Here is a 57,671-nt window from a genome sequence, read left to right as displayed (position 1 = left end):
TCGACAGTGCCGGTTTGGTCCACATCCGGGAGGCAATCGTGCCTGTGCCGGCGAGCCGGACGCCGTCGAGCACCGAAGCGTCTGCGCGGTATTCGGCTTCGGAAAGGTCCACAGCGACCTCGTCCCGGCTGACCAGCCCGTCGATGGCGACGTTCCCGTCGTCGTCGTGCAGGGTAGCAATCAGCCGCGACAGCAGCGTCGGAGCGTCCAGCACCGGGCCACCGAACATCCCCGAGTGGACGGCGTGGTCAAGGACCTTCACCTCGATAGTGCCGTCAACCAGGCCGCGGAGACTGGTGGTCAGGGCGGGAATGCCGACCTTCCAGTTGCTGGAGTCGGCCACAACAATCACGTCTGCGCGCAGCAGCTCCTGATGCGTTTCCAGAAAAGTCCGGAACGTTGGTGACCCGGCTTCCTCCTCGCCCTCGAAGAAGAAGGTCACGCCGAGGCCAAGTTCGTCGCCCAGCACGCGGGTCACGGCCGAGTAAGCAGCGATGTGGGCCATAATTCCGGCCTTGTCGTCGGCCGCGCCGCGTCCGTAGAGGCGCCCGTCGCGCTCGACGGCGGTGAACGGCTCGGTCGTCCACAGCGCCAGGTCGCCGGTGGGCTGCACATCGTGATGGGCGTAGAGCAGGATTGTCGGTTTGCCCGGGGCGGCCGGCCGGCGGGCGACGACGGCCGGCCCACCGGGCGTACCGTCCTCCTTGTCGCAACGCAAGGTCCGCACCTCTTCGAAGCCGGTGGCACGGACCAGCTGTGCGACGGCCTCGGCGCTGGCGTTCAACGGCGCAGGGTCAAAGCTGGGCCAGGCGATGCCCGGGATGGCGACGAGCTCCGTCAACTGGGCGATCGTCGTGTCGAACGTTTCGGTAACGGCTTGCCGGAGGGCTTCAGTGTCGACGTTTCCGACACGGCCAGGCACGGTTTTTGGGTTCCCCATGGGTGATGAAGTCATGGCCAAGACACTACCTGCGCCGTCGATCACTGCAAACCAGGCAGGGCCTATCGCATCGTGTGTGCGCTGGGTCTCGCGCCCTGCGCCCCGGGGTATTCTGTAGTGGTGTTTGGACGTAAAAAAGAAGCGCCATCGGCGCAGGACATTGTTGACCAGCAGGCGGCCGGGGCAAATGCCCGGGACGCCGCCCTCGGCAAGGGCGCGCCCACGCCCAAGCGCAGCGCGCAGGTGGCCGCCCGCAAGCGCCCGCTAGTGCCGGAGGACCGCAAGGCCTCCAAAGCCGCGGAACGCACGGCGGTCCAGGAGCAGCGGCTGAAAATGCGGCAGGCCATGGACACCGGCGACGAGAAGTACCTGCCGCTGCGGGACAAAGGTCCACAGAAGCGTTTCGCCCGCAACTATGTGGATGCCCGCTTCAGCCTTGGCGAGTACCTGATGTTCGGTGCGCTCCTCTTTGTGGTCATCTCGTTGCTGGTCCCCGCCTCCAGCGCCCAGATGATCTATGTCCTGGGCGGGTTTTGGGTAATGTTCCTGGCAGTCTTCGTCGACGTCTTTATCCTGTCCCGGAAGCTCAAGAAGCGCCTGGCGGAGAAGTTCGGCGACGTGGAGCGAGGGACCGTATGGTACGGCTCCATGCGCTCGCTGCAGTTCCGCCGCCTGCGCCTTCCCAAGCCCCTGGTCAAGCGCGGCGACTACCCGGCCTGATCCCCCTGCGCACCAGAGCCCCCGGCAGTTGGACTGCCGGGGGCTCTGTCGTCCCCGACCCGGGACACCCGGGCGGGAATGGGCCGCTTAACGCCGGGAGGGGTGCTTGGCCAGTTGCCGGTTGATGCGGGCGGCCCAAAATGGTCCTTCGTAAAGGAACGCCGTGTATCCCTGCACAAGGGTGGCGCCCGCGTCGAGCCGCTGCTGCACGTCCTGCGCCGTTTCGACCCCGCCGACCGAGACGAGTGCCAGTCTGCCGCCGGTTGCCGCCTTGAGCCTGGCCAGCACTTCCAACGACCGTTGCTTCAGCGGTGCCCCGGACAGCCCGCCGGCGCCGCAGGCTGCAACCTTGTCCGGACCCGCGGACAGCCCGGTCCGGGCAACGGTGGTGTTGGTGGCGATAATTCCGTCAAGTTTCAGGTCCAGGGCCAGGCGCGCGACGTCGTCGATGTCCTCATCGCTGAGGTCCGGGGCAATCTTGACCAGCAAGGGAACATGGCGCCCTGCAGCGTGGTCCGCGGCTTCCCCAACTGCCGTCAGCAGCGGGCCCAGCGTCTGAACGTCCTGCAGCAACCGCAGACCCGGGGTGTTCGGGGAGCTGACGTTGACCACGAGGTAATCGGCGGCGGGCGCCAGGCTGCGGGCGCTGATGAGGTAGTCGGCGGCCGCGTCCGAAAGTTCCACCACCTTGCTCTTGCCGATGTTGACCCCAATGACGGGGCGGACCCCCGGGTACCGGCGCTGCAGGGCGGCCCGGGCCGACTTCAGGCGGGGCGCCACGGCGGCGGCCCCGTCATTGTTGAAGCCCATCCGGTTGATCACTGCCCGGTCCTCGACCAAGCGAAAGAGCCGCGGAGCGGGGTTCCCAGGCTGGGCCTGGCCGGTGATGGTGCCAACCTCAACATGGCCAAAGCCCAGCTCGGTCAGGGCTTCGATTCCGTGACCCTCTTTGTCGAAGCCCGCCGCCAGGCCAAACGGCGACGGGAAGGTCAGGCCAAATGCCTGGGTCTTTAGTGACGCTGCCGGCGCTGTGAACCGCTGGAGCACACGCCCCGCGCCGCAGCTGTGGACAAGCCGGATAGCCCGGAAGCCAATCTTGTGGGCGCGTTCGGCGTCCATCCATAAAAAGGCCAGTCGGAAGAATGTCGGATATACGCGCATGGCTCTAGTTTTGCGGTTGCGGCGGTCCAGACCAAACCCGTGTACTCCCTGGCGCTAGCATGAAGCCATGAGCAGAGACAATGGCGCCCCGACCCCGGTCCCTGTGCGGGCGGCCGGATCGGTGATCGACGCCGACGTCATCGTGGTGGGTGCAGGCCTTGCGGGCCTCGTGGCCGCGGCCCAGGCTTACGCCGCCGGCCGCCGGGTTGCCGTGCTCGACCAGGAACCCGCGGCCTCCGCCGGCGGCCAGGCACACTGGTCATTCGGCGGGCTGTTCCTCGTGGACTCCCCTGAACAGCGCCGTCTTGGCGTCAGGGACAGCGCCGGCCTTGCACTGGCCGACTGGATGTCCTCCGCCGCCTTCGACCGGAGCGAAGATACCCTGGCCATGGACTGGGCCGCCGCGTACGTGGACTTCGCCGCAGGGGAAAAACGTGCCTGGCTCGCTTCGCTGGGGGTGAAGTTGTTCCCGCTCGTGCAATGGGCCGAACGCGGCGGGTACGGCCCCGACGGCCATGGCAACACGGTGCCGCGTTTCCACGTCGTTTGGGGCACCGGGCCGGCCCTGGTGGCGCCGTTCCTGGCAAAGCTGCGAGAAGGCGAGGCCTCGGGGCGGGTCACCTTCCACTTCCGCCACCGCGCCGCCGACCTGGTGACCGTGGCGGGACGAGTCACTGGTGTGCACGGCGAGATCCTGGAACCCAGCGGTGCGGCCCGCGGCGAAGCCTCCTCGCGCGTCGCCGTCGGCAGCTTTGAAGCATCAGGCGCCGCAATAGTGGTGACCACCGGCGGGATCGGCGGCAACCACACCACCGTCCGGCAGCAGTGGCCGGACGGCCGGGCACCCCGGACGATGCTGAGCGGCGTGCCGGCGTCCGTTGATGGCGAGTTCCTGGCTGCCGCTGCCCGCGCCGGAGGCCGGCTCATTAATGGGGACCGGATGTGGCACTACCCCGAAGGGATCCGGAATCATTCGCCGGTCTGGCCACAGCACGGAATCCGGATCCTGCCCGGACCCTCATCGCTGTGGCTTGACGCCAGCGGACAGATGCTCCCAGCTCCCCTGTTTCCGGGGTTCGACTCGCTGGGGGCTCTGCGCCACATCCTGGGAACGGGCCACGAGCATTCCTGGTTCGTCCTGAACAGGACCATCGCCCGCAAGGAGTTTGCGCTCTCCGGCTCAGAACAAAATCCCGACCTCACCGGCAAGGACCTCCGCTTGCTGGCGTCCCGGCTCGGGCCCGGGAACGACAGCCCACTGCAGCGCTTCCTGGACCGCGGGGTCGACTTCCTGCAGGCGGACACTCCCGCCGGGCTGGCGGCCGCCATGAACTCGCTCACCGGCCTGCCGCTGGTTGACCCGGCCGGGCTGGACCGGCTGATTCGGTCCCGGGACCGGCAGTTCGACAGCGGACTGGGCAAAGACCCGCAACTCGCTGCCATTCGCGCCGCCCGGCGATTCACCACCGACAAGGTCATGCGGGTGGCTCCGCCGCACCGGATGCTGGACCCCCGGCACGGGCCGCTGCTGGCGGTCCGGCTCTCGGTGCTGACCCGCAAAAGTCTGGGCGGGCTCCACACAGATCTGCAGTCCCGGGTCCTCGATGGTGCCGGGCAGCCTGTCCCCGGACTTTTCGCCGCCGGGGAAGCTGCCGGCTTCGGCGGCGGCGGCATCCACGGCTACCGCGCCCTAGAGGGGACCTTCCTCGGCGGCTGCCTCTTTTCCGGCCGATCGGCCGGGCGCGCCGCGGCGTCGGCGGTATAGATGCCGGCCGTGGAGTGGGTGGCCGATATTCTGGGCGGCGATTTCGAAGCCTGCACGTTCCCGGCGGCCGGTCCGGACGGCGTCGAAAGGAACGCCACACTGGTCCGGCACGTTGCCGGGGCCGGAGCGGGTTCGACTGGAGGGGACACGGCCCGGGCCGTGCTCTTCCTGCATGGTTGGAGCGACTATTTTTTTAACGCCGAGCTCGCCCGATTCTGGACCCGCCGGGGTTTCGCATTTTTTGCCCTCGACATGCACAATCACGGACGGAGCCTGCGTGCGGGCGCGCCCGGCGGCTATGTGGCCGATCTCGCTGACTACGACGCCGAGATCACCGCGGCGATCGGGATCATCACCGCACTCCACCCCGGGGCGGACGGCCCGCCGGCGCTGGCGCTGATGGGCCATTCGACCGGCGGGCTGATAGCGGCGCTGTGGGCAAGCCGGCACCCGCGTGTGGTCTCTCAGTTGGTCCTGGACAGCCCATGGCTGGAAATGCACGGCAGCCCCGCCCTACGCCGTGCGGCCCGGGCCATGGTGGATCCGCTCGCGCGTTTCCGGCCGGAAGCCGTCATCCGGCTTCCGGAACGCGCTTTCTACTGGCGCAGCATCAGCAGCGCGGCCGAGGGCGAATGGGCTCTCGATGACCGTTACCGCCCGCCCCGGGCCTTCCCCGTCCGCGCCGGCTGGCTCAGTGCCGTCCTTGCCGGCCAAACGAGGGTGGCACGGGGACTGAACATCACCGCCCCCATCCTCGTGCTGATCTCCGGGGCCAGCGCCAACGGCATGTTCTGGAAGGAATCGATGCGCCGCACCGACGCCGTTCTGGACGTTAACACCATCGCCCTGCGTGCCTTGAGCCTGGGCCGGAGCATCACTCTGGAAAGGATCGACGGCGCGCTGCATGATGTGTTCCTCTCCGCCCCGCCCGTCCGGGCCGACGCCTACGCCCGGCTGTCCCGCTGGCTCCGGGCCTACGGTCCGGACAATGGCAGCACCGGATGAACCGTCCCCTGGTGACCCAGCTTTGGCGGCAGGACGTGCTGGGGGCCCGCTTTGAGAGCCTCGAGCTGCCCTTGTCCTCCGACGACGAAGGACCCGTTGTCGCGACCCTGGTGCGGCATGCCCGCCCGGGCGCAGGTGCGGCCCCCACCGCGGTCCACAGCCCGGATGTCCCGGGCATCCGGGCTCCGGAGAAGGTGGTCCTCTACCTCCACGGCTGGGCTGACTATTTCCTGCAGGCCGAGCTCGCCGATCACCTCGTTGCCAGCGGCTTCCACTTCTACGCCCTGGACCTTCGGAAATTCGGACGCAGCCTCCGGGACTGGCAAACCCCCGGCTACACGGCCGACCTGGCAGTCTACGACGAGGACATTGCGGCGGCGCTGGCAGCGATCGGCTCCGACATCGCCGGCCGCACCGGCAGCTCCGCAGACCCGACGATGCACCTGCTCGCGCATTCCCTCGGCGGCCTCGTGGCGGCGCTGTGGGCGGACCGGAATCCGGGGAAGCTGGGCACCCTGATCCTCAATGCACCCTGGCTGGAACTGCAGGGCAGCAGCCTGATCCGGAACATCGCGATGCATTTGGTGGAACCGTTGGCGCGCACCGACCCGCGCCGGCCGCTGCTCCTGCCCAGCATGCCCGGCTACTGGGACAGCGTGAGCGGCACGGCGCACGGCGAATGGGCTGTGGATCCCGCGTGGCGGCCCAGGGAGTCGTTCCCCGTCAGGCCGGGCTGGACGAAGGCGGTCATGGCAGGCCACGCGGCCGTGGCGCGGCGGCTCGACATCACGTCGCCGGTGCTGGTGATGCTGTCAGGACGAACCCGGATCCAGGCCGAATGGTCAGAGGAACTCACGGACGTCGACGCCGTCATCGATGTGGAGGAAACGGCGCGCCGGGCGCTCGGCCTGGGCCGCCGGGCGGCCGTCTTCCGCTACCCGGGAGCGATCCACGACATCTTCCTTTCCCGCCGTGCTGTGCGGCGGGAGGCCTACGACGATCTGGTGCTCTGGCTCAGCCTGTACCCGGGCTGACTGACCCTGCACCCGCGCAGCGGGCTGCCGGACCCGCGGTCAGGCCGGCCCGGCAGGGGCAGCCGCGTCCACTGCGCCGCCGTAGCGGCGGTCCCGCTGGGCATAGATTTCGACGGCGTCCCACAGGGTACGCCTGTCCACGTCCGGCCAGAGTGTGTCCATAAAGACGAACTCCGCGTAGGCCGACTGCCAGAGCATGAAGTTCGAGAGCCGCTGCTCCCCGGAGCTGCGCAGGAACAGGTCAACGTCGGGCAAATCGGGCTCGTCCAGGAATCTCTGGATCGTCTTTTCGGTGATGGCGCCCGGCTTGAGCCGCCCGGCCGCCACCTCTTCCGCGATGGCGGACACCGCATCGGCGATCTCGGCACGGCCGCCGTAGTTAACACACATGTTCAAGGTGCAGGTGCTGTTTCCACGGGTGAAGTCCTCCGCCTCCTCCAGCTCGCGGATCACCGAGCCCCACAGCCTGGGCCGTCGGCCGGACCAGCGGATGCGGACACCCCAGTCATCGAGCTGGTTGCGCTGGCGTCGTAGCACGTCCTTGTTAAATCCCATCAGGAAGCGCACTTCTTCGGGCGAGCGGCGCCAGTTCTCGGTGGAAAAGGCATACACGCTGACGTACTCAATGCCCAGCTCGATGGCCCCGGCCACCACATCCAGCAAGGCAGGCTCCCCCGCTTTGTGTCCTTCGATCCGGGGCAGGCCCCGCTGGTTGGCCCAGCGGCCGTTGCCGTCCATCACAATGGCGACGTGCCGCGGGATGAACTCCGCGGGGATGGCCGGGGCGACGGCCCCGGAGGCGTGCGGATAAGGGCTCACCACCGGGGTGCTCCGCTGCCGGACCGGACTCTTCTTTTTAGCAAATGCCGCGTTTTTACCCAAGGCCACAGTTACGTTCGCTCCACATGTTTGAGGGACTTAAGGACACGTTCCAGATGCCACTGCAGGTAGCTCGCCACCAGACCCGCAGCCTCGCGCCGATGCACGGAGAACGAGGCGTCCGCCGTCGTCCAGTTCCCCGTCAGCAGGGCGCCGAGCAGCACAACGGTCTCCGCGGCGGGAGCCGGGGATCCCGGCGGCCGGCAATCCGCGCACACCATGCCGCCAAGCGGCGCCGAGAACGCATTGTGCGGACCGCGGGCCCCGCAGCGCGCGCAGTCCGTAAAACTCGGTGCCCAGCCTCCGGTGGCGAGGGCCCGCAGCAGGTAGGAATCGAGAATGAGCTCCGGGGTGTGGTCGCCGCGGCTCAGCGATGCCAGGGCACCGACCAGGAGGTTATATTGGGCCGTGCCCGCTTCGCCGTCGACGTCGGTGAGTTTCTCCGCCGTCTCGGTCATGGCTGCCGCGACGGTGTACCGCCCGTAGTCCGCGGCGATGTTTCCGCCGTAGACGCCCTTGGCCACGGCTTGGGTGACAATATCGAGGCTGCGACCGGAAATCAGCTGCAGGTCCGCGACCATAAAGGGTTCCAGCCGGGCGCCGAAGCGGCTGCTGGTGCGCCGGATTCCCTTGGCCACCGCACGGACCTGGCCGTGGTGCTTGGTCAGGATGGTGATGATCCGGTCTGCTTCGCCCAGCTTGTGGGTACGCAGCACAACGCCGTCATCACGGTAGGCGCGGGAGGAAAAGGAGGATGGTTGGGCCACGGTTAATCTTCGCACTGTCGTTGACGGAATCGCTGCCGTTGTGGAAAGCAGCACTGCGCCGCCGGAGGATCCGGCGGCGCAGTTGCCCGCCGTTTAGGCGCGGGCGTCCCGGACGGCCCGGTTCACGGCCGAGATCACGGCCTTGAACGAGGAGGTGGACGTGTTGGCGTCGATCCCAACGCCCCACAGCACCCGTTCCCCCACGGCGCATTCGACGTATGCCGCAGCGAGGGCGCTGCCGCCTTCGGAGAGGGCGTGTTCGCTGTAGTCCAGCACCCGGACGTCGACGCCGTCTTCGCGCAGGATGCTCAGCAGCGCGGCGATCGGGCCGTTTCCGGTACCGGTGCGGTGGACCGGGGTTCCGTCGACCTTGAGCGCGGCGTGCAGCGTCATGGAGCCGGCTTCGTCCGTCTCGGTGCTGAATGAGCCCAGCGCGTAGCGCCCCCACTGGGCGTCGGCCGCGCCGGAGGGCAGGTACTCGTCCTGGAAGACCTGCCAAAGCTGAGCCCCGCTGACTTCGCCGCCCACGGTATCCGTCTGTTTCTGAATGACACCGGAGAACTCGATCTGGGCACGCCGTGGCAGGTCCAGGTTGTGCTCGTTTTTCAGCAGGTACGCGACGCCGCCCTTGCCGGACTGCGAATTGACCCGGATGACGGCCTCGTAACTGCGGCCCAGGTCCTTCGGGTCGACCGGCAGGTACGGGACCTGCCAGGGGTACTCGGCCACGTCCTTGCCGGCGGCAGCGGCGTCCTTTTCGAGCGCTTCGAGACCCTTTTTAATTGCGTCCTGGTGCGAGCCGGAGAATGCTGTGAAGACGAGGTCCCCGCCGTAAGGCGTACGTTCCGCTACGGGCAGTTGGTTGCAGTACTCCACCGTGCGGCGCACCTCGTCGATATCGGAGAAATCAATCATCGGGTCGACGCCCTGGACGAACATGTTCAGGCCCAGGGTCACCAGATCCACATTTCCGGTCCGTTCCCCGTTCCCGAACAGGCAGCCTTCGATCCGGTCCGCGCCGGCCAGGTAGCCCAGCTCCGCCGCGGCGACGCCGGTGCCGCGGTCATTGTGCGGGTGCAGGGACAAGATGATGCCCTCCCGCGGGTGCAGGTTGCGGCTCATCCACTCGATGGAGTCGGCGTAGACGTTGGGGGTGGCCATTTCCACCGTGGCCGGCAGGTTGATGATGACCTGGCTGTCGGCGGAGGCCTCGAAGACATCGGCGATGGCGTTGCACACCCGGACGGCGTATTCCAGCTCGGTTCCGGTGAACGATTCCGGCGAATACTCGTAGGTGATGTGGGTGTCCTGCAGGGTCTCTTCATACTTCTTGCACAGCCGCGCGCCCTGCAGGGCAATGTCCAGGATGCCGTCTTCGTCCTGATTAAAGACCACCCGGCGCTGCAGGACCGAGGTCGAGTTGTACAGGTGCACGATGGCCTGCCTGGCGCCGGCGAGGGATTCATACGTCCGCTCGATGAGGTGCTCCCGGGCCTGGGTCAGGACCTGGATTGTGACGTCCTCGGGGATGTGGTTGCCCTCGATGAGCTGACGGACGAAGTCGAAGTCGGTCTGCGACGCGGACGGAAACCCGACCTCGATTTCCTTGTAACCCATCCGGACCAGCAGTTGGAACATCTTCAGCTTGCGGGCGGGACTCATCGGGTCGATCAGGGCCTGGTTGCCGTCACGCAGGTCCACTGCGCACCAGCGCGGGGCCTTCGTGATGACCTTGTCCGGCCAGGTGCGGTCCGGCAGTTCTACCGTGATCAGGTCCTGGAACGGGACGTAGCGGTGAACTGGCATTCCTGAGGGCTTTTGTGCGTTTCGCATTACAATCGGGGCCTTTTCTGTGATTCCTGGTGAAAGGGTGGCCGGGCAACACAAACTCCGCAGCGAGGGTGGGCCTTGCGCTAGATCGCGTCTGAGGCCTCGCCGCGGCAGCTAAGAAGGAGCAGTTCTGCGCGCACCATGTCACAGTAACACGGGTGCGTAAGATGAAGGAGCCATACCTTCTCAACGTCCACCATGCAGACCGGCTTCCTTCGCAAGGCGGCGCCGGGCTGCCTCTCAGAGGAGCATCCGTGCCACTTTCGGGAATCAACCTGTCCACTATCGACGCCACTGTCCGGCCTCAGGATGACTTGTACCAGAACATTAACGGCACCTGGCTCAAGAGCATCCAGATCCCGGATGACCGGTCCCTGGAAGGGACGTTCACGGCGTTGCGGGACGGCTCGGAACTGGCGGTGCGGGAGATCATCGGGGACGCGGCCGCCCGTGGCGCGGAGTCGACCGGGATCGAGCAGAAGATCGGCGACCTCTACAACAGCTTTATGGACGAGGACGCGGTGGAATCAAAGGGACTGGAGCCGATCCGCCAGCGGCTCGCCGACGTGTTCGCCACACCGTCGGTCGCCGAACTCGTAGCGCTTGCCGGGCGCCTGTTCCGGGCGGACGTGGACGGCCTGTTCTACATCTATCCCGCTCCCGACGCCGGAAACCCGGACCGGGTCCTGCTGTACACCGGCCAGGGCGGGCTGGGCCTGCCGGATGAGTCGTATTACCGCGACGAGAAGTTCGCACCGGTGGTCCAGGCATACACGGACCATGTGGCAAACGTTTTCGCCCTGGCCGGTGTCGCCGGACCGGCGGACGCGGCCGGCCGGGTTGTGGCTCTGGAGACGGCCCTGGCTTCGCACCACTGGGACAAGGTCACGCTGCGGAATCCGCAGAAGACCTACAACCTGAAGTCAGCCGATGAGGCGTCGCAGCTCTTCCCGCTCCTGGCCACGTGGTTCGACGCCGCCGCAATCGCGCCGGAGAAACGCACCGAACTCGTTGTGAGCACCCCTGACTTCTTTGCCGGCGCAGCGTCTCTGCTGGACTCGGAGCCGCTGTCAGTCTGGCAGGAGTGGCTCGCATTGCGGGTCATCAGCTCGGCCGCTCCCTACCTCTCCGCCGCTTTCGTCGATGCGCATTTCTCCTTCTACGGCACCACCCTGAGCGGTACGCCCCGCAATAAGGACCGCTGGAAGCGGGGGGTCGCCGCCGTCGAGGCCGCATTGGGCGAGGCGGTCGGGCAGATCTACGTTGCCCGGCACTTCCCGGAAACCCACAAGGCGAGGATGGAGTCGCTGGTATCGAACCTGATCGAGGCGTACCGTGAATCCATTACCGGCCTGTCCTGGATGGGTGCAGAAACCAAACGGGAGGCGCTGAAGAAACTCGATTCGTTTCGGGCCAAAATCGGCTACCCCGACAAGTGGATCGACTATTCCGCAGTGCAGATCGATCCGTCGGATCTGCTGGGAAATGTGGAGCGCGCGCACAGTGCCGACGTCGACAGGCACCTCGATGAGGTGGGACAGCCGGTGGACCGGGACAAATGGCTGATGACGCCCCAGACCGTAAACGCCTACTACCACCCGCTGCTCAATGAGATCGTGTTCCCGGCAGCCATCCTGCAGCCGCCGTTCTTCACCGCTGACGCCGACGATGCGGTCAACTACGGCGGCATCGGTGCGGTAATCGGCCACGAGATCGGCCACGGCTTCGATGACCAGGGCTCGCAGTACGACGGAAGCGGCCTGCTGCGCAACTGGTGGACCGAAGACGACCGGACGGCGTTTGAATCGCTGACTTCCCGGCTGGTGGCCCAGTTCGATGCGCTCTCCCCCAATGCAGCGCCCGGGCACACCGTAAACGGGAAACTGACTCTCGGCGAAAATATCGGCGATCTGGGCGGGCTGACAATTGCTTACAAGGCGTACCTGATCAGCCTCGACGGCCAGGAGCCGCCGGTGCTGGACGGCCTGACCGGCGTGCAGCGCTTCTTTGCGTCCTGGGCTGCCGGCTGGCGCCAGGCCATCCGGACCGAGGAAGCGGTCCGCCGGCTCGCCACGGACCCGCACTCGCCCAACGAGTTCCGCACCAACCAGATCGCCATGAACCTCGACGCCTTCCATGAGGCCTTTGGCACAACGGAGCAGGACGGTATGTGGATGCCGGCCACCGAACGCGTCAGCATCTGGTAGGCGCCCGTCCCGGCACCAACAACGGGCCAACCGGGAAGGGCCGGCCGCGGAGTACATCCGCGGCCGGCCCTTCCCGGTTGAGCTAACCGTGCTAGCGCGTGACCAGGAACGGGTTGGCCTGCTGGCAGACGACGTCCCCGGCTGTCTGATTCACGATGTCCGCGGGTAGTTGCACCGGGGCGTCAGCGCCCGCAGCGCCGCCCACAAGGTCGCTGCCCAGATACACCTGCACACCGTTTACACCGGCGGCCGGGAGCACCTGCGCCGCCGGGACACCCAGCAGCGTGGCCACGTCCGCGGCAACGTCTTCGAATCCCGCGCCGTAGTAAACCGCTGTCGTAACGACGGCCGGGGCGGCAAGCTGGGCAAGCTGGCTGAAACCGCCTGCTGTGAGGGACTTGATGATTTCCTGGCTCCGCGCAGGGACCCCTGAACCGTTGGCCACTGTAACGGGCTGGACCGCCTTGTCATAAGCAGGGGCAGGTGGGCTGGTACTCGGCGCCGCGCTGGCGGTTGCACTCGCATCCGGTGAACCCGACGGGGTGGGCGTCGCCGTCGGGTCGGTCAAATCGATGTCCTTGCGCATCGCTGCGAAGAGCTGCGAGGCTGCGGGTTCGGCCAGGTCCAGCCGGTTCGGGTCGCTGGCGGCCGGCATGGTGGGAACAGCGACAAAGGCGATCTTGCCAACGTCGATATTCTTCAGCCGGTTTCCGACCGTCAAGAGCGTCGGGACCGACGCCATGCCCTCATCGATTGTGAGGTTCTTGGTGACGACGTCTGCGATCTGAAGCATCTGGGCGGGGTTGGAGAGCGTGCCGTCGTCCTTGATTTTGCGGACCAGGGAGGACAGGAAGCCCTGCTGCCCCTTGATTCGGCCGAGGTCGCCGCCGTCGGCGAAGGCGTGGCGGGCCCGGAGGAACGCCAGCGCCTGTTCGCCCTGGACCTTCGAGGTGCCCTTGGGCAGCCGGAGTCCCGAATCGGGGTCGAAGACGGCGTCGCTGATGCAGACATCCACACCGCCGACGGTGTTGGAGAGTTCCTTGACCGAATCAAAGTCCGCCATCATAAAGTGGTCGATCTCCAGGCCGGTGAGCTTGTTGACGGTGTCGACGGCGCAACCGATGCCGGCCTCCGACATCGCCGAGTTGATCATAACGTTTTGCCGGGCCGGGAACTCCTGCTTCGTTTTCTGGTCGGTGCATTTCGGCGTATCCACGAGCAAGTCGCGCGGAAAGCTCACGACGTTGACGCGCTTGTTGTCTGCGGAAATGTCCATCAGCATCATAACGTCCGAGTTGCCGTAACCGGTCGAATCCTCGGGGCCGCCGTACTGGGAGTTCTTGCCGTCGCGTGTGTCTGAGCCAAGGATGAGGATCTGCATCCGGTCCCGCGCGTCGTCCACCACGGGCTCGGTTTTATCACTGCCGGCGCCCAACGACGCCTTGCTGATGTTGCCCTGCAAACGAATCGCCCAGTAGGCGCCGAAGGCAATAACGCCGACCAGCAGGACGGAGACCACTGCAGTCCCGATCTTCAGCCAGCCGGGCAATCGCCGGGGCGCACCCATATGCCGCGCCGGTCCCACTGCGGGATCGACCGTATGCCGGGCAGCAGACCCGGACGGGACCGGGGATCCGGTACCGTCCTGGCGGTCTTCTCGGGGTCGAGACACTATGGAGCCTACTTTCACAACAGGGATCAGGCCATTTTAGAGTCCGAATCTGGGAAATCCCCGATGGCGGGTTCTTTGGGAGCGGCGGAGAGCGGACGGGCGGCTAGAAGCCGAGCTTCACCAGCTGCTTCGGATCCCGCTGCCAGTCCTTGGCAACCTTCACGTGCAAATCGAGGTAGATCCGGGCGCCGAGCAGCGCCTCGATCGCCTTACGGGCTGTTGTGCCGACGTCACGCAGCCGCGCGCCGCCCTTGCCGATGATGATGGCCTTCTGCGAAGAACGCTCCACATAGAGGTTGACCCGGACATCAAGGAACGGCCTGTCCTCGGGGCGTCCTTCACGCGGGACAATCTCATCAACCACCACGGCAAGGGAGTGCGGCAGCTCGTCGCGGACGCCTTCGAGGGCAGCTTCGCGGATGAGTTCGGCAATCATAACGGCTTCAGGTTCGTCCGTCAGGTGCCCGTCGGGGTAAAGCGGCGGCGACGCCGGCATCTGGCTGATCAGGACGTCGGCAAGGGTCTCGACCTGGAACCCGTCGGCGGCGGAAACCGGGACGATGTCCTTCCAGCCGTCCTCGCCGAGAACTTCCCGGCCCAGCGCAGCAACGGCAAGAAGCTGCTCGGTCAGAGCCTGGCGGTCCACCGTGTCGGCTTTCGTAACGACGGCGATGACGGGCTTATTGCCGATGGCCGAAAGCTGGGCCGCGATGAACTTGTCGCCCGGACCGATCTTCTCGTTGGCCGGCAGGCAGAAGCCGATCGCGTCGACCTCGGCGAGGGTGTCGGCGACGAGCTCGTTCAGCCTCTTCCCCAGCAGGGTGCGCGGCCGGTGCAGGCCCGGGGTGTCCACCAGGATCAGTTGCGCGTCATCCCGGTGCACGATGCCACGGATGGTGTGGCGCGTGGTCTGCGGCTTGGCCGAGGTGATCGCGACCTTCTGGCCGACCAACGCGTTGGTGAGGGTCGATTTGCCGGTGTTGGGCCGGCCGACGAGCACCGCGAAACCGGCGCGGTAGCCGCCGTGGGCTGCTTCGACGTCGGACTTATTCTGCTTGCTCACGTGAGACTCCCTGTTGGATTGGTGCGGCCTCGTCGAGAAGGTCTTCAAGGTCAGTTTCTACTTTTGGTACGGCGTCCGCAATGATGTGGCTGACGCGGTTCCGCCGGCCCTCGAGCCGGTCGGCACGCAGCCTCAGCCCGTGGACTTCGACGGTACTGCCGACGATCGGCACCCGCCCGAGGGCCTTGGCGAGCAGGCCGCCCACGGTGTCCACTTCGTCGTCCTCAAGCTCCAGGTCGAAAAGTTCGCCGAGATCTTCAATGCTCATCCGAGCACTGACCCGGTAGCTTCCGTCGCCGAGTTCCACGGCTTCGGCGCTCTCGGTGTCGTATTCGTCGACGATTTCGCCGACAATTTCCTCGATCAGGTCCTCAAGCGTAACGAGCCCGGCGGTACCGCCGTACTCATCGATCACGATCGCGACGTGCGTCGATTCCTTCTGCAGTTCGCGCAGCAGTTCGCTCACCGCCTTGGAGTCCGGCACATAGCGCACTTCCCGGGCAAGTTCGTCAACCACGGGGGGAACCTCGTCGGCCCCGAGATTGTGAATGACCGAGGCAACATCCTTCAGATAGACGATGCCCAGCACCTGGTCGGTGTTCTCCCCGATGACCGGGATCCTGGAATAGCCCGAGAGCAGGAACAGTGACATGGCCCGGTGCAGGCTCGAGCCGGAATCGATACTGAGGATGTCGGTGCGGGGCACCATCACTGAGCGGACCAGTGTGTCGCCGAAGTCGAACACCGACTGGATCAGCTCGGCTTCGTTGTCCTCGATCACGTCCGATTCCGTGGCACGGTCCACCAGCTCACGGAATTCCTCTTCGCTGAAGAACGCCTCGTTGTCGGCGGGGGCTCCCGGGGCCACCGCACTGCCGAGGGTCACAAGCCAGCCGGGAATAGGTCCCAGCACCCAGCACAGCCAGCGGATCACCGGTGCGCTGAAGCGGACCAGACCCGCCGAATGCACCCGGCCGAGCTGACGCGGGGACACACCAACAATCACGAAGCCCAGCAGGGCCATCACTCCCGTGGCGATAAGGCCGGACAGCCAGACGTTGTCGAGCAAACTGGTCAACAACACGGTGACGGCAACCGCAGAGGCCGTATCGAACCAGATGCGCCAGAAACGCAGTGCCCGCATGTGCGCCACCGGCTGCGCCATGATCCGTTTCAACGCCGAACCGCGGCTGTTCAGGATCGCGGCTTCGGCGTCGTGCCGGGAAAGATAATTGAAAGCCGATTCGGCCGCGGTCAGGAAGGCGGCAAAACTCAGGAATACAAGAGCCATGCCGGCAACGATCAGTGGCGTCACTGAATCGTCTCTGACGGCGCGTCTTTACCCGTGAAGGCCGAAAGAAGTTCGCGCTGGAGGCCGAACATTTCTTCCTTCTCCTCCGGCTCGGCGTGGTCAAAGCCGAGCAGATGGAGGATGCCGTGGGTGGTTAACAGCAGCATTTCATCTTGGGTGGAGTGCCCGGCATTAACTGCCTGGACCTCGGCTACCTGCGGGCAGACCGCGATATCCCCAAGCATGCCCTGGGGCGTGGGCTTGCCAGGTGTGCCCGGCGTCAACTCGTCCATGGGGACCGAGAGCACATCCGTGGAGCCCGGCTCGTCCATCAGTTCTATGTGCAGCTTCTCCATCGCCGGTTCATCCACCAGCAAGATCGACAGCTCGGCCTGCGGGTGGATAAACAGGCGTTCGAAGATGAATCGGGACAGCCGTACAAGTTCGGCCTCATCGACGGTGACGCCGGATTCGTTGTTGACCTCGATGCTCACGAGTGTTCTCCCCGCTTGTCGCGGGCCACGGAATGCTTGACCCGGTTCCTCTGGATTTCATCCCACGCACTGTAGGCGTTGACGATGTCTCCCACCAGGCGGTGCCGGACGACGTCGGAGGCGTCCAGGACTGTGAAATTGACGTCGTCGATGCCCCGCAGGATGTCCTCCACGATCCGGAGGCCGGACCTGGTCCCAAAAGGCAGGTCCACCTGGGTAACGTCACCGGTGACCACCATTTTGGAGCCGAATCCCAGCCGGGTGAGGAACATCTTCATCTGCTCCGGCGTGGTGTTTTGCGCCTCGTCCAGGATAATAAAGGCGTCATTGAGCGTCCGTCCGCGCATGTACGCGAGCGGGGCAACTTCGATGGTGCCGGCCGCTATCAGCCGCGGAATGGATTCGGGGTCCATCATTTCGTGCAGGGCATCATAGAGCGGACGCAAGTAGGGGTCGATCTTGTCGCTGAGTGTGCCCGGCAGGAAGCCCAGGCGCTCCCCCGCTTCGACGGCGGGCCGGGTCAGGATGATTCTCGTGACTTCCTTCTGCTGCAGCGCCTGGACGGCTTTGGCCATCGCCAGGTACGTTTTGCCGGTACCTGCCGGGCCGATGCCGAAGATCACGGTGTTGGCGTCAATGGCGTCTACGTAGTTCTTCTGGTTCAGCGTCTTCGGCCGGATTGTTTTGCCGCGGCTGGAGAGAATGTTGTGCGTGAGTATCTCAACCGGGCTCTGCAGCGACTGGCTTCGGAGCATCGACACAAGCTGCTGCAGGACGGCCGGAGTGATGACTGTGCCGCGGGCGACAAGGCCCCGGACCTCGTTGAGCAGACGCATGATCCGCGGCACGTCCGCCGCCGGACCGCTGATCGCAAGTTCGTTGCCGCGCACGTGGAAATCGACGGCCGGGAACTGCGCCTCGATGAAGCGAAGGGCTTCATCATGGCTGCCGAGTGACTGGACCATCTGATCGGAATTATCGAACAGGACTACCTCCGTCCGCAGCCCTGGGAGGGAGTGGGGAAATTCACCTGCGGAGCGCTCTGCGTCGCTGATCCGGGACTTGCCGTTCGCTGCTTCAGTCATGGTCTTGGCCCGCGGGCCCCTGGTCCCCTCCAGTTCGGAAATGGTCTGTTCCGCGATCCGGTCCGACGGCGATGCTCGCCGTCCGCGGCCGGGGCAACGGGTAGCTCCATCTTACGCCAGCGCCGTGGACGCGTCGCCCGGGGTGTTAGCGCCAGTGCTGCCCCCGCCCTGCCGGGAACGGGCTTTAGGTATCAGGTTTATATCGGCCGTATATCGTTCCCGTTGCAGTTCTTGCCCCCCTGCCCATTCCAGCTCTCCGTGCCGGACCTGTATGCAATGCTGGAAAATGCCTTCGCACGGCATTTTCATCCGGCCGGGCAGAGGCTTGGGCACGAAGGAACCGAGCAGAAAGGGCAGCAGCCATCAGGCAAGCCGGGATTGGGCAGGCAACAGCAGGCAGGCGTACCCGCCGGGCCGCGCTGCTGCTGATGCTGCCCGCCGCGCTCACCCTCTCCGGCTGCGTGGCGACCCCCCAAGCCGGGATCACAGACTCAGCCTCGCCGTCGCAAGCCCTCGCGCCCCAGGCATCCCCGCCCACCACAAGTGCCCCGCTGGAAACGACCCAAGCGTCCAACAAGGCGCCGGTGTACTGGATCGGCCGAAGCAACAACAGCACCTTCCTGTACCGGGAGTTCCGTGACGTTACGGAACAGGACAACCCGGTCACCCGGGCGCTGCGCGTTATGACCTCACAGAAACCGCTCGACCCGGACTTCTTCACCCCGTGGCAGGACCCCAAAAAACTCGCAAGCTCCATCTCGGGTAAAAACGTCATCACCGTGGACATGTCCGCCGACGCGTTTAACAGCAACCTGGACCCGGCCATGGCTGAGCGCGCAATCCAGCAGCTCGTCTACACAGCGACAGCAGCCGCGGCCAGCGCCGGACTGGTCGACTCCGGCCAGCAGATCCAGGTGGTGGTGCTGGTGGACGGGCACACCGACTACGTTGCCTTCAACCACGTCCGGTTGGGCTCCCCGACCTCGCGCAGTGTCGGAATGGTCGCTCCCGTCTGGATCATTGATCCGCAGGAAGGCACCACCGCCGCGGACGGCGCGGTAAAGATCTCCGGCCGCAGCACCGCCCCGGGCGGAAAGCTTCGCTGGGAGATTCTGCGCGTCAACGGCAGCGTCGAGACAACATACCTGAACGGGACCCTCACAGCCGCCGCCGAGGCCGACCAGTCGGGCGCCTTCAGCCTGTCGGTCAACTTGGGGCCGGGCCGCTACGAGGTTCGGGTATCCCAGCTGGAAGACAGTAACCCGGCCGAGGACCTGAACGTTGATACCCGCGGGTTCACGGTCAAGTAGTCAACACCGCAGCGCCGGGCAGCAATCCGGAGCGTCGCCGCGCTACCAGCGGCCCAGAATATCGCTGGCCAGGACAGTCGCGGCGGGCCCGGCCGTGGACGAGCGAAGTACATGCCGGCCGAGCAGGGCTGTTACGGCACCGGCGTCGCAGAGCCGTGTCACTTCCCGCGGGCTGATGCCACCTTCCGGTCCCACAATCAAAAGTATCTCCCGGTAGCTGCCGGCGCTGCCACCGGTGGCCCCGGTGGCCCCGGTACCTTCCCAGGCCTCCAGCACCTGCCGCAGCGGACGCACGGCGTCCTCATGCAAGATGACGGCGAGGTCGGCGGCCGCCACGGCCCCCTGCAGTGCGGCGCTGTCGACGGCGGGGCGGACTTCGGGAATCCAAGCACGGCGCGCCTGCTTGGCCGCGGCGGTAACCACCGATTGCCACTTGGCATGGGCCTTGGCCGCACGGTCCGCCTTCCAGCGGACAATCGAGCGTTCAGCCTGCCAGGGCACCACGGCGTCGATCCCCAGCTCAGTGGCGGTCTCGGCGGCCAATTCATCCCGGTCGCCTTTCGCGAGGGCCTGGACCAGGACCAGCCGGGTCCCGGGCCGGGGTTCATCGGCCAGGACGGCGCACTTCACCGTCAGTTCGGCGGCTGCGACAGCCGCCACGGCGCCGGTGAGCCGCTTTCCGGCGCCGTCGGCGATGTCAACGGACTCCCCGATGCCGAGGCGCTTAACCGTCACCGCATGGCGCGCCTCCGGACCGTCAAGGACAAAGAGCGATCCCGGGGCCAGCCCGTCCAGGGTACCGGGGGCAGTAAAAAAGACCGGGTTACTCACGCCTACAGGTTACCGAACCGGTCCCGCAGCTTGGCGAAGACCCCGCCGCTCGCGGCAAGCTTCCCTTCGCTGAACTGTTCGCCGCGCAACTTGGCCAACTGCCGAAGCAAATCCTCCTGGGCGGCGTCGAGCCGGGCGGGGGTGTCGACCTGAAGATGAACCTTCAGGTCCCCGCGGCCGTAGCCGCGCAGGTGGGTTACGCCGAGGCCCCTAAGTGTCATAACTTCACCGGACTGGGTGCCGGCCTTGACGTCAATCTCCTGCTGGCCGTCGAAGGTGTCGAGGGTCAGTTCGGTGCCGAGTGCGGCCGCCGTCATCGGGATGCTCAGGCTCGCGTGCAGGTCGTCGCCGTCGCGAATGTAGGTGGCGTCCTCCTTGACCCGGATCTCGACGTAGAGGTCCCCGGCGGGACCGCCGGCAGGTCCGGCCTCGCCCTGGCCGGAGAGCTGGATGCGGGTGCCGGTGGCGACGCCGGCGGGGACCTTCACGGTCAGGGACCGACGGCTGCGAATCCGGCCCTGGCCGGCACATTCGTTGCAGGGATCCTTGATGACCGTACCGAAGCCCTCGCAGGAACCGCAGGGTGCCGTGGTCATCACCTGGCCGAGGATGGAACGGACAGCGCGCTGCACCTGGCCGCTGCCGCCGCAGATGTCGCAGCGTTCCGGGTGGCTGCCTTCGCGGCAGCAGGAACCCTCACAGCTGGGACAGGTGACGGCCGTGTCGACTTCGAGCTTCTTGTTGACGCCGAAAACGGCGTCGCGGAGCTCGATCCGGACGCTGATCAGGGCGTCCTGGCCGCGGCGGATCCTGGATGCCGGTCCGGCCTGGCCGCCGGCACCGAAGAACGTCTCGAAAATGTCCTGGAAAGCGAAGCCCTGGCCGGAGTAGCTGCCGCCGCCGGAGCCGTTGGCGTTGCCGTTTTCGTTGCCCGTGGTGTCGTAGATCCGGCGCTTCTGCGGATCGGAGAGTACCTCGTAGGCGTGCGTGACCGCCTTGAACCGCTCAGAGGCGTCGTCCCCCGGGTTCACGTCCGGGTGGAGGGTCCGCGCCAGCTTGCGGTAAGCCTTCTTGATCTCTTCTCCCGTGGCTTCGCGGGAGACTCCAAGAACGTCGTAGTGGCTGCTCAAAGTTGTTATCTCTTCCTGGTAGTACTGCCTGTTAAGGGGCACGAAGTCTGATGCCGGCCCCGCGGGCCGGTCGGTTGCGGGTGGACGCGGTCCGTCAGGGACCGAGAATCCGGGAAAGGTAGCGTGCGACCGCCCGGACGGCGGCCATGGTCGTCGGGTAATCCATCCGGGTGGGGCCCAGCACTCCGACTTTCGCCGTCGCGTCCGGGCCGTAGCCGGTGGCCACCACCGAGGCCTCGGCGAGTCCGTCGTAAGGATTTTCCCTGCCGATGCTCACCGTCACGCCCCGGGGGTCAGCTGCCATGTCGCCGAGCAGGCGAAGCATCACCACCTGTTCCTCCAGGGCTTCCAGCACGGGGCCGATGCTCAGCGGGAAGTCCACGTTTGACCGGGCCAGGTTCGCGGTTCCGGCCATGACCATCCGGTCCTCGCGGCTGCTGGCGGCCAGAGCCTCAATGCCGCGGGCCAGCGCCTGGGCGGCGCTGCGACGCGCGGGCGGGCAGTTGCCGATCACCGAGTGCAGCGACTGCGGCAAGAGGTTCAGCGGGGTCCCTGAGATGCCGCCGAGGAACCGCGTGCGCAGCTCCGACAAGGCCTCATCCGAAAGATCGTGCCCCACGTCAATGACGCGTTGCTCCACCTTCCCGGTGTCCGCGATGAGCACCGCAAGTACTTTACGGGGCGCCAGCAGGACAAATTCGACGTGCCGCACCTTGGCCCGGCTCAGATGGGGGTACTGCACAACGGCGACCTGGTTGGTCAGCTGCGAGAGCAGCCGCACGGTCCGGTCCAGGACGTCGTCGAGGTCCTCAGAGCCTTCCAGCAGGGCCTGGATGGCCCGGCGTTCGGCCGGCGAAAGCCGTTTGACCGCCGAAATCTGGTCCACAAAAAGCCGGTAGCCCTTGTCCGTCGGGATTCGCCCGGCACTGGTGTGCGGTGCCGTAATGAGCCCCTCGTCCTCCAGGGCCGCCATGTCGTTGCGGATCGTGGCACTGGACACGCCGAGGTGGTGCCGCTCCACGAGGGCTTTGGATCCCACGGGTTCGCGTGAATGGACGTAGTCTTCCACGATGGCGCGCAGCACTTCGAGTTTGCGTGGTTCGCTCACGCTCCACCTCCTGTCGACCGTCCCGCATTCGATGCCACCGCCCGCCGCACGCGCCGGACACACAGTGGCCGGGCACACAGTGGCTAGCACTCGACATGCCTAAGTGCTAACCAGTCTAATATGAGTCGCCGCGTTGTTAGCATTGAATTCGCTTCGGGCGTTCTTCCCGGGGCAGGTGTTTTGGGGCACAGCCCACCGAGCGCAAAGCAGTGTGTAACCGATGTCGTACCAGAACTGGGGGCCCCAGGACCTGTCCGCGCCCGCCAAAACCCAACTACCCGAAGTCGCCGTCGAGCGCGGAATGGTGCTCGAAGATGTGCAGTCCGGCTGGGTCGGCGCCGTGACCCGGGTGGAGAAGTCCGGCGGGATGCACGTCGTCGCCCTGGAAGACCGCCGGGGGAAGTCCCGGTCCTTTCGCCTCGGCTTCGGTTTTCTGCTGGAAGGCCAGCCGATCCGGCTGATGCCGCCGGCGCCCCGCGGGAGCGCGGCGGCCGCCGGGGCCCGCACCGCCTCGGGTTCCGTCCGCGTGGCGGGCCAGCGCGCCCAGATTGCCAAAGCCAGCCGGATCTGGGTGGAAGGCAAACACGACGCCGAACTCGTCGAAAAGGTCTGGGGTGACGATCTTCGGGTCGAGGGTATCGTCGTGGAGCCGTTGCATGGCATTGACGACCTCAGCGGGGCGGTGGCTGCCTTCCGGCCCGGCCCCGGACGCCGCCTCGGTGTGCTGGTGGACCACCTGGTGCCCGATTCCAAGGAATCCAGGATCGCGGCGGCCGTGATGGCCTCCCCCGGGGCGGCCGGAAACGTCCTGATCGTTGGCCACCCCTACGTCGATGTCTGGCAGGCCATCCGGCCCGCGGTCCTGGGGATCGAGAAGTGGCCGGTAATCCCCCGCGGTGTGGACTGGAAGACGGGTATCCTGACCGCGTTCGGCTGGCCGCACAGCACCAAGGAAGACATTGGCCTGGGCTGGCAGAAACTCCTCGGCACGGTCCACAACTACGCTGACCTCGAACCCTCCCTGCTGGGCCGGGTCGAGGAGGTCATCGACTTCCTGACCGTCCCCTGAACGCCGCCGCCGGACATTCCTGCCAGCGGGCCGATCCGTGATTGCGCGCACCAGCACGTATTCTTGGTATGGCGGTTGCGCTTCCGGCGCAGCAGCGGCATTTCCAGGCACCAAGGCACCACCGCAATCCGAAGGAAAACACCGTGGCAGATGAAGCACGCGAGCATAACGGCGACAAGGCTGGCTATGGCCGGCCCCCTTACCATGGCGTTCCCGCCAACGCGCTGCCGCTGACGGCCGGCGAGGACCGGCAATGGGCCACCTTGGCTCATTTCGGCGGCATCCTCGGTTGCGTGCCCTCGTTGCTGATCTACCTGATCTTCAAGGACCGCGGACCGTTCACGGCGCAGGAGTCCAAAGAAGCCCTCAATTTCACGCTTCCCCCGACAATTGCTGCCGTCGTGTGCAACCTCCTGGTCTTTATCCCGGTAGTGGGCAACATTTTCGCCGTGCTTGCCACTCTGATCTGGATCGCCGTCACCTGCTTTTCGGTCGCAGCCGGAATCCACGTCAACCGCGGCCAGCCGCACCGCTACGAGTTCAACTTCCGCTTTATCAAATAGGGCCCCGGGCACGCAGGGTTAGTCCGGCAGGATCCTGCGGACCACTGCGTCCGCCAGCAGGCGGCCTTTGAGCGTGAGGATGAGGCTGCCGTGGAAGGCCGCGACGGGCTCCACCAGGCCATCGGCGATGAGTCCCGCGACAGCATGCCGCCCGGTATCCCCCAGTCCGCCCAGACTGGCAATGTCCAGCCCTGAGTTCAGCCGCGCTTCGAGCATCACGCGCTCGACGTTGCGGGTCGCAGAATCAAGGGTCTCCCGGCCGGCTGCCGGGGAAAGCCCGGAACCCATCCGATTGGCGTAGGCAGTGGGGTGCTTCACGTTCCACCAGCGCACACCGCCCACGTGCGAGTGAGCGCCCGGGCCGACTCCCCACCAGTCATCGCCCCGCCAATAGGCGAGATTATGCCGGCAGGCCTGTTCCGGGCTGCGGGACCAGTTGCTGACCTCGTACCAGGACAGTCCAGCGGCGGAGATGAGTTCGTCGGCCAGTTCGTACTTTGCCGCATGGTCGTCGTCGTCAATTCCCGCTACCTCGCCACGGCGGATTTGCGCGGCAAGCTTCGTGCCATCCTCGATGATCAGTGCGTAGGCGCTGATGTGGTCAGGCTGATAGGACAACGCGGTCTCCAGCGAGAAGCGCCAGTCGGCCAGCGACTCCCCCGGCGTTCCGTAGATCAGGTCCAGGCTGACGGCGAGCCCGGCCTCCCGCGCCCATTGAACGGCCCGGGGAACCCGGCTGGGAGTGTGGGTGCGGTCCAGTACCTTAAGGACATGCGGCACCGCAGACTGCATGCCGAACGACACCCGGGTGAATCCGGCGTTGGCCAGCAGCTGAAGGGATTCGGGGGTGACCGAGTCCGGGTTCGCCTCAGTGGTGACCTCGGCCCCGGGCGCCAGGCCCCACGCCCCGATGGCGGCGGCAAGGATTCGGGCCAGGTCCCCGGCGGGGAGCAGTGTCGGCGTTCCGCCGCCGAAGAAGACAGTGCTCAGCGGGCGGGGCGGCAGGCCGCTGGCCGCCAGGACCGCCGCCGCAAAGGAAACTTCTGCCACCGCCGTGCCGGCGTAGGCGTCCTGCGAGGCGCCGCCACCGAGCTCCGTGGCGGTATAGGTGTTGAAGTCGCAGTAACCGCAGCGCACGGCGCAGAACGGGATATGCACGTACAGCCCAAAATCCCGGGAAGCGGCACCCTCCAGTGCCTGGCCGGGCAGCAGCCCGTCCGGTGGCGCCGGATCGCCCAGCGGAAGGACGCTAGGCACGGGCCGGGCCCGTCTGCCGTGGAACAGTCGTTGCTGGCACCGTTACTTCTTGGCCTTATCCTTGGACTCATCCGTGGTGAGGGCGGCGATAAAGGCTTCCTGCGGGACCTCCACACGGCCCACCATCTTCATGCGTTTTTTGCCTTCCTTCTGCTTTTCCAGCAGTTTGCGCTTTCGGGTGATGTCACCGCCGTAGCACTTGGCGAGCACGTCCTTGCGGATCGCGCGGATGCTTTCCCGGGCAATGATGCGGGAGCCAATGGCGGCCTGGATGGGAACCTCGAACTGCTGGCGCGGAATGAGTTCGCGCAGCTTGCCGGTCATCATCACGCCGTAGGCGTAGGCCTTGTCCCGGTGGGTGATGGCGCTGAAAGCATCCACCTGTTCGCCCTGGAGCATAATGTCGACCTTGACCAGGTCAGCGACCTGGTCCCCGTCCGCTTTCCAGTCCAGCGACCCGTAGCCGCGGGTCTTGGACTTGAGGATGTCAAAGAAATCAAAGACGATCTCGGCCAACGGCAGACGGTACCGGATTTCCACCCGGTCCTCGGAGAGGTAGTCCATGCCGCCCATCACGCCGCGCCGGCTCTGGCACAGCTCCATGATGGCCCCGACAAACTCGTTCGGCGCCAGGATGGTGGCGGCGACCATAGGCTCACGGACCTCGGCGATCTTGCCGCTGGGGTATTCACTGGGGTTGGTGACGTGGACGACCTTCTTGTCCTCCAGGGTTACCTCGTACTCCACGTTCGGAGCGGTGGAGATCAGGTCGAGGTTGTATTCGCGTTCCAAACGCTCCCTGGTGATTTCCAGGTGCAGCAGCCCCAGGAAGCCGACTCGGAACCCGAATCCCAGCGCCGCGGACGTCTCCGGCTCGTAGACCAGGGCGGCATCGTTGAGCATCAGCTTCTCCAACGCATCGCGGAGCACCGGGTAGTCCGTGCCGTCCAGGGGATACAGGCCGGAGAAGACCATCGGCTTGGCATCGGCATAGCCGGGAAGTGATTCGCTGGCCGGCTTGGCCAGGTTGGTGACGGTGTCGCCGACCTTGGACAGGCGGACGTCCTTGACACCGGTGATGAGGTAGCCCACCTCGCCGACACCGAGGCCCTTGGAGGGGGTTGGCTCCGGGGAGCTGACACCAATCTCGAGGAGTTCATGGGTGGCACGGGTGGACATCATCTGGATGCGTTCGCGGGGGTGCAGCATGCCGTCAACCACGCGGACGTAGGTAACTACGCCGCGGTAGGTGTCGTAGACGGAGTCGAAGATCATGGCGCGCGCGGGAGCGTTGGGATCGCCCACCGGAGCCGGCAGGTCTCGGACGATCTTATCCAGCAGAACCTCCACGCCCATACCCGTCTTGCCGGACACCCGGAGCACATCGTCGGGCTCGCCGCCGATCAGGTTGGCGAGTTCCGCCGCGTACTTCTCGGGCTGGGCTGCGGGAAGGTCGATCTTGTTCAGGACCGGAATGATCGTAAGGTTGTTCTCCATCGCCAGGTAAAGATTGGCCAGGGTCTGGGCCTCGATGCCCTGCGCAGCGTCGACCAGAAGGATCGCGCCTTCACACGCCGCGAGCGAGCGGGAGACCTCGTAGGTGAAGTCGACGTGTCCCGGGGTGTCGATCATGTTCAGCGCGTAGCTGACGCCGTCGAGCTCCCAAGGCATGCGGACGGCCTGGGATTTGATGGTGATGCCGCGTTCGCGCTCAATGTCCATGCGGTCCAGGTACTGGGCCTTCATGTCACGGGACTGGACGACGCCGGTGTACTGGAGCATCCGGTCGGCCAGTGTGGACTTGCCGTGGTCAATGTGCGCAATGATGCAGAAGTTCCGGAGGATGGCCGGATCTGTTGCGGCGGGCACCGGGGCGGTGCGGGCCATGGGAGACACGCAGGGTCCTTACTGTTGGCATTACGGGTGGCTTTTCCACGGATCGGCGCTGGCTCTGGTTTCCCGTCCTGCGACGTGCCGCGTAGCTGAACCTATAGTCTCCCACGTCCGGGCCCGTGGGAGTGCATCCCTGCTCCGTACAGCGGCGCCGATGTTCCGCCTGGATTCTTCGCCGCAGTTGTGCCCGGCGCCGGTACTGGGTGCCGGTAGGGTTTCCCCATGGCTTGGAACTTACGCTCGATCGGCAACGCTGTCCGCAGGACCTTGAGATTCCTGGAGGGCCAGCCCCGCTCCGCGCCGGGCAGCTCCCCGCCGGGAAGAACACCCGCCAGCCAGCCAGCCCCGGGCTCACTGACCGGTACCTACCCCGGAGATTTCCGCGGCACGGCCAAGGTGAGCTACGCCCCGTCTGCCAACGGACGCCCGGAGCCGGGCGAAGTTGTCTGGACCTGGGTGCCGTACGAGGAAGACTATTCGCAGGGCAAGGACCGGCCGGTGCTGCTGGTGGGCAGCAACGGCTCCTACCTGCTGGGGCTTATGCTGACCAGCAAGGACCACGACGGGGACCCTCGCCGGGCCGATGACTACGCCGACATCGGCACCGGCCCCTGGGACCGGCAGCGCCGTCCGAGTGAAGCGAAACTGGACCGTGTCCTGCAGATCAATCCCCGGGATGTCCGGCGCGAGGGCGCGATCCTCGACCGCAAGAGCTTCAACGTCATCGCCGCCGCCCTGAGGACCCGCCAGGGGTGGCGCTGACCGGGCACTCAATCGCCAGCAGACCGGTCTCTCTGCTATTATTGACAGCTGTGTGTCCGTGCAGGTCGACGGCCACAGATGGTTGGTCGCCATAGGTATCCCCACGCCGCTCAGTCAATGGCCAATCTGAAAGCCCTCTAGACCATTTTCCGCATTGAAAAAGAGAGTTCACACGTGGCTAATATTAAGTCCCAGAAGAAGCGCATCCTCACCAACGAGAAGGCCCGCCTGCGCAACAACGCAGTCAAGTCAGAGCTGAAGACGGCCATCCGCGCCGTCAACACCGCCGTTGAGTCAACCGACAAGGATGCGGCCGCTACCGCACTGCTTTCCGCCAGCCGCAAGCTGGACAAGGCTGTCAGCAAGGGCGTTCTCCACAAGAACAACGCCGCAAACCGCAAGTCGGCCATCTCCAAGAAGGTCAACGCGCTCTAAGGTTTCCAGTTCTTTCGAACTGACGATTGTGGCCGGCACCCCAGGGTGCCGGCCACTTCCAGTTAAGCGCTAGAGCGACCGTGCGCAGCACCTGCTGCGTGGGCACCGGTCCCGGTCCTGGCTCAGCGGCGGACGGAGGTAGCGATCACGGTTACGGCGTGTTCGACGGCGTAGACCGGGTCCCGGGACAGGCCCTTCACCTGGGCGTCGGCCTCGGCGGTGACCTGGATGGACCGGACAAGCCCTTCGGGGGTCCAGCGCCGGACCTCCCGCTGTGCCTGCTCGACCAGCCAGGGTTGCATGCCCAGTTGCTTGGCAATCTGCGACGAGGACCCCTGGGCGCCGGCCACCTTGGCGAGGCTCCGGAGCTTCGAGGCCAGCGCGGCCACCAAGGGAACCGGGTCCGCCCCGGTATCGAGGGCGTGGCGCAGGGTGGAGAGGGCCAGCGGCGCATTCCCTGCCATCGCTGCGTCGGCTACCTTGAACGCGGTGGCTTCCACCCGGCCCCCGTAGTACCGGTCCACCATGGCAGAATCCACGCTGGTGGACGCATCGGCGATCAATTGGCTGCAGGCGGCGGCCAGTTCGGCGAGCTGGGCGCCGACGGCGTTGACGAGGGCATGCACGGCATCGGGATCAATGCGGCGGGAAGCTGCCCGAAACTCGGCTGCCACAAACGCGACCTTGTCCGCGTCCTTTTTCAGCGGCTGGCAGTCCACCACCGGCCATCCGCCGGATTTGATGGCGTCCAGGAGCTTCTTCCCGCGCACGCCGCCACTATGGCGCAGGACGAGGACAGCGTCGGGCTCGGGCCGGGCGAGGTATCTGAGACCGTCAGCGAGGAACGCGTCGTTCATGCCCTCCAGTCCTTCCACCTCGATCAGCTTCTGTTCGCCGAAAAGTGACGGACTGACATTCATGGCGAGGGAACCGGGCTCGTAGTTGCCGGCAGTGAGCCGGGTGACTTCGACATCAGGGGCGGCGGCGCGGACCTGCGCCCGGATCCGGTCCATGGCGCGGGAGCCCAGGTAGTCTTCCGGGCCGCCCACCAGCACAACGGCTGCCGGGCTCACATCGCGCCAGGTGGCCGTGTTCGAAGCCGCGGGCCGGGTGCGTGGGGTCTGGGCAGCAGCCACTGAGGTTTCCTCCCGGAAGATTGTGTGCAGACTCTAAGCCTGCCACGGCCGGGGCGGTGCACCAAGCCGGGCCAGCTCCCTTCCCGGGCCGAGTGCCGGCCATCGCCGCGCATCGGTATCCGGTTCAGCAACGCCACCGTTCGCTGATGTGCCGTCAGGGCCAACCCGGCCGTCCGGAAGGGGTGGAAGGCCAGCCACCAGGCGGCGAAGGCCGCGGCCGAGAAGAGCGCCATGGTCGCGGCGCCGTAGGCCCCGTCCGGCCACGGCAGCACCGCGCCGGGCAGGCCCGCGAAGAACCGGGCAATTCCTCCTACCCCGGCGGCGAAGGCGGCGGCGACGCCCAACGGGACAGCGGCGAAGCCCGGAGCCAGCGGGACCAGCGGCACGGCCGCGGTCCCCAGCAGCGTGACCGGGGCAACCAGGGCAGCGGCGGCCATGTTGGCGGGCAGGGCGTAGGAAGTGAACTGGGGCTGGAGCAGAACGATGACCGGCCCGCAGAATGCCTGTGCGGAAAGCGGCACGGCCACTGCAGCGGCGGCCCAACGCGGTACGGCTGCCGGAAACCACTTCATGACCGGTCTGCCTGTGGTCACAATACCCAGGGTCGCCAGCACGGAGAGCAGGAATCCGAAGCTGGCGGCCAGCACCGGTTGGAGCAGGACAAGGCCGGTGACGGCCACGCACAGGAGGCTTAGCCCGCGTCCTGGCCGGCCGCCGGCAAGGGCCGCAAGACCGATGGCGCCCATCACCGCGGCCCGCAGGACACTCGCATCCGGGCCCACCACCAGGACGAACAGGCCCAAGCCAACCAGGCAGAGGACCGAAGCGAGTACCCGGCTCAATCGCAGGCTGCGCGCGGCCAGCAGGAGGGCGCCTAGGATGACGCTGCAGTTGGCGCCGCTCACTGCCGTCAGATGGGTCATGCCGACAGACCTCATCGCCACGTCCAGCTCCTCGTCCAGGAGGGTCGTGTCGCCGGTGACCATTCCCGGCAGGAGTCCCCGGGCGTCGCCGCCGAACTGCCCGGTGGCCGCAGTGAAACGGCTGCGCAGCTCCCCCGGGGCGAGCTGCCAGGTGCCGGGCTCCCCGACCGTCGTGGGGACGGAACTTGCCAGGAGGACTGCCGCTTCGGTCAGGCCCGGTGTGGGCGGAGCAAGTTTACCGGTCGTTCGGATCCGCCGGCCGGGGACGGCGTACTCCCAGCCGGCGCCGCCCAGGACCAGGAGCCTGGCCGGTACGCGTACCCGCTGCGCGTCGAAGGTCATGTCGATCAGCGTGACCGGTACGGCCCATCGGTCCGCCGCCCCGGTATGCCCGGGCGACTTGAGCCGGCGCGGCGTCCCCGTTACCTCCACTTCCGCGGCAACGGCTGTTACCTCGGCTGCGGCGGCAGACACGGCACCCTCGTGCCTGAGGGAAGAATCTGCGGCGGCGTGCCCGCCGGCGGCAGCCGCGAGCAGCAGTGCCACGGCCATCGTCGCGCGGAAGCTTCGCCGGGCCGGCGGGCCCGGCTGCCCACTGCCTGAACCGGCTGCCGCCACGGCCAGGAGCAGCCCGGACCCCGTCACGAAGCTCATGCAGAGCGCCGCCAGGACCGCCGGGGGCAGCTGCTGCGCCGCGGCCGCCGTCGCCCAGACCATTGCCGCCATCGGAACCAGGCGCACATCGGTCCTGCGCCATAAGTCCTCCCGCGCCGGCGCGGGCCCGCCCGGGGCTTCCCATGACGCACACCAGGTGCGGAGCCTCGGGCCAAGCATCCGGAGCCGGCCGGACCACTCCGGTGGCGGCGGCCCCTTCGCCTCCCGCGGCTGCTGGTTTGCGGCGGGCCGGCGGGCCGCGGCGTCCACGTACCGCTGCCAGCGGCTGCCGTGGTCCATGTCCGCCCCTCAGACCCTCACCAGAGGCAGCAAGGCTGCGAGCATCTTGGCCCCTACGCCATCCACGGCATCCAGCTCCTCGACCCGTTCAAAGCGGCCGTGCTGGGACCGCCACTCGACAATCCGCCGGGCCAGCACCGGGCCGACGCGCGGCAGGGTCTCCAGTTCGTCGACGCCGGCAGTGTTCAGGTTGATCTTTCCGCCCGGAGGAGGGGGCCCGCCGGCCGAGTCCGGCCCGTCCGCGGCGCCGGCCGCCCCAGCGGCAGCAGCTCCGGCCGGCCCGGTACTTTCACCCTGCCGCGGCACAACGACCTTTTGTCCGTCTTCCAACACGGCCGCGAGATTAAGCTGGCCGGGGTCCGCATCGGGCGCTCCGCCTCCCGCCGCCGAAATCGCCTCGTGCAGGCGGCTCCCCGATGCCAACTCCACGATTCCGGCATGGACCACCGCGCCCGCCACGTGCACGGTGATCCGGTCGGCTGCGACGGCTCCCGTCCCAGGTCCCGTCGCAGGTGCCGTCCCAAGTTCCGGAGCGGGTTCCGCGCCGGGTTCCGCGCCGGGTTCCGCGGTGCTGACGGCGCCGAGCGGGCTGACCTGGGTTGCGGTGTTCGATGCCTGCCACCAGAAGCAGCCAAGGAGCGCCATCGCCACCAGGCACAGCAAGGTAGCTGCGCGGTGTCCGGTCCGCCATCGGAGCCGGGGTCCGCGGCTGGCCGGCGCATCCGCCTGGCCCGGAACGCGCTGTTCCGCGGCGCGCCCGGTCCCGGGTGGCCCGCTGAGCAGGCCGGAGACGGGGCTGTCACCGGCGGAGGCAGGCCTAAAGTCCTCGGCACCCCGGAAGGCAGGAGTCACGGCGGCCGACAACCTGCGGCCGGAAGGGACGGCCTCGGGGCTGGGCGGGCTTTCCGGATCGTGACGCGGCATGCGCCCATCCTACGAACCGCAGCGTACGAGGCACCGGGCCGAGTGTGCCATGTGGAAAACCCCTGTGGAATAGCCGGTCCCCGGGCGTGGCGGCGGACGGCGTGCCGGTCAGGAAGTGCCGGAAGCCGTCCCGGTCAGGAGGCGGCAGACGGCACCCGTGCTGCCGGCGTGCCGCTCTCCCCCACAATAACCGCCAGCACTCCGAGCCCGGCGTGGGCAGCGAGCACGGCGGGGAGTGCGCTGATCTGGACGGGCAGACATCCCGGGACGGCTGCGGCCAGCTCCGCGGCGAGCTGTTTAGCCTCCGCCGGGTTACCAAAGTGGTGGACAGCGAGGAGCGCCCGCCCCGGGGGCCGGCTAATGGCGTCGGCCACTGCGATCTCCCGGAGCCGTGCGATGGCTTTCGCTGCGGACCTGACCTTCTCCAGCGGAACGACCCTGCCGTCCTCGACCGCAAGGATTGGCTTGATCGCGAACATGGTCCCCCAGAGAGAAGCCGCGGCTCCGATCCGTCCGCCGCGCCGGAGCTGCTCGAGGCTGGGTACGTAGAAGTAGACCTTGGAGCGGGCCAGCCCGTATTCAGCGCACTCACGCACGGCGGCGGCTGCCTTGCCTTGCGCGGCAGCGCTGACTGCGCATTGGACCGCCATTCCCTGAGCCATACCGACGGTGCGCGAGTCCAGGACGTCCACCGGGATGCTCACCTTGGCGGCAGCCAGCCGGGCGGAGTCCACCGTGCCGGAGAGTTCCCCGGAAATGTGGAGCGACACAACGGACTCGAAGCCATTGCGCTGGGCGGCCACATAAGCCTGTTCAAACTGGCCGGGTGAAGGTCGGGAGGTCTTGACGGGTTTGCCGCTCGCCAGGGCCACGGCGATGGTATCCGCGATGTCGTCCTCGCCCTCGCCGTAGATTTCAGTGCCGACCATCACAGGCATCGGGACGACCGTCAGCTCCCCGCCGGCGGATACCGCGCGTACCCAGTCGGCCGGAAGTGCTGCGGCAGAGTCCGTGACCACGGCCGTCCGGACTCCATCCGGGGCAGCCCCGGACCCGGGGTCCATTGCGGGGACCCTGGCCTGGCGCAACCCGTTGAGGCGCTCCTTCAGCCACGGCCACCCCGCTGGGTCGCGGTGGGGCACCAGGCACCTCCTGCCGTCTGCACTTGCTGTCGGGTCCCGCTGTGATGGCCGGCCGCCGTTTCCCGCGGCGGCCGGCCTGTTCACTGACCTGCCCGGTTAGGCCGGGACGATGTTGACCAGTTTAGGCGCCCGCACGATTACCGTGCGGATATCGCGGCCGTCGAGGGCCCGCTGGACGTTTTCCGAGGCCAGCGCCAATTCGCGCAGTTCGTCCTCGCCGATCGCCGGTGAGACGTCCAGCCGGTCGCGAACCTTGCCCTGGACCTGGACGACGGCGGTGACCGTGTCCTGCACCAGGAGGGACTCGTCGTGTGCCGGCCAGCCTGCGTTGGCCACCGAGGCGGGGTGTCCCAGCACGTTCCAGAGATCCTCGGCCGTGTACGGCGCGAAGAGGCTCAGAATGACAGCGACGGTCTCAACGGCTTCGCGGACCGCCGGGTCGGAGCCGCCCGCCCCGGCGTCAATCGTCTTTCGGGTCGCGTTGACCAGTTCCATCAGCTTGGCGACCACCACATTGAACTTGTTGTGGTCAAGCAGGGCTTCGGCGTCGGCGATTGTGCGGTGCGTAACGGTACGCAGGGCCCGGTCCCCGGCGGCAAAGTTGACGCCGGGTGCGCTGGTGACATCCTGTCCCAGCCGCCAGGCGCGGGCGAGGAACTTGGCGGAGCCCGACGGCGACACGTCTGCCCAGTCGACGTCGTCCTCCGGCGGCGAGGCGAAGATCATGGTGAGCCGGACGGCGTCGACGCCGAATTTGTCCAGCTGCTCGCCCAGGTCAACGCCGTTGCCCAGGGACTTGCTCATGGCCTTACCGCCGTTGAGTACCTGGCCTTGGTTCAACAGGGCGCTGAACGGCTCGTCGGTGTCGATCATGCCAAGGTCATGGATGACCTTGGTGAAAAAACGGGCATAGAGCAAGTGCAAAATGGCATGCTCCACGCCGCCGACGTACTGGCCCACCGGCATCCAGTCATTGATCTTGGCGGGGTCGAACGGCCCCCCGGTGTAGTCCGGGGAGACGAAGCGCAGGAAGTACCAGGACGAGTCCACAAAGGTGTCCATGGTGTCAGTGTCCCGCCTGGCCGGCCCGTGGCAAACGGGGCAGTCGACATTGACCCAGCTTTCGACGGCGGCCAGCGGGGAGGTGCCCTTGGGGGAGAGGTCCTCGCCCCGCAGGTCTGCCGGCAGGGTAACCGGGAGCTGTTCGTCCGGGACCGGGACTTCCCCGCAGGAGGGACAGTGGATGATCGGGATCGGGGTGCCCCAGAACCGCTGCCGGCTGAGCAACCAGTCGCGCAGGCGGAAGTTCACGAATTTTTCGCCCGTGCCCTGCTGCTGCAGGATCTCGATGGCGGCCGGAATGGCTTCTGCCTTGGGCAGTCCATCCAGGGCACCGGAGTTGATCAGGGTTCCCTCACCCGTGGTGGCAGTACCGCTGGATGCGGGATCTTCTTCCCCCGTATCCAGCACTGCCCGGACCGGCAGGTCGAAGGTGCGGGCAAAGTCGAGGTCGCGCTGGTCGTGGGCAGGGACGGCCATAATGGCTCCGGTGCCGTAGTCGGCCAGCACATAGTCGGCCGCCCAGACGGGCAGTTTCTCGCCGTTCAGCGGGTTGGTGGCATAACGGCCGGTGAAAACTCCGGTTTTTTCCCGCTCAGTGGACTGTCGCTCGATTTCGGAAAGCGCCTTGACCTGTTCCCGGTACGCGTCCAGGGCCGCGGCGTGTTCCCCGGTGACCAGCTCGACGGCGATCGGCGCGTCGGCGGCGACGACGAAGAACGTCGCGCCGTAGAGGGTGTCCGGGCGGGTCGTGAAGACCGTAACGTCCTGGGCGGCCTTGCCGCCCTCGGCCTCGATCACGAAGGTGACGTGGGCACCCTCGGATCGGCCGATCCAGTTCTTCTGCATGGCCAGGACACGCTCGGGCCAGTGGCCGCGCAGTTCATCCATGTCATCAAGGAGCCGGTCTGCGTAGTCGGTGATTTTGAAGTACCACTGGTTCAGCGACTTCTTTGTGACCGGAGTGCCGCACCGTTCACAGGCGCCGTTGACGACCTGTTCGTTGGCCAGCACGGTCTGGTCCTTGGGGCACCAGTTGACCGGGGAGTTCTTGCGGTAGGCCAGGCCGCGTTCATAGAAGCGCTTAAAGAGCCACTGGGTCCAGCGGTAATACTCCGGGTCGGAGGTGTGGATCCGACGGGACCAGTCCGCAGAGATGGCGTAGCGCTTGAACGAGGCAGCCTGGGTGTCGATGTTGGCATAGGTCCACTCGCTGGGGTGCGCGTTGCGCTTAATCGCCGCGTTCTCGGCGGGCAGTCCGAAGGAATCCCAGCCAATCGGGTGCAGCACATCGAAGCCCTGCTGTCGGAGGTAACGCGCGACGACGTCGCCCATGGCGAAGGCCTCTGCGTGGCCCATGTGCAGATCCCCGGACGGGTACGGGAACATGTCCAGGACATACCGCCGTTCCTTGGACCCGTCATCGACGGGTGTGAAGACCTTGAGGTCCTCCCAGACCTGCGGCCATTTGGCCTCCATGGCGGCAAAGCTGTAGGCACCCTCGTCAGGCGTCTCCGCTGCGACTGCTGGTGTTCCGGTCTCTGTCTCCGGCTGAACGCTCACTGCTGGCCTCTTCTGTTCTTTCGATCTTGTCAGATCAGGACTGTCCCGCCTGATCCCCTGCTGCGGGCCGGCAAACATCCCGGACACACAAAAGCCCCTCGACACGGAGGGGCGGCCGCGCGGCAATCCGGGTTTTCGACGGAATGCCGGGCGGCTAGCTAAGCAGGAGGATCGCGCGCACAGGACTACTTTAGCGCACCCACAAACCACCCACAGGTAAGTCGCCACGAGCGGCTGAAGTGTGGACGCACTCGAGAGGGAGGCCGCACCCCGCCAGGGTGTGGTGGGCACCGCGATGGGCCCCCTGCTGCGAGGGTCCCGACACGAGCTTGCGAGTGTCAGGGAGCAGCAGGGGACGGGCAGGGCGGGTGCGGCCTCCCTCAACAGAGGCTGGGACTTACTTCACGTCGGCGTCGACCCAGTCCATGGACTTGGTGACGGCCTTCTTCCAGAGGCGCATCTGGCGGTCCCGCTCGGCGTCATCCATCTGCGGCTCCCAGCGCTTGTCCTCGGCCCAGTTGGCCGAGCATTCGCCCAGATCCTTCCAGAACCCCACGGCAAGGCCGGCGGCGTAAGCCGCCCCCAGGGCAGTGGTCTCGACGACTTTGGGCCGGATCACCGGCACCCCCAGGATGTCGGCCTGAAACTGCATCAGGGCGTCGTTGGCCACCATGCCGCCGTCGACCTTCAGCTCCGTCAGCGGCACGCCCGAATCGGCGTTGACCGCATCGAGGACCTCCCGGGTCTGGAACGCCGTGGCCTCCAGCGCAGCTCGGGCGATGTGGTTCTTGTTCACAAAGCGGGTCAGGCCGACGATCGCGCCCCGGGCGTCGGAGCGCCAATACGGAGCAAACAGTCCGGAGAATGCCGGCACAATGTACACCCCGCCGTTGTCCTTGACCGCGGCGGCAAGGGTTTCCACTTCCGGGGCGCTGCTGATCATGCCAAGGTTGTCACGCAGCCACTGGATCAGGGAACCGGTCACGGCGATCGAGCCCTCCAGCGCGTAGTGCGGCGCCGCGTCGCCGAGCTTGTACCCGACAGTTGTCAGCAGCCCGTTCTTGGAGTGGACGATCTCCTCACCGGTGTTGAAGATCAAGAAGCAGCCGGTGCCATAGGTGTTCTTGGCTTCGCCGGCTTCAAACGCCGCCTGCCCGAACGTTGCGGCCTGCTGGTCGCCCAGGATCCCTGCGACCGGAACTTCACGCAGCAGCTGGGACGTGTGCACCGTCCCGTACACCTCGGAGGAAGACTTGATCTCCGGCATCATCGAGGCCGGGACACCGAAGGCGTCCAGAATGTCCTGGTCCCAGGACAAGGTCTCGAGATCCATAAACAGGGTCCGGGACGCGTTGGTCACATCGGTGACATGGACGCCCCCGTCGACGCCGCCGGTCAGGTTCCACAGCACCCAGCAGTCAGTGTTGCCGAACACGAGGTCGCCTGCTTCGGCCTTCTCGCGGGCGCCCTCAACATTGTCCAGGATCCATTTGATTTTGGTGCCGGAGAAGTACGTGGCCAGCGGGAGCCCCACCTTTTCCTTGAAGCGATCCACACCGCCGTCCTTTGCCAGCTCGTCCACGATGGGCTGGGTGCGGGTGTCCTGCCAGACGATGGCGTTGTAAACGGCTTTGCCGGTCGTTTTGTCCCAGACGACGGCGGTCTCACGCTGGTTGGTGATGCCTACGGCAGCGATGTCGTGCCGGGTGAGGTTTGCCTTGGACAGCGCGGTGCCGATGACCTCGCGGGTGTTGTTCCAGATCTCCGCGGGATCGTGTTCCACCCAGCCGGCCTGCGGGAAGATCTGTTCATGTTCGAGCTGGCCGGACGAGACGATGCTGCCGCTGTGGTCGAAGATGATGGCTCGGCTGCTGGTGGTGCCCTGGTCGATTGCGATTACATACTGGTTCATGGTGACGTCCTTGTCTTGGGGTTGGCTGTTGGAGGTGTGCAGCGCGACGGTTAAGCCGCCGCGGTGGCAATGATCGGCACCACTGCGGCCACAATGCCGGCGAGGCCGCCGCCGACGAGCGGTCCGACGACGGGGATCCAGGAATAGCTCCAATCCGAGGATCCCTTGCCCTTGATCGGCAGCAGGGCGTGGGCGATGCGCGGGCCCAGGTCACGGGCGGGGTTGATGGCGTAGCCGGTGGGGCCGCCGAGGGAGACGCCGATGCCGACGACCAGCAGGGCAACGGCCAGCGGGCCAAGCCCGGACGGTGTCCCGCCGAAGGTGAGGATGACGAAGACCAGGACAAAGGTGCCGATGATTTCGGTGACCAGGTTCCAGGTGGTGGAGCGGATGGCGGGGCCGGTGGAGAATACGCCAAGTTTGTTGGCGGGCTCGGGCTCGACATCGAAGTGCTGCTTGTGGGCCAGCCACATCACCACAGCACCCAGGAAGGCTCCCAGGAGTTCACCGCCGAAGTAGGTAAACGTCGAGGCAAAGTCGACCGGAACGCCGGGGGCGTAAGTGCCTTTGCCATTGATCAGCAGGCCGAATGTCACGGCGGGGTTCAGGTGCGCACCTGATTTCACGGCGACGAATACACCGGCGAAGACAGCGATGCCCCATCCCCAGGTGACCATCAGGAATCCGCCGTTATTTCCTTTTGTACCCTTCAGTGCAACGTTTGCCACAACGCCACAGCCCAGCAGGGTCAGCATTGCGGTACCGAAGACTTCGGACAGGAAAACTATTCCAAGAGACATCTTTGACTCCTCTATTTTCTGTTGTCAGCCCCTCGCGGGTTTGAAGGGCTGGTGTGCCGGCGGGGCCGTGGCTCCGCCGGCCGGCCGCTGCGCGGGTCTTCCATTGAACCCCGCAGCCGGTGCGCCCGGACGTCATCCGCCCGGGCGCCGATCTCTATCCGGCGACCACGCTGTGGACGTGGACCCCGTGGAATCGCTTGAGCACCTCCTGAGCGTGGCTGATCTCGGCGGCTTGGGTGGCCGCGTCCCAGCCGAGCGGGCCTGCAAGGATGCCGGCAACCTCGTGCAGAAGTTCGCCGGTCACCAGGCCGCGGAAGGCGAGGGACGTGCGACGGATCAAGACGTCGATCAGGTGCCCGATCTGCTCGTTCCGGGCCATAAACTCCAGTTCACGGACGGAGAGCTCGCGGGTGGAGTGCAGGAGCGGGTCCGGGCCGGCGTCGAGGAAGCTGATGATCTCCCCGGCGCGGGTGCCGTAGCGGGTGAGCAGCCCTGCGGTGCGGTCGGCATCACGGTTGTCCGTCATGTGTGCCTTGATCCAGCGCTGCACGCCATCCTCGCTCTCGGGGAAACCGGCACCGCCGCCGATGGCCAGTTTCGCCGTCGAGATTTTACGGTGCATTCCGAGTTCAGCGAGGACCTTGTCGCTCAGGTGTTCGGCGAGGGCGCGGAAGGTGGTCCATTTTCCGCCCACAAGGCTAAGCACGACTGCGCCGGCACTCCCCGTCCCGGCGGCGCCCCCGGCGCGGCGTTCGATCCGGTAGTCGCGGCTGACGAAGCCCGGCTGGGTGGCGTCGTGCCGGGGCAGCGGACGGACTCCGGAAAACGTGTAGACGATCTGATCCCGGCCCACGGTGATGTCCGGGAAGACATGGCCGATCAGGTCGAAGAAGTAGTCGATCTCTTCCTCGGTGCATACAGCGTCTTCCGCCATGTCCGCGTCGATGTCCGTGGTCCCGACCAGGACGCGGTCCCCCATCGGGTAGATCAATACGATCCGGCCGTCGGTGTGTTCGAAGAAGATCTCGCGTCCGCTGCAGGCGGCGAGCAGTTCCGGGTGGTCCAGCACAATGTGCGAGCCCTTGGTGCCGCCCATAAAGGCAGACGCCTCGCCCATCGCCTGGTTTGTCTGGTCGACCCAGGCGCCGGTGGTGTTGACGATGACGTCGGCGGAGAACTCAAACCGTTCACCGGTGAGTTCGTCTCGAAGTTCCGCGATGCTTCCGGTGCGCCCGGTCCCTGCTGCGTCGCGGACCGCCACCAGCGAGAGGTAGTTGCTGGCGCGGGCATCGCTGGCCCCCGCGGCGCCGGCCTTCTCGCCGTCCTGCAGCACATCCAGCGTGAGTCGCTCCGGGTTGTGCACGGAGGCGTCGAAATACGTCGCCGCATATTTGATTCCCGGGTGCAGGCGGGGCAGCTCGGCAAGAGCCCGCCGGCGGCCGCGGAACTGGTGTCGGGGGACGGTGCCGCCGTCCCGGGAGAAGAAGTCGTACATGCTCAGGCCAAGCTTGATCAGGAAGGCCCCGCGTTCCGTGGGAGCCCCGTGCTGCTTGTGGGTCAGGAACCGCAGCGGCGCGGCGAGGATGCCGGAAAACGTGCTGAAGATGGGGATGGTCGTCTGGAGCGGCTTTACGTAGTGCGGGGCGATGCGCAGCAGCCGGTTGCGTTCCACAACCGATTCCTGGACGAGGCGGAACTCGCCGTTCTCAAGGTAACGGATACCACCGTGGATCATGTGCGATGAGGCACCGCTGGCCCCCTGGCAGTAGTCACCGCGCTCCACAAGTGCCACGTCAACACCCTGCAGGGCGAGGTCCCGGAACGTGCCCACTCCATTTATGCCACCGCCGATGATAAGCACCTGCGCGTGCGGCCGCCTCTGCAGCTTCTGCACCGATGCGCGCTCGCCGGCCGACGCCTGGTTGCGGGCTGAATCCTTCTGTCCCAAGAACTACTCCTTTGGGTTTGGTCCTGTGCGGCGCGCCGTGCGGCGCGGCGCCGTTCATCACTATTCTTTGGAGTAATGGAAAATGGAGTCAAGCACTATGCACAAACGTGCAGAACGGAAGTGGGATGACACCCTCACGAAGCTCCGACGCCCTCCGCGCCGCCCAGTTGTATTACCTTCAGGACCTGACCATGGACGCGATTGCACGCGAGCTGCGCACGTCCCGGTCCACCGTGTCGCGGCTGCTTTCCTCAGCCCGGGAATCGGGGCTGGTGCAAATCCAGATCCGCAGCCCCCTCGACACCGGGCCCGAACTCGAAAGCATGATCCGCGCCGAATACAAGGTGGACGTGCACGTCGTTCCGGTAGTGGACACGCTCAATGAGGCGGAAACGCTGGACCGCGTGGCCATGCAGGCCGCCCGCACGATCGGGCCGCTGGTGGATTCCAACGCCATTATCGGCGTCGCGTGGGGCTCGACCTTGAGCGCTGTGAGCCGGCACTTGACCCGGAAGATCACCCACGACTGCGTGATCGTCCAGCTCAACGGGGCGGGCAACATGCAAACCACTGGTATCACCTATGCCTCCGACATCATGCGCCGCTTTGGCAGCGCCTACGGAGCGCGGGTGGAGCAGTTCCCGGTACCGGCGTTCTTCGACCACGCCGCGACCAAAACGGCCATGTGGAATGAACGAAGCGTGCAACGGATCCTCGAACTTCAGTCCCGCATGAGCATTGCCATTTTCGGCGTGGGCTCTGTCGACGCCGACTATCCCAGCCACGTGTACGCCGGCGGCTACCTCGACGAAGAAGACCTGAACGTCCTGGCCACCTCAGACGTTGTGGGCGATGTTGCCACGGTGTTCTTCCGCGCAGACGGCTCCTCGGACGGGATCATGCTTAACGAGCGTTCCACCGGTCCGGACCTCGCACAGTTGCGCCAGGTCCGCCGGCGGATCTGCGTGGTCTCGGGGGCTTCCAAGATCAACGGCCTGCGCGGCGCCCTTGCCGCCGGCCTGGCGACAGACCTGATTCTGGACGAGGCCAGCGCCCGGCACCTGGTCAGATTCGACGGTTTGGTCTGATCCTGCCGCTTCCCGGGCCGCCCGGACTCCCGTGTCCGGCCCGTCGTGGGCGGTGCAGGCGGCGGAGTCGGTAAAGTCGATGGTATGAAACCCTCACCCCGGCTCAGCCTCAACAACGGTGTACTGATCGACCAGGTGGGTTTTGGACTCTATAAGGTGCCCCCGGAGGACGCCCCCGGACTCGTGACGATGGCGCTCGAAGCCGGCTACCGGCACTTCGATACGGCCGCCATGTACGGCAACGAGACCGGCGTTGGCCGGGGCGTTGGCGCCTTGTCCGGTTTTGTTAGCGGCGATGACGCCCGCGGCGGTTCCGGCGAAGCCTCCCCTTCCTTGTCCCGCGAGGACCTGTTTATCACCACCAAGGTCTGGAACGACGACCACGGCTACGACGCGACGCTGCGTGCCTTCGACACGTCGATGGCCAACCTCGGGCTGGAATACGTTGACCTGTACTTGATCCACTGGCCGTGCGCGGAACGGGGGCTGTATCCGGAGACCTACCGCGCCCTGGAGACGCTGTACCGGGAAGGCCGGGCCCGGGCCATCGGGGTCTCGAACTTTCAGCCGGCCCACCTGGACCGCCTCCTGCAGACGGCGGAAGTCGTCCCGGCCGTCAACCAGGTTGAACTGCACCCCTGGCTCCAGCAGGAGGAACTGCGCAGCCTGCACCGCGAGCTTGGAATCACCACCGAAGCGTGGAGCCCGCTGGGCCGCGGCCAGGTCCTGCAGGATGCGGCTGTCCTTCATCTTGCGGCCCTCCACGGCAGGACCCCGGCGCAGATCATCCTCCGCTGGCATGTCCAGCTTGGCAATATCGCCATCCCGAAGGCGAGCTCGTACGCCCGGATCAGGGAAAACCTCAATGTCTTTGGCTTCAGCCTGGACGACGCCGCCATGGACACCCTTGCCGGACTGGAACGCGGCTTCCGGACCGGCTCGCACCCGGACTCCGTCAATTAGGACTCATCGAATGGTAGACATGGCCACCGAGCCTTCCCCCGGCACTCCCCTGCTCAGCGCCGGGCTTGCGGCGCGCACCCATCCCGCCGAAGTGGTAGTGAACGGCACCAAAGTCGCGTATTGGAGCTACGAGCCGGTAACGGTGACCCCGCAGACCCGCACCATCCTGGTGGTCCATGGCTTTCGCGGCGACCACCATGGACTCCTTAGGGTTGCCGACCAGCTCCCCGAGATGCGGCTTATTATGCCGGACCTCCCCGGATTCGGCAGCTCCGCCGCGTTCACCGATGCCAGGCACAGCGTGGAACGTTACTGCCGCTTCGTCGCCGATTTTATCGCGGCCCTGGCTCTGGGACCGGACACCGTCCTGCTGGGACATTCCTTTGGCTCCATCATCGCGAGCCATTACGTGGCCAGCCACCCCGGCACCGTGGCGGAGCTGATCCTGATCAACCCGATCGCCGCCCCGGCCCTTGAGGGGCCCAAGGCCCTGCTGACCAAACTCGCCGTCCTCTACTACGAAACCGCTGCGCGCCTGCCGCGCCGGCTGGGACAGGGCCTGCTGCGCAGCCAGCTGATTGTCCGGGTCATGAGCGAGACGATGGCGAAAACGCGCGAGAAACATCTCCGACGTTTTGTCCACGCCCAGCACAGCGCCTATTTCTCCGCATTCGCGGACCGTGAGAGCCTGCTGGAAGCTTTTAAGGCATCGGTTGGCAGCAATGTCGCCGAAGTGGCCGCCAGCCTGACGCTTCCCGTGCTGCTGATCGCCGGTGAAAAAGACGAAATTGCGGCGCTACCGGACCAGCACACCTTGCTGGCACGGCTGCCGGACGGCCGCCTGGACGTGATCGCCGGCGTCGGGCACCTGATCCACTACGAAACCCCGGAACCCGCCGCGGCATTCATCCGACGCTTCCTGAAGGACCATTCCGCGTGAAAATCATTATTGATGCCCGGTTCACCCGGCTGGACCACCACGACGGAATCAGCCGTTACGGCGCCAGCCTGATCGCCGCAACGGCAAAAATCGCCGAGGTCTCCATGCTCATCAGCGACGTTCGCCAGCTGGCCCTGCTCCCGGACGTGCCCTATTCCCTGATCAACAGCCCGCTCTCCCCCGCCGAGTTGTTCGTCGCCCGAAAGGTGAACGCACTCGACGCCGACGTGGTGGTGTGCCCGATGCAAACGATGGGCAGCTGGGGCCGGAAGTACCCGCTGGTGCTGACCCTGCACGACCTGATCTACTACGAACACCCCGCTCCCCCGGGCTTCCTGCCCGCACCCGTCCGGGTCCTCTGGCGCCTCTACCACAAGGCCTTTTGGCCGCAGCGCTTCCTGCTTAATCGTGCCGACGTTGTTGCCACCATCAGCGCCACGACGGCGGCACTGATCTCCAAGTACCAGCTGACCCGGCGTCCGGTCCGGATCGTGGGCAACGCCCCGCAGCACGGCCACGCGCCGCGGGATCCAGGGTCAGGGGCAGACAAGACGATCCTGTACATGGGCTCCTTTATGCCTTACAAAAACGTGGAGACCATGATCAGGGGCATGGCGGAGTTGCCGGATATAAGCTTGCACCTGCTCAGCCGAATCACCCCGGAACGCCGGGCGGAACTCGAGGCCCTGGCGCCCGCCGGCACGAGCATCACCTTCCACAACGGCGTGACCGACGCCGAGTATGAGGCCATGCTGGGACGCACTACGGCTTTGATCAGCCTCTCCAAAGCGGAGGGTTACGGGCTGCCCCTGGTGGAAGCGATGTCCCACGGCACACCGGTGATCGCCAGCGACATCCCGATCTTCCGCGAGGTCGGTGGTGACGCTGTCAGCTACGTCCACCCGGATTCACCGCAGGAATTTGCTGCCGCGGTGCGGCAACTGGAGGATGCGGAGCTGTGGAAGGCTCGTTCGCTCCGCTCGGTCGAGCGCGCCGCGGACTTCAGCTGGGACGAATCGGCGCGCCGACTCCTGGACGCGGCCGCGGAGGCCAAGGAGTTGCACGAACGGCCCAGGCCCTAGGACTTCAGCCGCCGGGTCGGTAAGGTCCCGGCATACACGGTGCTGCGGTCACTGCCCGCATCGGGCGCCAAAACGTGAGTGGACGTCCGCTGATTGAGGGATGAAACCAGAGTGATCCCAGCTCGCCAGCAAAGCCATCGGAGTAGATCTGCACTCCTTGTAATCCCGGGAACACGTCGATGCCGGCAGCGGCAGAAGTCACGTCCTGGAGGCTGGCCGCGGTGTCATTTCCGCAAGTCCGCTGTACAAGCGCCGAGGCGGCCGGCACCTCTTGGTCCTTCCCTAGAGCACGTCCACGCCGTCCAGCCGCAGCTGCACCGGGTCGTCCGTGCGTTTGGCGGCCGCGGCGGCCTTAACCGCCCGCAACGCCATGGTGACGTGGGCCGCCTGGCCGTAGGGGATGAACATCAGGGTCCGGACATCATCCCCCGCCGCGCCCCGAACGCTGCCGTGGGCGGGTGCGCCGGTGATCACAAGCGGCGCGGGGCCCGCTGTCCGAAGGGTAATCCCCTGCGCGGCCAGCTGTTGCTCGACGGCCTGGCTGAAGTGCCCGACGGCGGTCCGGCCGCCCGTCAGCGACGCGACCCGAACAGCAGGGGGCAGCTGCAGTTCCTGGCGCAGGGAAAGCTCACGCTCGGCGTAGCCGGCCGGGTCCCAGCGCAGCAGCGCGCCCACACCGGCGGCGTCGTCAGCGGTGATCACCACGAGCCCGCCCTCCCCGGCGGGGCGGACCAGCGCCGCAGCGTTGAACCAGCGCCTGACGGCGTCTTCCCCGGCCCGCAGGTTTTCTCGCCGCAGCAGTGAATCGCCGTCCAGCAGAAGTGCCGCCGCATAGCCTCCGGGCGCGACGGGTTCGGCGCCGACCGTGGCGACTACCAGCGCCTTGGAATCAGGAACGGTTGCCAGCACCCGGTCCCCGGATGAGGTGACCACCGGCTTCCCGGGGAAGGCCCGGCCCAGTTCCTCAGCCGTCCGCAGGGCCCCCGTGGCGCCGCGCCTCAGCCGTGTACCATTGCACGTGCCGCAGCGCCAGTCAGCCGCCGGCGTTGAACACCAGCGGCATTGCGGCACCGCGGAGCTCCCGCTGGCCCCGGCGATGGCCAGCGGCCCGCTGCAGGACGTACAGCGCGCCGGCTCCCGGCAGTTTTCACAGGCCAGCGACGGGGCGTAACCGGCCCTCGCGACCTGGACCAGGACCGGGCCGCGTTCGAGTCCGTCCTTGGCAGCACGCCAGGCCGCGCCGGGCAGCCGTGCGATCCGGGCCAGCGGATCGTGTTCAAGTTCGTAGCTGTCGGCCGTGTTCAGCACACGCGGGACGCTCCGGCGGACAACGGAGCGTCCGGCCTCCACCGACCGGGCCCATCCTGCCTCGACGAGTCGCTGCGTTTCGGTACTCCGGGTATGCGCTGCGAGCAGGCACGCCGCGCCCTCCTGCTCGGCGCGCAGCAGCAGGACTTCGCGGGTATGGGCGTAGGGTGAGCGCTGCTCGATGTGCAGGTCGTCACCGTCGTCCCAGCAGACAACGAGACCCAGGTTGTGCACCGGGGCGTAGGCGGCGGACCTGGTGCCGACAGCAACCCCGGCGGCGCCGCTGAGGATCCGCAGGAAGCTGCGGTAGCGGGGCGTCTGGCCATCGTCCGCCGTGAGCCGGGCGACGTCCCCGGCCGGCAGCAGCTGCAGGAGCGCCGTTTCCGCCCGGTCCAGGTCACGGTAGTCGGGCACCACAACGATGGCCCCGCGGCCGGAGAGGCGGACGGCTGCAACTGCTTCGGCGATCAGCCGGGGCCAGCCGCCGGCACCGTAGCCCTGCAGTGCGCTGAGCACCGCCCGCGGCGACTCGCCTGCGTTCAGGTGCTGCAGGAAGGCCGGTCCGTTGCGGTACCCGGACCAGCGTGAACCTTCCAGACCGCCGGGAAGTGCCGCGCCCGTTCCGCGCCCGGAGGCCTCGTCGGCGAAGACTGAGGGGTCCAGGACCCCCTCGGCGGCGAGCTCCTTCTCCAGTTTCGCCATCCGCGGCGGAACCGCCACGCGGAGTACGTCGCTGACATTGCCGGCGTAGCGGGCCGCAACACGTCCCGCGAGTTCTGCGACGGCGGCCGTTAGCACCGGCACCGGCGAGAGCACTTTGTACAGCGGAACGAGGGGGTGGCCGGCGTCGGATTCGGCTGCCCGGTCCATCAGGTATCCGGCGAGCTCCTGACCGTTGAACTTAACTTTCACCCGGACCCCAGGTTGCGCCGCGGCGTCCAGGGCGGCGGGCACGCTGTAGTCGAAGGGCCGGTCAAGGTGCGGGAGGGAAGATTCCAGCCGCACCCGCGCCACCGGAAGCCGGGCGGCTAGTTCCGGTCCCGGGGACGCCGCTGCCACGGTGGGAAAGCCCTGCAGCAATGAGAGTTGATGGGGTTCATCCGGGGTGGCGTGTTTAATCGGGCCGTTCATTTGTCTCCTCCCTTCAGCAGCGGTTCAGCGCCGGCCCAGCCAGCACTGCATGAAACAAAACAGCCAGGCCGCCGGATTCGGCGGCCTGGCTACAGCTCATCATGGGGCAGCGACATTAATTCACCGTAAGCGATTAGCCGTTGCGGTGACCAGGCTGCACAAGCCGGGCGTCTTACGCGTTGAAGAACGCCTTCAGCGCGTCTACCCGGTCCAGCCGCTCCCACGTGAAGTCGGGATCCTCCCGGCCAAAGTGGCCGTGGGCGGCGGTCTTGGCGTAGATCGGCCGCTTGAGGTCGAGGGCGTCGATGATGGCACGGGGGCGCAGGTCAAAGATTTCCGCGATCGCGGCACTGATCCTGGCCGGATCGACGGTCTCGGTGCCGAAGGTTTCGACATAGGTCCCTACCGGGCGGGCCTGCCCGATCGCGTAGGCGATCTGGATTTCGGCGCGCTTGGCGAGTCCGGCAGCCACCACGTTCTTGGCGACCCAGCGCATGGCGTACGCGGCTGAGCGGTCCACCTTGGACGGGTCCTTGCCGGAGAAGGCGCCGCCGCCGTGGCGTGCCATGCCGCCGTAGGTGTCAACGATGATCTTTCGTCCGGTGAGGCCGGCGTCGCCGACCGGGCCGCCAATAACGAAGGCACCGGCCGGGTTCAGGATGTTCCTGGCCCGGGAGATGTCCAGGTTGGACAGTGCCATGACCGGGTCAACGACGTGGGCCGCGAGATCGGCGCGGAGCTGGTCGAGGCTGGTGCCTTCAGCGTGCTGGCTGGAGATAACCACGGTCTCTACCGATACCGGCCGGTCACCGTCGTAGCCAACGGTGACCTGGGTCTTGCCGTCCGGTCGCAGGTAGCCGAGCTCGCCGCTCTTGCGGACCTCGGTCAGCTTTTCGGAGAGCCGGTGCGCGAGCCAGATCGGGACCGGCATGTAGGAGGGGGTCTCGTCGCTGGCGTAGCCGAACATCAGGCCTTGGTCTCCCGCGCCCTGGAGGTCGTAGTCGTCCTCCTGGCGTCCCTCGCGCGATTCTAGCGAGTTGAAAACGCCACCGGCGATGTCATTGGACTGCTGCCCGATCGAGACGGACACACCGCAGCGGGCACCGTCGAAACCGTTGGCCGAGGAGTCGTAGCCGATGCCCAGGATGGTTTCCCGCACGATCTGCGGGATTTCGACGTAAGCGTCGGTGGTGACCTCGCCGGCGACGTGGACCAGCCCGGTAGTGGCAAGTGTCTCCACGGCAACCCGGGACTCGGGGTCCTTGGACAACAGGGCGTCGAGGATCGCATCGCTGATCTGGTCGCAGATCTTGTCGGGGTGCCCTTCGGTCACCGACTCGGAGGTGAAGAGCCGAAGTGATGCGGGCGTGGGCCCGTGGAAATCAGGGATGTGCAGCGGTAAAGTCACTCAACTACCTTACTGGTTGGAAAACGGACGTCCGGCGGCGTGTGTCCCCTTACGACGGAGACGCAGCTGACACCGGGTTCAAGCGGGCGGAACAACCCGGCTGAGCTCGGCGCTGATGCGCTCTATTACGGCAGCCGCGACGTCGGACTTCGAGCCCGACGCCTCTTGGTGTTCGGAGCCGGAGCGGGAAAGGATGACTACGGAGTTAGTGTCTTCGCCGAAGACTTTGTCCTGGCCCACCTGGTTAACGACGAGCAGGTCGCATGCCTTGCGGCGCAGCTTGGCCGCCGCGTATTCCAGCACGTCCCCGTCCGCATCACCGGTCTCCGCCGCGAAGCCTACGATCAGTTGGCGGCGCAAGGCCGCGTCCCGGACCTCGACGAGTTCGCGCAGGATGTCCGGGTTGCGGACCAGCGAAATGACCGGATCGGCGACGTCGTCGCGCTTTTTGATTTTGGTGTTGGACACATCCGCCGGGCGGAAGTCCGCCACGGCGGCCGCCATGATGATGACGTCGGAGTCAGCGGCCGCGTGCAGGGCCGCCTTGCGGAGCTCCAAGGCAGTCCCGACCCTGATCACGTCGACTCCGGCCGGTGCGGGGACGTCCATGTGCGCGGCCAGCAGCCGGACCTTGGCCCCGGCTTCACGGGCGGCGACGGCCAGTGCCGCACCTTGTTTGCCGGAGGACCGATTGCCGAGGAACCGGACGGGGTCCAGCGGTTCCCGTGTGCCGCCGGCGCTGACAGTAACAGTGAGTCCGGCCAGTGGCCGCAGCGGCGAAGGATCGGCGTCCTCCGCCACTGGAACAGCTGCGGGAGCGGGCGCCCCTGCGAGGGCGAGTGCCGCCTCGAAAATAGCTTCGGGCTCAGGCAGCCGGCCGGGCCCGGAGTCCGATCCGGTGAGCCTTCCGGAGGCAGGCTCCAGCACGGTGATGCCCCGGCTGCGGAGTGTCTCGACATTCGCCTGGGTCGCCGGGTGCTGCCACATCTCGGTGTGCATGGCGGGCGCCATCAGCACCGGAGACCCGCCGGCCATCAGCAGCGTGTTGCTCAGCAGGTCGTTGGCCTGGCCGGCCGCGGCACGGGCCAGCAGGTCGGCGGTGGCGGGGGCCACTACGATCAGTTCGGCCTCGTGTCCGAGCCGGACATGGTTGACGGTGTGAACCTCGTCGAAAACGCTGTTGCGGACCGGATTTCCGGACAGCGCTTCCCACGTGGCGACACCAACAAAGCGGGTCGCGGCTTCCGTGGGGATCACTGTAACGTTATGGCCGGCTTCAGTAAAAAGCCGGAGGAGCGACGCCACCTTGTAGGCGGCTATCCCTCCCCCGACTCCGAGGACTATGCGCACGTGTGCTCCGCCTGCGTAATTACTCTGCAGGTTCGATCGGAGTGGAGACGAGCTTGCCTTCATTGATCTCGCGCAGCGCGATGGAAAGCGACTTCTCGTTCAGCTTGGTGTCGACCAGCGGGCCGACGTACTCGAACAGGCCCTCGTGCAGCTGCGCGTAGTACGCGTTGATCTGGCGTGCGCGCTTGGCGCCGAAAATTACCAGTCCATACTTCGAGTCGGCGGCCTTCAGCAGCTCGTCGATCGGCGGGTTGATGATGCCTTCAAGGTTCGTGGACACGAATTCTCCAAATTCTAACGGGCCGATACGTCCCGGCGCCTAGCGTGGGTTCGGGGTCAGCCCCATGAGTGAAACAAGCTCGTCCGCTGCCCGTCGAACGTCATCATTGATGACGGTGTGGTGAAACTCCGGTTCAGCGGCAAGTTCTAGTTTAGCGGTTTCAAGCCGTCGCTGCTGTTCCTCCGCCGTTTCCGTGCCGCGGCCGACCAGGCGGCGGACCATTTCATCCCAGCTAGGTGGCGCCAGGAAGACAAACTGGGCATCCGGCACGGCCTGTTTGACCTGGCGCGCACCCTGCAGGTCGATCTCCAGGAGCACCGAACGGCCATCGGCGATGGCGGCGTCTACCGTGCTGCGCAGGGTGCCGTAGCGGTTCCGCCCATGGACCACCGCCCACTCGAGGAGGTCCCCGTTCTCGACCAGGACGTCAAATTCCTCGGCCGATTTGAAGAAGTAGTGGACGCCGTCGACTTCGCCGGGCCGCGCCGGACGTGTGGTCGCCGAAACGGAAAGCCAGACGCCGGGATAGTTGTCCCGGATATAGGTGGACACGGTGCCTTTGCCAACAGCCGTCGGGCCAGCGAGGACTGTCAGTCCCGGTTTCTTGCTCACATATTCCTTTGATCCGGTTGGGAGTCAGCCCGGCGGTCCGGGCTGCTTGTTGTCTATAAAATCTACCAGCGCCCGGCGCTGGTGAGTTCCCAAACCGCGGACCCGGCGGGATGCCGCGATGCCCAGTTGTGCCATAATCGCCGCGGCACGCACCGGTCCGATGCCGGGGAGGGCTTCAAGCAGCTCGACGATCCGCATTCTGGCGATCGCGTCATTGCTCTCGCCTTCGCCCAGCAATTGCGCGATTGTCAGCTGTCCCGATTTCAGCCGGTCCTTGGCCGCGGCCCGGGTTGTCCTGGCCGCGGCGGCCTTCCCGAGGGCGTCGGCACGCTCCTGCGCAGTGAGAGGTCGCAAACCCAATGAATGCCTCCCTGCCTTGTCGGACGGACCGCTTCGACTGCCCGCCCGGACGGACCGCACGCACCACCGTGCGGTGCCGCGAACTTCCCCTGAACCTACCGTCTTGGCGAGGCAGAAATCAATGGACAAGTTTCGCAGCACTGCCCGGTGTCGCTGCCGCAGCGGACCGCGGCCGGCATGTGCCGCAGACGGCCCGCAGAGCGGTCCGCACAGCGGCCGGTTCCGTCCGCTGTGCACGCGGTCGCGCTCAGGCTGCGCGCAGCTCCCCGAGCGTGCGACGGACCGCTGCCTGGAGGTCTTTGATCCGCGGGCCGGCGGAGAGAATATCCCGGCTGGACGTAGCCAGGACCTGGCCGTAGGCGCCGCCGAAGGTCCGGCGCAAATCCGCCGCCGTCGCGCCTTGTGCCCCCAGCCCCGGGGCCAGGATCGGACCACGGACGACGGCGAGATCCAGGTCCAGGTCCAGCAGCGCGGAGCCGACGGTCGCGCCCACAACGAGGCCTACCGAACCCAACTCCCCCGGATACCGACGGTTCTCCGCGGCAGCCGCCCGCACGATCCGGCGGGCAACGGAGTCGGCGCCCCCCACGTGCTGGACCGAGGCACCCTCCGGATTGGACGTCAGTGCCAGGACGAACACACCGCGCCCGGTGTGCGCCGCAAGCTCCAGGGCCGGACGGAGCGACTCGAAGCCCAGGTAGGGGCTCAGCGTGACCGAATCGGCGGCCAGGGCGGAACCGTCCCGCAGCCAGGCGTCCGCGTACGCGGCCATGGTGGAGCCGATGTCGCCGCGTTTCGCGTCGGCAATTGTCAGCACCCCGGCCTGCGCCGCCGCGGCGAGAGTGCGTTCCAGCACAGCCATGCCGGCCGAGCCGTGCCGCTCGTACAGCGCCACTTGCGGTTTAACCGCGGCAGCGAGGGCAGACACGGCCTCCAGGACGGTGAGCGAGAAGCTTTCGAGCCCGGCGGCGTCGTCGTTCAGTCCCCACTGCTGCAGCAGCGCCGGGTGCGGATCGATCCCAACGCACAATGGCCCGCGCTCCGCCATGGCCCGGCCCAACCGGGAACCGAAGGACTCCCGGGCCGCCGGGTCAGCGGCGGTGGCCTCAGGCATGCGAGTTCGCCTCCTGGGACATCCGCTCCTGTGAGAGCGCCAGTGCCGCGGCGTGCTCCTGCAGGCTCGTAACGGACCATTCGTAGGTACGAAGCGCCTCGATGGCCTGGACGGCGGCGTTGAACTCCGCCACCGTCGTGATGCACGGGATGCCGATCGACGTCGCGGCGGCGCGCAGTTCGTAGCCGTCGCTGCGGGCTTCGCCGCCGGAGGGGGTGTTGAAGACCATGTCGATCTCACCGGCGATGATGAGGTCCGCGATGGTGCCTTCGCCGTCGGCACTGGAGCCCTCGGCGACCTTTCGGACCGGGGTGGCCTGGATACCGTTGCGGCGCAGCACATCAGCGGTACCGCCGGTGGAGACGATCTCGAAGCCAAGGTCGGAAAGCCGCTTGACGCCCATGATGACGGAGCGCTTGTCCCGGTTCGCGACCGAGACGAAGATCTTGCCCTCGGTGGGCAGCGCGTTGTTGGCGGCTGCCTGGCTCTTGGCGAAGGCGGTGTCAAAGTGCTTGTCGATCCCCATCACCTCACCGGTTGAGCGCATTTCCGGCCCGAGCAGGGAGTCCACTACCTTCCCCTCCGGGGTGCGGAAGCGGCTGAACGGCAGCACGGCTTCCTTGACCGACACCGGCGCGTCCAGCGGCAGCGTGGAGCCGTCCCCGGTTTCCGGCAGCATTTTGTAAGCGGTGCGGAGCTGGTTGATGGTGACGCCGGTGCCGATCAGGGCAGCCGCCTTCGCCATCTGCACACCGGTGGCCTTGGAGACGAACGGGACGGTGCGGGAAGCCCGAGGGTTGGCTTCCAGGACGTAGAGCACGTCGGAGGCAAGGGCGAACTGGATGTTGATGAGGCCGCGGACACCTACACCTTCGGCGATGGCCAGGGTGGCGGTGCGGACGCGTTCGAGCACGTTGTTGCCCAAGGTGATCGGCGGCAGCACGCAGGCGGAGTCGCCGGAGTGGATGCCGGCTTCCTCAATGTGCTCCATGATGCCGCCAAGGTACATCTCGGTGCCGTCATAGAGGGCGTCGACGTCGATTTCGACGGCGTCCTCGAGGAACCTGTCGATCAGCACCGGGTGGTCCGGGGTGATCTCAGTGGCGTTGGCGATGTAGCGGGAGAGGTTGGGCTCGTCGTAGACGATCTCCATGCCGCGGCCACCGAGTACGTAGGACGGCCGGACCAGGACCGGGTAGCCGATCTCGTCAGCGATCTTTTTGGCGTCGTCGAAAGACACAGCGGTGCCGTTCTTGGGCGAGATGAGTCCGGCCTTGTCCAGCACGCGGGAGAAGGCGCCGCGGTGCTCGGCGAGGTCGATCGCTTCCGGGGAGGTACCCAGGATCGGCACGCCGGCATCGGCGAGCTGCTGGGCGAGCTTGAGCGGGGTCTGTCCGCCGAGCTGGACGAACACGCCCAGCACGCCGCCGGTGCGTTCCTCGGCCGCGATGACTTCCAGGACGTCCTCAAGCGTCAGCGGCTCGAAGTACAGCCGGGTGGAGACGTCGTAGTCGGTGGAGACGGTCTCGGGGTTGCAGTTGACCATCACTGTTTCGTAGCCGGCCTTGCGGAGCGCCATGGAGGCATGGACGCAGGAATAGTCAAACTCAATTCCCTGCCCGATCCGGTTCGGCCCGGAGCCGAGGATGATGATGGACGGCTTGGCGTGCAGCGCGATCTCGTCCTCCTCGTCGTAGGAGGAGTAATGGTAGGGGGTGTACGCGGCGAACTCGGCGGCGCAGGTGTCCACGGTCTTGTAGACGGGGCGGATGCCGAGGGCCTGGCGGACGCCGCGGACGACGTCCTCGGAGTTGTGCGTCAGGGCACCAATCTGTTCGTCGGAGAAGCCGTGGCGCTTGGCCCGGGTCAGCATCTCCGGGGTCAGTGCGGCGGCCTTGCGGATTTCAACCGAGATCTCATTCAGCAGCTGGAGCTGGTCCAGGTACCAGGGGTCGATCTTCGTCGCTTCGAAAAGCTGCTCCACGGTGGCCCCGCCGAGCATGGCACGCTGGACCTGGTGCAGGCGCTCGGTGGTGGGACGCTTGGATTTTTCGATCAGTTCCGGGACTTCCCATTCCGGAACGTGGCTGAAGTCCAGCTGCGAGCCCTTCTGCTCGAGGGAACGCAACGCCTTCTGCAGGGCCTCGGTGAAGTTGCGGCCCATCGCCATGGCCTCGCCGACCGATTTCATGGTGGTGGTCAGCGTGGGGTCAGCGGCCGGGAACTTCTCAAAAGCAAAGCGCGGGACCTTCACGACGACGTAGTCCAGCGTCGGTTCGAAGGACGCCGGGGTCTTCTGTGTGATGTCGTTTGGGATCTCGTCCAGGGTGTAACCGAGCGAGAGCTTGGTGGCGATCTTTGCGATCGCGAAGCCGGTGGCCTTGGAGGCCAGGGCGGAGGACCGGGAGACCCGCGGGTTCATTTCAATCACGACGACGCGGCCGGTGTCCGGCTCGACGGCGAACTGGATGTTGCAGCCGCCGGTGTCGACGCCGACTTCGCGGATGACGGCGATGGAAATGTCGCGCAGCCGCTGGTATTCGCGGTCCGTCAGTGTCAGCGCGGGGGCGACGGTGATCGAGTCCCCGGTGTGTACCCCGACCGGGTCGAAGTTCTCGATCGAGCAGACGACCACAACGTTGTCGTTCTTGTCGCGCATCATCTCAAGCTCGTACTCCTTCCAGCCGAGGATGCTCTCTTCGAGCAGCACCTCACTGGTGGGGCTGTACTGCAGTCCCTGGCCAACGATCCGGCGGAGGTCCTTCTCGTCGTAGGCCAGGCCGGAGCCGAGGCCGCCCATGGTGAAGGAGGGCCGGACCACCATCGGGTAGCCGAGGTCCTCGGCGGCGGTCAGTGCCTCAGCAAGGGAGTGGATGATGTGGCTGCGGGCCGATTCGGCGCCGCAGCGTTCCACCACACCCTTGAACTTTTCGCGGTCCTCGCCGAGCTCGATCGCGGCGATGTTGGCGCCGATCAGTTCGACGTTGTATTTCTCCAGGACGCCGTTTTTGTCCAGCGCGATGGCGGTGTTCAGTGCGGTCTGGCCGCCAAGGGTGGGCAGGATCGCGTCAGGGCGTTCCTTGGCGATGATCTTCTCGACCACTTCGGGGGTGATCGGCTCGATGTACGTGGCGTCGGCAAACTCGGGGTCGGTCATGATGGTGGCCGGGTTGGAGTTGACGAGGATGACGCGCAGGCCCTCCTCCTTGAGGACGCGCAGGGCCTGGGTGCCGGAGTAGTCGAATTCGGCGGCCTGGCCGATCACGATCGGGCCGGAGCCGATGACCAGGACGCTCTTAAGGTCAGTTCTCTTAGGCATTACTTCGTGTCCTCAGTCTTGGAGTCGGTGGCAGTCTTTGTAGCGGAAGCAGTGTCCGCCATCAGCTCGATGAAGCGGTCAAAGAGGTAGGCGGCGTCGTGCGGTCCGGCGGCTGCCTCGGGGTGGTACTGGACCGAGAAGGCCGGGATGTCGAGGCAGGACAGCCCCTCCACAACCTCATCATTCAAGCTGATGTGGCTGACTTCGACCCGGCCAAAGCGCTCCTCCGGGGCCTGCGTGGCCCCGTCGAGCGGGGCGTCGACGGCGAAGCCGTGGTTCTGCGAGGTGATTTCCACCTTGCCGGTGCGGCGGTCCAGGACCGGCTGGTTGATGCCGCGGTGGCCGTAGCGCAGCTTGTAGGTGCCGAATCCCAGGGCACGGCCCAGGATCTGGTTGCCAAAGCAGATGCCGAAGTACGGGATCTTCTCGTCCAGGACGGAGCGGAGCAGCTTGACTTGGTTGTCGGCGGTAGCGGGATCGCCCGGTCCGTTGGACATAAAGAAGCCGTCGGGGTTGACCGCCTGGACATCGGCCAGGGTGGCGGTGGCCGGCAGCACATGCACCCGGACGCCGCGTTCGGCGAAGCGGACGGGAGTCATCCTTTTGATGCCGAGGTCGATCGCGGCGATGCTGAAGACGGGTTCGCCGTCCCAGCCCCAGTCCTTGGGTTCCACGGTGTAGGCCTCATCAACGCTGACTTCCTCGGCCAGGCGTGAGCCCTCCATCGGGGCACTGGCCAGGACCGCCTCGACCAGCTCCCGGTCCGCCGCGCGGGCGGCGTCGCCGGAAAAGATTCCGGCCCGCATGGTCTTGTGTTCGCGGAGGTGGCGTGTGATGGCGCGGGTGTCCACGCCCTGGATGCCGACGATTCCCTGTTCGGCCAATTCAGCATCGAGGCTGCGTTCGGAGCGCCAGTTGGAGGGCCGCCGGGCGGCGTCGCGGACGATGTAGCCGGCCACCCAGATGCGCCGGGACTCTGCGTCTTCCTTGTTCACCCCGGTGTTGCCGATGTGCGGGGCGGTCTGGACTACCAGCTGGCGGGCGTAGGAGGGGTCCGTGATGGTCTCCTGGTAGCCGGTCATTCCGGTCGCGAAGACGGCTTCGCCGAGCGCGGTTCCGGTGGCGCCGTAGCTGGTACCGCGGAATATCCGGCCGTCCTCCAGGACGAACACGGCGGGGGCGGGTGCAGTTGTTGTCGCTGCAGTTGTTGTCACGTCTGAAACTTCGTTGGATTCCGTCACGTCGTTACTTTCCACTATCGGCATTGGCCTGGGGGGCCGCGGGGATCAAATCATGCAGTGCTTTGAGGAGGATGTTTTTGTCGTCGGCGCGTCGGGTGCGGAACCCGGAATCGAGTTCGCGGCTGCCGAGCATCCAGCTGATTATCAGCAGCCCGTCCTTTTCGACGAATTTTCCGGCCATCCCGCTTTCCTGCCGCACGCCGGTGAGGCTGCCCGCGGGGATAAAGACCGGGCCGGCGCCGGCGCGGTCGAACAGCACCCCTTCGGGGTGGACGCTGAGTTCGGCGTTCGTCCGGATCCCCAGCTGATGCACGGCGATCCGGTCCAGCCAGTCGCCGGCGGTGGTGGTGGTCACGTACTGGCCGGCGGCGGCGGCCAGCGATGCGCCGAGAGCGGCGGGGACCGGCGGGAGGGGGTCGACGTCGGCCTGGCGGCGGAGTCGGTTCCGCCAGCCGAACCACATCAGCACCAGCACCGCTGCCGCGAGGGCGAGCATCAAAAGTCCGGGGAGCAACCTGTCCATCAGGGACGGCCCGCCGATGCGGTGCCAGCGGGCTCTGCCGGCCACCGGTAGGGGGTATTGAGCTGGCCGTCCAGGACTGTGGGGTGGCCCTTGAAGAACGTCGCCACCACTTTGCCGGGAAGCTCCCGGCCGGCAAACGGTGAGTTGCGGCCCATGGTGGCCATCTTAGAAGGGTCCACGGTCCAGCGCGCAGCCGGGTCCACGAGTGTGACGTTGGCGGGTTCGCCGGCCTCCAGCGGACGGCCCTGGTCGCCAAGGCGGCCGATTGCCGCCGGGGCGCTGGAGGTGACGCGCGCGAAGTCGGCCCAGCCCATCAGCCC

At 66.5% G+C, this 57,671-nt stretch carries 48 protein-coding genes (2 of these 48 cut by a window edge); 14 read left to right on the top strand and 34 right to left on the bottom strand.

What is annotated here, in order from left to right:
- Window positions 1-955 carry the 5' portion of a dipeptidase gene (locus QK287_RS15250; RefSeq protein ID WP_282360634.1) on the bottom strand. The gene continues 476 nt to the left of window position 1, outside the view, so the window shows 955 of its 1,431 coding nt (coding positions 1-955); it begins with the start codon at window positions 953-955; the stop codon falls past the left edge of the window.
- A 105-nt stretch (window positions 956-1,060) separates the two neighbouring features.
- Between QK287_RS15250 and QK287_RS15245 the strand changes: the two genes are divergently transcribed.
- Window positions 1,061-1,660: a DUF3043 domain-containing protein gene (locus QK287_RS15245; protein WP_226775179.1), complete on the top strand. Its 600-nt coding sequence runs from the start codon at window positions 1,061-1,063 to the stop codon at window positions 1,658-1,660.
- 87 nt (window positions 1,661-1,747) lie between these two features.
- Here QK287_RS15245 and QK287_RS15240 read toward each other — a convergent pair whose 3' ends face one another.
- Window positions 1,748-2,821 carry a quinone-dependent dihydroorotate dehydrogenase gene (locus tag QK287_RS15240; RefSeq protein ID WP_226775178.1) on the bottom strand — a complete coding sequence of 358 codons (1,074 nt, stop codon included), beginning with the start codon at window positions 2,819-2,821 and terminating at the stop codon, window positions 1,748-1,750.
- Between the two features lie 67 nt (window positions 2,822-2,888).
- On the opposite strand from QK287_RS15240, the gene QK287_RS15235 reads away from it, so the two are divergent.
- The 3 genes from QK287_RS15235 to QK287_RS15225 are packed head-to-tail and all read left to right on the top strand — an operon-like array spanning window position 2,889 to window position 6,625.
- Window positions 2,889-4,586, top strand: a complete 1,698-nt coding sequence (locus QK287_RS15235) for an FAD-binding dehydrogenase (RefSeq protein ID WP_282360632.1) — start codon at window positions 2,889-2,891, stop codon at window positions 4,584-4,586.
- A 9-nt stretch (window positions 4,587-4,595) separates the two neighbouring features.
- Window positions 4,596-5,591 carry an alpha/beta hydrolase gene (locus QK287_RS15230; RefSeq protein WP_226775176.1) on the top strand — a complete coding sequence of 332 codons (996 nt, stop codon included), beginning with the start codon at window positions 4,596-4,598 and terminating at the stop codon, window positions 5,589-5,591.
- The gene (locus tag QK287_RS15225; protein ID WP_226775175.1) at window positions 5,588-6,625 is read left to right on the top strand and encodes an alpha/beta hydrolase; all 1,038 of its coding nucleotides are present in this window, start codon (window positions 5,588-5,590) and stop codon (window positions 6,623-6,625) included. The genes QK287_RS15230 and QK287_RS15225 overlap by 4 nt, the downstream gene beginning before the upstream one ends.
- Before the next feature lie 39 nt (window positions 6,626-6,664).
- Here QK287_RS15225 and QK287_RS15220 read toward each other — a convergent pair whose 3' ends face one another.
- The 3 genes from QK287_RS15220 to leuA form a co-directional block, all read right to left on the bottom strand.
- Window positions 6,665-7,507, bottom strand: a complete 843-nt coding sequence (locus QK287_RS15220; RefSeq protein WP_226775191.1) for an isoprenyl transferase — start codon at window positions 7,505-7,507, stop codon at window positions 6,665-6,667.
- Between the two features lie 8 nt (window positions 7,508-7,515).
- On the bottom strand, window positions 7,516-8,271 hold the full coding sequence (gene recO / locus QK287_RS15215; protein ID WP_282360630.1) for a DNA repair protein RecO: 756 nt from the start codon (window positions 8,269-8,271) through the stop codon (window positions 7,516-7,518).
- A 93-nt stretch (window positions 8,272-8,364) separates the two neighbouring features.
- A complete protein-coding gene (gene leuA / locus QK287_RS15210; protein WP_282360629.1) occupies window positions 8,365-10,104 on the bottom strand; it encodes a 2-isopropylmalate synthase in 1,740 nt (579 codons plus the stop codon).
- Window positions 10,105-10,355: 251 nt separating this feature from the next.
- Here leuA and QK287_RS15205 point away from each other — a divergent pair, with 251 nt between their 5' ends.
- Window positions 10,356-12,308, top strand: a complete 1,953-nt coding sequence (locus tag QK287_RS15205; RefSeq protein WP_226775172.1) for a M13-type metalloendopeptidase — start codon at window positions 10,356-10,358, stop codon at window positions 12,306-12,308.
- Window positions 12,309-12,399: 91 nt separating this feature from the next.
- Here QK287_RS15205 and QK287_RS15200 read toward each other — a convergent pair whose 3' ends face one another.
- The 5 genes from QK287_RS15200 to QK287_RS15180 form a co-directional block, all read right to left on the bottom strand.
- Complete coding sequence (locus QK287_RS15200; RefSeq protein ID WP_282360627.1) at window positions 12,400-13,980, bottom strand: LCP family protein; 1,581 nt, start codon at window positions 13,978-13,980, stop codon at window positions 12,400-12,402.
- A 103-nt stretch (window positions 13,981-14,083) separates the two neighbouring features.
- The gene (era, locus tag QK287_RS15195; protein ID WP_226775170.1) at window positions 14,084-15,043 is read right to left on the bottom strand and encodes a GTPase Era; all 960 of its coding nucleotides are present in this window, start codon (window positions 15,041-15,043) and stop codon (window positions 14,084-14,086) included.
- A complete protein-coding gene (locus QK287_RS15190; RefSeq protein ID WP_226775169.1) occupies window positions 15,027-16,358 on the bottom strand; it encodes a hemolysin family protein in 1,332 nt (443 codons plus the stop codon). Before QK287_RS15190 ends, era begins: the two co-directional genes overlap by 17 nt.
- Window positions 16,355-16,828, bottom strand: a complete 474-nt coding sequence (gene ybeY, locus QK287_RS15185; protein ID WP_226775168.1) for an rRNA maturation RNase YbeY — start codon at window positions 16,826-16,828, stop codon at window positions 16,355-16,357. The genes QK287_RS15190 and ybeY overlap by 4 nt, the downstream gene beginning before the upstream one ends.
- Entirely contained in the window at window positions 16,825-17,913 is a 1,089-nt protein-coding gene (locus QK287_RS15180; RefSeq protein WP_226775167.1) for a PhoH family protein, read from the bottom strand. The genes ybeY and QK287_RS15180 overlap by 4 nt, the downstream gene beginning before the upstream one ends.
- A 428-nt stretch (window positions 17,914-18,341) precedes the next feature.
- Here QK287_RS15180 and QK287_RS15175 point away from each other — a divergent pair, with 428 nt between their 5' ends.
- Window positions 18,342-19,223: a GerMN domain-containing protein gene (locus QK287_RS15175; RefSeq protein WP_226775166.1), complete on the top strand. Its 882-nt coding sequence runs from the start codon at window positions 18,342-18,344 to the stop codon at window positions 19,221-19,223.
- Between the two features lie 42 nt (window positions 19,224-19,265).
- On the opposite strand, the gene QK287_RS15170 is transcribed toward QK287_RS15175, so the two are convergent.
- The 3 genes from QK287_RS15170 to hrcA form a co-directional block, all read right to left on the bottom strand.
- Complete coding sequence (locus QK287_RS15170) at window positions 19,266-20,054, bottom strand: 16S rRNA (uracil(1498)-N(3))-methyltransferase (protein WP_226775165.1); 789 nt, start codon at window positions 20,052-20,054, stop codon at window positions 19,266-19,268.
- Window positions 20,055-20,056: 2 nt separating this feature from the next.
- Complete coding sequence (gene dnaJ / locus QK287_RS15165) at window positions 20,057-21,184, bottom strand: molecular chaperone DnaJ (protein ID WP_226775164.1); 1,128 nt, start codon at window positions 21,182-21,184, stop codon at window positions 20,057-20,059.
- A gap of 94 nt (window positions 21,185-21,278) precedes the next feature.
- Window positions 21,279-22,292 (bottom strand): heat-inducible transcriptional repressor HrcA, encoded by a 1,014-nt coding sequence (hrcA, locus tag QK287_RS15160; protein ID WP_226775163.1) that lies wholly within the window; start codon window positions 22,290-22,292, stop codon window positions 21,279-21,281.
- 220 nt (window positions 22,293-22,512) lie between these two features.
- Between hrcA and QK287_RS15155 the strand changes: the two genes are divergently transcribed.
- On the top strand, window positions 22,513-23,361 hold the full coding sequence (locus tag QK287_RS15155) for a DUF3097 family protein (RefSeq protein WP_226775162.1): 849 nt from the start codon (window positions 22,513-22,515) through the stop codon (window positions 23,359-23,361).
- Window positions 23,362-23,504: 143 nt separating this feature from the next.
- Window positions 23,505-23,924 (top strand): DUF4870 domain-containing protein, encoded by a 420-nt coding sequence (locus QK287_RS15150; protein WP_226775161.1) that lies wholly within the window; start codon window positions 23,505-23,507, stop codon window positions 23,922-23,924.
- An 18-nt stretch (window positions 23,925-23,942) separates the two neighbouring features.
- Here the strand turns inward: QK287_RS15150 and hemW are convergent, their stop codons facing one another.
- Window positions 23,943-25,181, bottom strand: a complete 1,239-nt coding sequence (gene hemW, locus QK287_RS15145; RefSeq protein ID WP_226775160.1) for a radical SAM family heme chaperone HemW — start codon at window positions 25,179-25,181, stop codon at window positions 23,943-23,945.
- 42 nt (window positions 25,182-25,223) lie between these two features.
- Window positions 25,224-27,077: a translation elongation factor 4 gene (gene lepA, locus QK287_RS15140; RefSeq protein ID WP_226775159.1), complete on the bottom strand. Its 1,854-nt coding sequence runs from the start codon at window positions 27,075-27,077 to the stop codon at window positions 25,224-25,226.
- A gap of 219 nt (window positions 27,078-27,296) precedes the next feature.
- On the opposite strand from lepA, the gene QK287_RS15135 reads away from it, so the two are divergent.
- Window positions 27,297-27,836 carry a type II toxin-antitoxin system PemK/MazF family toxin gene (locus QK287_RS15135; RefSeq protein WP_226775158.1) on the top strand — a complete coding sequence of 180 codons (540 nt, stop codon included), beginning with the start codon at window positions 27,297-27,299 and terminating at the stop codon, window positions 27,834-27,836.
- 174 nt (window positions 27,837-28,010) lie between these two features.
- Window positions 28,011-28,271 carry a 30S ribosomal protein S20 gene (gene rpsT, locus QK287_RS15130; RefSeq protein WP_226775157.1) on the top strand — a complete coding sequence of 87 codons (261 nt, stop codon included), beginning with the start codon at window positions 28,011-28,013 and terminating at the stop codon, window positions 28,269-28,271.
- A 122-nt stretch (window positions 28,272-28,393) separates the two neighbouring features.
- Here rpsT and holA read toward each other — a convergent pair whose 3' ends face one another.
- The 8 genes from holA to QK287_RS15090 form a co-directional block, all read right to left on the bottom strand.
- Entirely contained in the window at window positions 28,394-29,407 is a 1,014-nt protein-coding gene (gene holA / locus QK287_RS15125) for a DNA polymerase III subunit delta (RefSeq protein ID WP_226775156.1), read from the bottom strand.
- Window positions 29,341-31,284, bottom strand: coding sequence for a ComEC/Rec2 family competence protein (locus QK287_RS15120; RefSeq protein WP_256446874.1), 1,944 nt, complete (start codon window positions 31,282-31,284; stop codon window positions 29,341-29,343). The genes holA and QK287_RS15120 overlap by 67 nt, the downstream gene beginning before the upstream one ends.
- A 9-nt stretch (window positions 31,285-31,293) precedes the next feature.
- Window positions 31,294-32,208, bottom strand: coding sequence for a helix-hairpin-helix domain-containing protein (locus QK287_RS15115; RefSeq protein WP_226775155.1), 915 nt, complete (start codon window positions 32,206-32,208; stop codon window positions 31,294-31,296).
- A 134-nt stretch (window positions 32,209-32,342) separates the two neighbouring features.
- The gene (locus QK287_RS15110) at window positions 32,343-33,350 is read right to left on the bottom strand and encodes a DegV family protein (RefSeq protein ID WP_226775154.1); all 1,008 of its coding nucleotides are present in this window, start codon (window positions 33,348-33,350) and stop codon (window positions 32,343-32,345) included.
- Between the two features lie 96 nt (window positions 33,351-33,446).
- Complete coding sequence (gene leuS, locus QK287_RS15105) at window positions 33,447-35,972, bottom strand: leucine--tRNA ligase (protein WP_226775153.1); 2,526 nt, start codon at window positions 35,970-35,972, stop codon at window positions 33,447-33,449.
- A 397-nt stretch (window positions 35,973-36,369) separates the two neighbouring features.
- On the bottom strand, window positions 36,370-37,884 hold the full coding sequence (gene glpK / locus QK287_RS15100) for a glycerol kinase GlpK (RefSeq protein ID WP_226775152.1): 1,515 nt from the start codon (window positions 37,882-37,884) through the stop codon (window positions 36,370-36,372).
- A gap of 50 nt (window positions 37,885-37,934) precedes the next feature.
- Window positions 37,935-38,684 (bottom strand): MIP/aquaporin family protein, encoded by a 750-nt coding sequence (locus QK287_RS15095; protein WP_226775151.1) that lies wholly within the window; start codon window positions 38,682-38,684, stop codon window positions 37,935-37,937.
- 154 nt (window positions 38,685-38,838) lie between these two features.
- Window positions 38,839-40,632, bottom strand: coding sequence for a glycerol-3-phosphate dehydrogenase/oxidase (locus QK287_RS15090; protein ID WP_226775150.1), 1,794 nt, complete (start codon window positions 40,630-40,632; stop codon window positions 38,839-38,841).
- Window positions 40,633-40,757: 125 nt separating this feature from the next.
- Here QK287_RS15090 and QK287_RS15085 point away from each other — a divergent pair, with 125 nt between their 5' ends.
- From QK287_RS15085 to QK287_RS15070, 4 genes are all read left to right on the top strand, one after another.
- Complete coding sequence (locus tag QK287_RS15085; RefSeq protein WP_226775149.1) at window positions 40,758-41,720, top strand: sugar-binding domain-containing protein; 963 nt, start codon at window positions 40,758-40,760, stop codon at window positions 41,718-41,720.
- Window positions 41,721-41,804: 84 nt separating this feature from the next.
- Window positions 41,805-42,683 carry an aldo/keto reductase gene (locus tag QK287_RS15080; RefSeq protein ID WP_226775148.1) on the top strand — a complete coding sequence of 293 codons (879 nt, stop codon included), beginning with the start codon at window positions 41,805-41,807 and terminating at the stop codon, window positions 42,681-42,683.
- A gap of 19 nt (window positions 42,684-42,702) precedes the next feature.
- Window positions 42,703-43,623, top strand: a complete 921-nt coding sequence (locus QK287_RS15075; protein WP_226775147.1) for an alpha/beta hydrolase — start codon at window positions 42,703-42,705, stop codon at window positions 43,621-43,623.
- On the top strand, window positions 43,620-44,705 hold the full coding sequence (locus QK287_RS15070) for a glycosyltransferase family 1 protein (protein ID WP_226775146.1): 1,086 nt from the start codon (window positions 43,620-43,622) through the stop codon (window positions 44,703-44,705). The genes QK287_RS15075 and QK287_RS15070 overlap by 4 nt, the downstream gene beginning before the upstream one ends.
- 282 nt (window positions 44,706-44,987) lie before the next feature.
- On the opposite strand, the gene QK287_RS15065 is transcribed toward QK287_RS15070, so the two are convergent.
- The 11 genes from QK287_RS15065 to QK287_RS15015 all read right to left on the bottom strand — a co-directional run.
- Entirely contained in the window at window positions 44,988-47,144 is a 2,157-nt protein-coding gene (locus QK287_RS15065; RefSeq protein ID WP_226775145.1) for a primosomal protein N', read from the bottom strand.
- A gap of 172 nt (window positions 47,145-47,316) precedes the next feature.
- Window positions 47,317-48,552, bottom strand: a complete 1,236-nt coding sequence (gene metK / locus QK287_RS15060) for a methionine adenosyltransferase (protein ID WP_226775144.1) — start codon at window positions 48,550-48,552, stop codon at window positions 47,317-47,319.
- Window positions 48,553-48,630: 78 nt separating this feature from the next.
- Window positions 48,631-49,902: a bifunctional phosphopantothenoylcysteine decarboxylase/phosphopantothenate--cysteine ligase CoaBC gene (gene coaBC / locus QK287_RS15055; RefSeq protein WP_226775143.1), complete on the bottom strand. Its 1,272-nt coding sequence runs from the start codon at window positions 49,900-49,902 to the stop codon at window positions 48,631-48,633.
- A 19-nt stretch (window positions 49,903-49,921) separates the two neighbouring features.
- Window positions 49,922-50,182 (bottom strand): DNA-directed RNA polymerase subunit omega, encoded by a 261-nt coding sequence (gene rpoZ / locus QK287_RS15050; protein ID WP_011692102.1) that lies wholly within the window; start codon window positions 50,180-50,182, stop codon window positions 49,922-49,924.
- A gap of 39 nt (window positions 50,183-50,221) precedes the next feature.
- A complete protein-coding gene (gene gmk, locus QK287_RS15045) occupies window positions 50,222-50,794 on the bottom strand; it encodes a guanylate kinase (RefSeq protein WP_226775142.1) in 573 nt (190 codons plus the stop codon).
- Window positions 50,795-50,818: 24 nt separating this feature from the next.
- Window positions 50,819-51,154: an integration host factor, actinobacterial type gene (gene mihF, locus QK287_RS15040; RefSeq protein ID WP_226775141.1), complete on the bottom strand. Its 336-nt coding sequence runs from the start codon at window positions 51,152-51,154 to the stop codon at window positions 50,819-50,821.
- Window positions 51,155-51,401: 247 nt separating this feature from the next.
- Window positions 51,402-52,268 carry an orotidine-5'-phosphate decarboxylase gene (gene pyrF, locus QK287_RS15035; RefSeq protein WP_226775140.1) on the bottom strand — a complete coding sequence of 289 codons (867 nt, stop codon included), beginning with the start codon at window positions 52,266-52,268 and terminating at the stop codon, window positions 51,402-51,404.
- A complete protein-coding gene (carB, locus tag QK287_RS15030) occupies window positions 52,261-55,587 on the bottom strand; it encodes a carbamoyl-phosphate synthase large subunit (RefSeq protein WP_226775139.1) in 3,327 nt (1,108 codons plus the stop codon). The genes pyrF and carB overlap by 8 nt, the downstream gene beginning before the upstream one ends.
- Complete coding sequence (carA, locus tag QK287_RS15025; protein ID WP_226775138.1) at window positions 55,587-56,852, bottom strand: glutamine-hydrolyzing carbamoyl-phosphate synthase small subunit; 1,266 nt, start codon at window positions 56,850-56,852, stop codon at window positions 55,587-55,589. Before carA ends, carB begins: the two co-directional genes overlap by 1 nt.
- Window positions 56,833-57,351, bottom strand: a complete 519-nt coding sequence (locus QK287_RS15020; RefSeq protein ID WP_226775189.1) for a hypothetical protein — start codon at window positions 57,349-57,351, stop codon at window positions 56,833-56,835. Before QK287_RS15020 ends, carA begins: the two co-directional genes overlap by 20 nt.
- Window positions 57,351-57,671, bottom strand: partial view of a dihydroorotase gene (locus QK287_RS15015; RefSeq protein ID WP_226775137.1) — the end only. It continues 1,047 nt past the right edge of the window; the window shows 321 of its 1,368 coding nt (coding positions 1,048-1,368); its start codon lies beyond the right edge, outside the window; its stop codon occupies window positions 57,351-57,353. Before QK287_RS15015 ends, QK287_RS15020 begins: the two co-directional genes overlap by 1 nt.

It is taken from the genome of Arthrobacter sp. AL05 (assembly GCF_029960715.1).
GTDB lineage: Bacteria > Actinomycetota > Actinomycetes > Actinomycetales > Micrococcaceae > Arthrobacter.
This window is presented reverse-complemented; position numbering and strand designations above follow the sequence as displayed.

Bases quoted from the DNA above. Each gene is read 5' to 3' on its own strand.
- QK287_RS15155 (WP_226775162.1), top strand. From the start codon at position 22,513: ATGTCGTACCAGAACTGGGGGCCCCAGGACCTGTCCGCGCCCGCCAAA.
- glpK (WP_226775152.1), bottom strand. From the start codon at position 37,884: ATGAACCAGTATGTAATCGCAATCGACCAGGGCACCACCAGCAGCCGA.
- carA (WP_226775138.1), bottom strand. From the start codon at position 56,852: ATGCCGATAGTGGAAAGTAACGACGTGACGGAATCCAACGAAGTTTCA.
- QK287_RS15120 (WP_256446874.1), bottom strand. From the start codon at position 31,284: ATGGACCACGGCAGCCGCTGGCAGCGGTACGTGGACGCCGCGGCCCGC.
- QK287_RS15175 (WP_226775166.1), top strand. From the start codon at position 18,342: ATGCTGCCCGCCGCGCTCACCCTCTCCGGCTGCGTGGCGACCCCCCAA.
- QK287_RS15115 (WP_226775155.1), bottom strand. From the start codon at position 32,208: ATGCCGCGTCACGATCCGGAAAGCCCGCCCAGCCCCGAGGCCGTCCCT.
- leuA (WP_282360629.1), bottom strand. From the start codon at position 10,104: ATGCGAAACGCACAAAAGCCCTCAGGAATGCCAGTTCACCGCTACGTC.
- QK287_RS15075 (WP_226775147.1), top strand. From the start codon at position 42,703: ATGGCCACCGAGCCTTCCCCCGGCACTCCCCTGCTCAGCGCCGGGCTT.
- QK287_RS15135 (WP_226775158.1), top strand. From the start codon at position 27,297: ATGGCTTGGAACTTACGCTCGATCGGCAACGCTGTCCGCAGGACCTTG.
- carB (WP_226775139.1), bottom strand. From the start codon at position 55,587: ATGCCTAAGAGAACTGACCTTAAGAGCGTCCTGGTCATCGGCTCCGGC.
- QK287_RS15095 (WP_226775151.1), bottom strand. From the start codon at position 38,684: ATGTCTCTTGGAATAGTTTTCCTGTCCGAAGTCTTCGGTACCGCAATG.
- QK287_RS15085 (WP_226775149.1), top strand. From the start codon at position 40,758: ATGACACCCTCACGAAGCTCCGACGCCCTCCGCGCCGCCCAGTTGTAT.
- QK287_RS15225 (WP_226775175.1), top strand. From the start codon at position 5,588: ATGAACCGTCCCCTGGTGACCCAGCTTTGGCGGCAGGACGTGCTGGGG.
- QK287_RS15080 (WP_226775148.1), top strand. From the start codon at position 41,805: ATGAAACCCTCACCCCGGCTCAGCCTCAACAACGGTGTACTGATCGAC.
- pyrF (WP_226775140.1), bottom strand. From the start codon at position 52,268: ATGCCTGAGGCCACCGCCGCTGACCCGGCGGCCCGGGAGTCCTTCGGT.
- QK287_RS15235 (WP_282360632.1), top strand. From the start codon at position 2,889: ATGAGCAGAGACAATGGCGCCCCGACCCCGGTCCCTGTGCGGGCGGCC.
- QK287_RS15240 (WP_226775178.1), bottom strand. From the start codon at position 2,821: ATGCGCGTATATCCGACATTCTTCCGACTGGCCTTTTTATGGATGGAC.
- QK287_RS15180 (WP_226775167.1), bottom strand. From the start codon at position 17,913: ATGACTGAAGCAGCGAACGGCAAGTCCCGGATCAGCGACGCAGAGCGC.
- QK287_RS15065 (WP_226775145.1), bottom strand. From the start codon at position 47,144: ATGAACGGCCCGATTAAACACGCCACCCCGGATGAACCCCATCAACTC.
- QK287_RS15020 (WP_226775189.1), bottom strand. From the start codon at position 57,351: ATGGACAGGTTGCTCCCCGGACTTTTGATGCTCGCCCTCGCGGCAGCG.